Here is a 54,953-nt window from a genome sequence, read left to right on the forward strand (position 1 = left end):
ATCTTTTTAGGCAAGAGCGGTTCCAGTTTTAGGGCTTGCTTCTTTTCCAGCATTTGTCGCTTATCGTCCCCGGTCACCTGTGCTAGAATATCGTATACTTTTAGTCCGATAGAGGTGAGCCACTTACCATAGGAACCGTTTTCTATTAAGGGCAGCAACATTTTCTCTGGCACCACCAAATGCGGCGCTAGTTTATGTACAATGGCCCTTTCTGACCCCACTTCCTTCACCAACCAAAAATCGAACTGCTTTAGATAACGCAGCCCTCCATGTATTAATTTAGTGGATTTACTACTGGTTCCGGAGGCAAAATCTCCCTTATCTACCAGGGCCACTTTCATTCCTCTAGCGGCGGCATCCAGGGCAATACCTGCTCCGGTTATACCTCCCCCAATAATGACGAGATCAAAAGTTGTTTCTGTTAATTTACCAACCGTGTCGGCTCTGTCCAAGTTAGTGAAGGGAAGATTGTTTTTCATAGTTCTTTCGGGTTAAATAGCTGGCCCAAAAACATTTCTGTAAGAACCACTCTCCTTTAAAGATAAAAGATTGGCTTCCCATATCAAAACAAAAAAGAAAAAGTGCAAGCTCCAAAGGACAATGTGATTACTTACGGTAGGGAGCGTCCGTATAGTTGTCCAAAAACTCTGTCCTATGAATGGAATGGCCATAGATAAATAACAAACCTATAGGTAACTTCTTTTCATAGGAGGTCATAAAAGCACCCATAAGCTTGCAGATTGCCCTCGCTATCCTTGAAAACAACAAATGGACAAGTGGAAAAAGCTAGGAAGAAAGGTGTTAAAAAATACCCTTATGGGGCTTAGGATATATATTCCTTTTCTACGAAGTAACTCACCAAGGCCTCTTTCATCAAAATAGATTGCTCCCCAGCTTTTAAGGCAGGCAATTCTTCTTTAATTATATAATGCGGCCAGCCATCTTCATCAAAATAATCGAATTCATAATACCCATAAGGCTCCAACACCCTACAAATGGCGATATGCATGAGGTTTAGCTTTTCATCCTTTTTAAATTTCCTATGGATCTGACCTAATTCCTGAAGTCCTACTAAATAGATGATTGCATCCAAATCTAACGGGTCATTATCTGCAAATTGGGCAGAAAGTTTTTCTACCAAAACCCGCCATCTTTCTTTTAACTGTATATCTCTAGACATGATAATTTTAACTGAAAATTGCTCTTTGCTTACATTCCCAATTAGGAACACAAAGAATTACCAAAGGTACAAATCAAAGTTCTATATTTGTCAAAAGCGTAATTAAGAATGGAGATTTTGGACATCATTTTAGGCCTATTATTACTATATGGTCTATACAAAGGCATTAAAAATGGCCTTTTAGTAGAGTTAGCCTCCCTGATTGCCGTTATCGCCGGTCTTTACGGGGCCATCCATTTTTCTTATATCGTAGGGGAATATCTGTCCGAAAATATGGACTGGGATGAGAAATATATGAATACAATTGCCTTTACGATTACCTTTATCCTCATTGTAATCTTAATTGTTCTCATTGGAAAAATACTGACGAAAATTGCCGACTTTGCCATGTTAGGGCTTTTAAACAAACTGGCCGGAGCGGTGTTTGGCACCTTAAAAGTTGCGGTAATACTTGGGGCATTGCTGGTATTTTTTGACAAAGGCAACAATCAACTAGGTGTTGTTAAACCCGAGTATATAGCGGAATCCAAGTTATACACCCCCGTGAAGGAAATAGGGGCCTTTGTTTTTAGCAAAGTACTAAAGGAAGCCCCTTTATTTAATGACAACCAGGAGGACGAAGAGGAAAACTTTATGGGATTTTAGGCTATTAATACCTGCCCCTTCACAAAAGTAATTTCACAAAAAAGCCAGACTAGTAAGTCTGGCCGTTCTAGTACAAAGAGCCCAACATATTATTTTGCCGACTCAAGATCGTTTGGCGCTTTGGAATAGGTAAAGGTAACTTCCGTTCTAATCTTCATCCCATGGACATCCGTTACCGTATAATCCCCTTTATAGGAAAAAGTAGATTTCTCCTCATTGAATTCTAGCGGTAAGTTTTCCATGGAACAGTCCCTTACAAGACTCAATGCCTGATTGGTTAATCGCCAGGTTCCAGAGAACGTTACTTTATTGGTACAATTATCGGCATTCTGTCCTTGGGAGTTGGTATACCCTCTATTCGAGGAAAAAACAAAATCGGTGTCTTTCTCACATTCCGAATATTGAGCATAAATATCCTTGGTGGGATTATCCTCCCCATCACTGGTAAGGTCTACCTCCTTGTCTGCCATAATACCGGTTAATTCCCATTTCCCAACCAAGCCATTTTCGTTTTCCAAGAGGGCCCCGGTAAAGTCTTCAGGACATTGAAAATCCGAATCATTGGATATATCACAACTATTAAAACCCATTGCAAGGACTACGGTCCCCAAACCCATTAATGCATTTCTTAATTTCATAGATAAATATTTTGTCATCAACCTTTAAAATGCAAAACTTCATAAATGGTTGCGTGCAAAACCGCAAAAACTTTTTTTCACCTAATTTCATTAAGTCCGTCCCTTCTAATGCCAATCCATAAGAACCCACACCCTTGCTAGGAAGGATTAACAGAGCCCATTTATTACTGCCAAGGCCTAAAATTCCCGATTGCATCCCTAGAATGGCCTTACTTTTCTTATTTTTGAGACTGAAATGGGTAATAGGATAGCTTTCATTGAAGGATTAACCATTCCCCACACCCGCACACAATGATTCGCAACAAATATTAAAGCACATGGCTATATCGAAACCTTTTAATTTAGGTAAATGGATCTCCGAAAATCGTGACGTCCTAAAACCCCCAGTGGGGAACAAAAACCTATATACGGAATCTGGAGATTATATTGTGATGATAGTGGCCGGCCCCAACGCTAGAAAAGATTATCATTACAATGAAACCGAGGAACTCTTTTATCAACTAGAAGGGCATATAGAGGTGTATGTTCAGGAAGACGGAGAAAAGAAAACCATGCATTTGGGTCCCGGCGACATGTACCTTCACCCCGCCAAGGTTCCCCATAGCCCGGTTAGACATGAGGGTTCCATAGGGCTGGTAATAGAACGCAAACGGGCAGATATGAACGTAGAGGATGGACTACTTTGGTTTTGCGATAATTGCAACCACAAACTATACGAAGTGTATTTCACCTTAAATGATATAGAAAAGGATTTTCTAGCTCATTTCAATATTTTTTACGGCTCCAAGGAGCTACGCACCTGTAATAACTGCGGAACGGTAATGCCGGTAGACCCGCGATTTGTAACGGACGGGGAGCATTAAGCGAACTCTGACCCAACAAAATTGTTTCGCATTGCAAAAATGCTCTTATAAATTTGTAGATTTGATAAATATCACAATTAACGCTTAAAAAGTTATAAATGTCAAAAATAGCGCAAGAATTTGGAATAAAAGATGCCCTCATTGCCTTGGGGATCAAAGATATTAATGAAGGAACTTCTACGGGTTCTAACAATTTTTCATCGGGACCAACTATAGAATCCCACTCTCCCGTAGATGGTGCTTTAATAGCAAAAGTTAAAACCACCACCAAAGCAGATTACGAACAGGTGATGGAAACGGCTACCACCGCTTTTAAGGAATGGCGAACAAAACCAGCTCCAGAGCGAGGCGAGATCGTTAGGCAGTTTGGGAATAAGCTTCGGGAATTAAAGGAGCCCCTTGGGAAATTGGTTTCCTACGAGATGGGAAAAAGTTACCAGGAGGGATTGGGAGAAGTACAAGAAATGATAGACATCTGTGATTTTGCGGTAGGTTTATCTAGACAGCTACACGGATTCACTATGCATTCTGAGCGACCAGGACATAGAATGTACGAACAATACCACCCACTGGGTCCGGTAGGAATTATTTCGGCCTTTAATTTTCCGGTCGCCGTTTGGGCATGGAATACGGCATTAGCATGGGTATGCGGGGATGTTTGTATTTGGAAACCAAGTGAAAAAACACCGCTTTGCGGAATTGCTTGCCAAAATATTGCTGCAGCGGTTTTTAAGGAAAATAATTTGCCAGAGGGTATTTCCTGCTTAATCAATGGAGATTACAAGGTAGGGGAATTTTTATCCCACGATGGCCGCATCCCATTGGTGGCAGCCACAGGCTCTATACGGATGGGGAAAATTGTTGCCCAGGCAGTAGCGGCAAGGTTAGGGAAATCCCTTTTAGAGCTAGGCGGAAACAATGCTATTATAGTAACCCCTGATGCCGATATTAAAATGACCGTGATTGGGGCTGTCTTTGGCGCGGTAGGTACCGCAGGACAACGCTGTACTTCCACCAGAAGACTCATCATCCACGAGTCCATTTACAATCAGGTAAAAGACGCCATAGTGGCCGCATACCATCAGCTAAGGATAGGGAACCCCTTAGACGAAAACAATCATGTAGGTCCTTTGATTGATGCGGACGCTGTGAAAAACTACCAAGAAGCCCTGAAAAAGGTAGTGGAAGAAGGTGGAAAAATAGTTGTGGAAGGCGGAGTTTTGGAAGGTGAAGGTTATGAGAGCGGATGCTATGTTAAACCTGCCATTGCCGAGGCGGATAACAGTTACGATATTGTTCAGCACGAAACCTTTGGCCCAGTTCTTTATCTCCTAAAATATTCTGGGGATGTAGAGAATGCCATTGCCATTCAAAACGGAGTGGTACAAGGATTATCCTCGGCCATAATGACCAATAACCTTAGAGAGGCAGAGCGCTTTTTATCTACTTATGGGAGCGACTGTGGTATTGCCAATGTGAATATCGGTACATCAGGTGCCGAAATTGGAGGGGCATTTGGTGGCGAAAAGGAAACTGGAGGCGGACGTGAGTCTGGTTCCGACGCCTGGAAAATCTATATGAGAAGACAAACCAATACCATTAATTACACCACCGAACTTCCCTTGGCGCAGGGAATTAAATTTGACTTATAAGCCCAAAACCCTATCAAAGTTCAAAAGCCGTTCTTCTCTTATGAAAAGAACGGCTTTTTTAATTTATGTTACTCGTTTTAGGGATAACCCAATGAGACGAATCCCTATAGACCCACTAGTCCCCTACACCATCCTCGCAAATTCATCACTGCTCGGTATATAAAATGCTAAAACCCGAAGCCACTATAAATTTCCCCTCCCCCCGAATAGGCAAATTCGCAATAGCTGCGGGTTTAACCAAACTAACTCAAACTAACTTAAATCTACAAAACCCCATTTTACATCGAACTGAGTTCGGGAAAAACAGGTCTTACAGGTTTCAAATGATGCCCCAATATTGTGTTTTTTATTGAAGTCTGCACCAAAATTTATATAGATGGTCTTAAAACGTGTGTAGTTGGTAAATTTCCCGATAAAAGTTTACTAATCTCTTGGGATTCAATCCATGGAGCGTCTATAATTTCCATCTAAAGCAAGAGAACACCCCTATAATCCTACTCCATTTTATAGTTAGATAATAGAGGATGGTTTTTTATTGCCCACCTAAATAAATTAGAAATGAAAGCGGAAGCATTTGTCTTTTTCCTCAAAAAAAAAGCGATTCGAGTTTCAGTTTGTGTAAAACCGAAACCCGAATCGCCTTGCTATTTTCACGAGTCCACCCTCAGGAGGAAGACAAGGATTAAAGACCTATCGCATTCTTCCGTTGGCCTCTACCCACTTAAAGGTATATTGGTCTTCAGGAAATTTCATTCTACTGGCAATGCGCTCCAAACGTTCTGGGAGTTTCATTAAGTAATCCCTGGCCCTTTCAGCATCATCATCCAACGCCCTAATATTACCAAGATCCCAATAGGCATTCAATTTCCTCAAGATATCTATATAATCATGGGCGGTATACACCCCCAACCGCTGTGCACAGTTAGAGAAGTTTTCAAACGCCTCACCAATGGTTCCTCCAGACTCCCTTAAGAAGTGGGCCGGCATAACAATTTTCTTTTTCATCATATCGGCAAAAGCCATCATCATCTGGCTGGGATCCTGCTCAAAAATGACCTTTACAAACTCCCTATAAGCCAAGTGGTGGCGCATTTCATCACCAGCAATGATATTACACATCTTCCCTAGCAGGGTATTACCACCTTTTCTACACATTTGCCCCACCCGCTTATGGGAGATGTTGGTAGCCAATTCTTGGAAGGAGGTATACACAAAGTTTTTATAGGGATCCCTATCGGTACCTATATCAAACCCATCTGCAAGCAAATGCTGGGTAGTAATTTCCATTTCCCTCATATTCACCCTTCCGGACAGATAAAGATATTTATTCAACACATCACCGTGCCTATTCTCTTCGGCCGTCCAATGGCGTACCCATTTAGACCAGCCGTTTTTATTCTCCCCATGCTGATCTATACCCTCCACGTCCATTAACCAGGATTCGTAAGTGGGTAGCGCTTCCTCGGTAATGGTATCTGCAACCAGCGTAACCCATAGGTCATATCCAAGCTCTTTTGCTTCCTCCCTAATCTGAGCCACATGATCCATGAAGCCCTCGCTCTGTGAATCGGGAAGAAAGTCTGTAGGCTGCCAAATTTCTTCGATCGGGATAAGATAGGAGTCAATAAAACCTTCGACCTTACTCTCAATGGCCTTCATTACTTCCAACCTTATATTTTTTTTCTTATCAATAGTAGACATCGTTCCTATTTTTATGTAAATATCCTAATAATCTCTTTAAAAAGGCACCCCATTTTACAGTAAATTTTAGTTTCTACCGTTTTCATTTGGATACCATAAATGCACCGGATCGCTCTGCCAAAATTCCTTGGAAGCGATATCCATCACTGTAAGCGGTCCCTTAAAGGCCGCACCTGTATCCACATTCCAAATATTGGCCGCTTTTTTAGGAGTGGTCATTCCAATTCTGGTAACCGGGGTATGACCTATAAATATTTCCTTATAATGGGTCAATCTCTTGGGATACAATTTATCATTAGGAGCAAGCGAAGGATCCATGGACAAGGCCATTTCCCAAAGCGTTCTATCCCAATAAAAGTTTTTGGAGTCATATTCTTGCTCCACCCCTTTTAAATTAGTAAAACCTGCATGAATAAACAAGCGATTTCCATCATCAATATAATAATTTCGCAAATTATCATAGAATTGAATATGAGCTTGTTTCACCTTTTCGGATACTCCCTTATAAGAAGCTAGGGTAGCACTTCCTCCGTGCTGCACCCAAAGCTCATTGTGTTCGCCGGTTTTTAACCAATGATTACAAAGCGCATCGTGATTACCCCTTATAAAGGTACACCTTTGCCTGGTTTCTAAGTCCTGTAAAAAATCTATGGTGTCCACTGCCTCACTCCATCCATCCACATAGTCCCCTAAAAAGATTAGATGATCGTCCAAAGTGACCCTTGCCCTCTCTAGCAACTGTTTTAAAGCCTTTAATCCGGCATGTACATCTCCTATTACCAATGTTCTCATATTGCAAAAATCGCAATTAGCACCATTATAACAAGGAGAAAAGCCGCTAAAAAAAAGGCAATACGGCCGCTCTAAGAAAAGAGACGCTCTATTTACCCCATAGCACCCTTTTAAAACACCTAGGTAGTTCTTATTTCTGACACCTTTAAAACGGCACGAACTTATTTTCAGGTAAAATTTAAATGGGAATTACCATCCCATAGCAAAATAGGAAAGCGGGTATAAAAGCTTAAATACGATGTAAAAAAGAGGGTATTAAATGAGTCGTAATCCATTAAATCACTAGCATTTAACCCCAAAAACACGGTAGAAAACCCCTTTAATATACAAGTAATTAATCGAAAGACAAAACAATTACAATTAATTTTATTTGTTAACTTCTGAATGTTAATAAAATATCAACTTACTCAATATCAGCTTTTTACGTGTTTTTTCTTGTAAACTTTATGAAATGACACATAGTTGTTTATGCCAAAAAATTTAATACTTTTACACTTTCTAAGGAACAACTCCATTAACATTTTAATATCATTCCATGTCGACAAAATTAGCTCCAGACACCAAAAAGACCTATACCCAGGAAGAAGCGTTCAACGCCTCCCTTGAATACTTCAAAGGAGACGATTTAGCCGCTAGGGTTTGGGTAAATAAATACGCCCTAAAAGATTCTGACGGTAACATTTACGAACAGACCCCAAATGATATGCACCGTCGCATTGCACGGGAAATAGCAAGGGTTGAAAAAAAATACCCCAATCCGTTAAGTGAGGAACAGGTATTTGACCTCATCAAGGATTTCAAATATATAGTACCCCAAGGAAGCCCTATGGCAGGTATTGGAAACCCCTATCAAATTGCCTCACTTTCTAATTGCTTTGTGATTGGCAATGAAGGTGTGTCCGATTCTTATGGAGGTATTTTAAAAATAGACCAAGAGCAAGTACAGCTTATGAAGAGACGTGGTGGGGTAGGCCACGACCTTTCCCATATACGTCCCAAAGGATCTGCGGTAAAAAACTCTGCCCTTACCTCCACTGGACTGGTACCATTTATGGAGCGTTACTCTAACACCACTAGAGAAGTGGCCCAAGATGGGAGAAGAGGAGCCTTGATGCTTTCAGTCTCCATTAACCATCCGGATGCGGAAGACTTTATAGACGCCAAAATGGAGCAAGGCAAGGTAACGGGAGCCAATGTTTCTGTTAGAATGGACGATGCTTTTATGAAATCTGTGGAAACAGACCAGCCTTACATCCAAAAATTCCCTATCCACAGTGCAGACCCTAAAGTAACCAAATCCATAGACGCCAAAAAGCTGTGGGGCAAGATTGTCCACAATGCTTGGCAGTCAGCAGAGCCGGGCATCCTGTTCTGGGACACAATTACCAAGGAATCTGTTCCAGATTGCTATGCAGATCTTGGGTATGAAACCGTTTCTACCAATCCATGTGGAGAAATTCCATTATGCCCCTATGACTCTTGCCGACTTTTGGCGATTAATCTATTCTCTTATGTAGATCAGCCTTTTACCGAGGAAGCAAGCTTTAATTTTGAACTGTTTAAACAACATATCGCTGCCGCCCAGCGCATTATGGATGATATTATTGATCTAGAATTGGAGAAAATCGATGTGATCTTAGCAAAGATACAATCGGATCCCGAACTAGACGAGATTAAAGCGGTAGAGCTTAGGCTATGGGAAAAAATCAAGGAAAAGGCCAAGGAAGGAAGAAGAACAGGTATCGGTATCACCGCGGAAGGCGATATGTTAGCGGCGCTAGGTATGCGCTACGGTAGTGAAGAAGCCAACGAATTCTCTGTTGAAGTTCATAAAACCATCGCTTTAGAAGCGTACAGAGCCTCCGTTTACACCGCCAAGGAAAGAGGAGCCTTTGGCATATTTGATGCAGAGCGCGAAAAGAACAATCCGTTTATTGTACGCATCAAGGAGGCAGATGAAAAGCTGTATTATGAGATGCTAGAGTATGGACGCAGGAACATTGCCCTTTTAACCATCGCACCTACCGGAACTACCAGCCTTATGACCCAGACCACTTCTGGGATAGAACCTGTCTTTCTACCTGTTTACAAACGTAGACGTAAGGTAAACCCTAACGACAAGGACGTTCGTGTAGACTTTGTGGACGAGGTAGGAGATTCTTGGGAAGAGTACACGGTATTTCACCACCGCTTTAAGCAGTGGATGTCCGTTAATGGCATAGATACCGATAAAAACTACAGCCAAGAAGAGCTAAATACCATCGTTAAAAAATCTCCTTACTACCAAGCCACCTCCAACGATGTAGATTGGCTAAGCAAGGTACGCTTACAGGGGGCCGTACAAAAATGGGTAGACCACTCCATTAGCGTTACTATTAACCTCCCTAATGACGCTACCGAGGAATTGGTAGGTAAATTATACCTAGAAGCATGGAAGGCAGGATGCAAAGGTGTTACTGTATATCGAGACGGATCTAGATCTGGGGTACTAATTAGCAATGATGCCAAAAAAGAAGAGAGCGAAGAAGCACTTACTCCCTTCCCAATTAAACGTCCTCAAGTATTGGAAGCAGACGTAGTAAGACTTCAAAATAACAAGGAAAAATGGATCGCCTTTATTGGCCTGATCGATGGAAAACCTTATGAGATCTTTACTGGAATGTCTGACGACGAAGATGGTATCCTGATCCCACGTTGGGTTAATAGCGGACTGATCTTAAAGAATAGAAATGAAGATGGATCTTCCAGATACGACTTTCAATACAAAAACAAAAGAGGCTACAAAACCACTATTGAAGGGCTTAGCCATAAGTTTGATCCAGAGTACTGGAACTATGCCAAACTAATTTCGAGCACCCTTCGCCACGGAATGCCCATTGAAAAGGTAGTAGACCTTATCAATAGCCTACAACTAGACAGCGAGTCTATAAACACCTGGAAAAATGGGGTGGCCAGAGCCTTAAAACGCTATGTAGCGGATGGCACTGAGGTTAAGGGCCAAAAATGTGATAGCTGTAAATCCAACAATCTAATTTATCAGGAAGGATGCCTTACCTGTAAGAATTGCGGATCTTCTAAATGTGGATAACCCACAACTAATTGCCATCAACCATCCCCTACTTAAGCAGTAGGGGTAGTTGATGGCAATATTTTTATTACCTTAACATCCATTGTAAAACACCCAACCCTCTAAAACCAAGTGGATGAAAAACGTATACTGCATCGGGGAATTATTGATCGATTTTGTTGCTACTCAACAAGGTAACGATCTTAGCAAGGCTACCGACTTCTCCAAAAAGGCTGGGGGCGCACCCGCCAATGTTGCGGCCGCCATAGCCAAATTAAATGGGAGCGGTTATTTTGTGGGATGCGTTGGAAAGGACCCCTTTGGCACCTTTCTTTTACACACCTTGGAGCAAGGCAAGGTAAACACCTCCCTAACACAACTAGCTACCACCTTTACCACCTTGGCTTTTGTTTCCTTAGCAGAAGATGGGGAACGCGATTTTGTTTTTAGCAGAGGTGCCGACCAGAAGTTGCGGCATGATCCCAGCTTAATAAACCACTTTAAAAACCAAATTATCCACTTTGGGGCCGCCACTGCGTTTTTGGGCGGTGAATTGGAAGACACCTATACCCGCTATTTACAAGATGCGGTACTGGTAGATGCGTTTATAAGCTTTGACCCCAACTTTAGAACCGATTTATGGAAAGGCAAGGAAGCTACTTTTGTGGAGAAATGCCTCCCCTTTATTGAGAAAGCCCACCTGGCAAAATTCAGCCTGGAAGAAGCCCAGTTAATTTCCGGAAAACAAGACCTACAAGAAGCCTGTGCCTTTTTGCATCGCTTAGGAGCAGAAACCATTACCATCACCCTAGGCAAGGAAGGCACCTACCTTAGCACGGCCACTACCCAAAAGACAATTCCGAGTATTTCCGTAAACCCTGTAGACACTACAGGAGCAGGCGATGCTTTTATAGGATGCCTATTGTATCAAATCTCCAAGCTAGAAAACACCTCAAACCACAGAGCATTGCCATTTAGCACCTTAGAAGAAATGGTTTTAATCGCAAATAAGGCTGGGGCCATTACCACTACCAACTACGGAGCCATAGAATCCCTACCAACCCAAAATCAACTAGACCGGCTTTAACCCCTATACTTTATTAACTATAATTCACCTTTCTAATGATGCGGAGCGATTCTTTTATGGATTGATACGTAGGAAGGTCGTACTTCTTAATCATAGGCTTGGCCTCTTCCATGACCTCTTTTGCCTCTTCAAACCCATTTACATAACAGATCAACATGGTATCGGACAATAAGGAGAGATCCCGTTTTTCATTAGGGGTTAACTTCCTATTTGCCTCTATCTTTTTTAAAAGGGCCAAATTGGCATTGTAGATATGATATAGTGTTTTTTTATCGTAACGGGGAGGCTCAAAAATTAAATCACTTAGAATGGTATAGGTGCCATTTTCAAAAAAGGTGAGCACTACTTTTTCTAGGGGGTAATACTTTTGTTGATCGCTCAGTCCCAATTGCACATATTCTATAGTAGTAAAGGAATCCTCGTCATAGGCAATGGTAATCTCATCAAATTCCGAATAGAAGAGTTTTACTTGTTCGGTAATCAGTTCTATATCTACCCGCGAGTAGTAGATCTCTCCATTCACTTTTTTCTCATTTCCTGCCCAGCAGACCACAAATTGTTCTTTAAAAACCTTATAGGAACTACTAAGGTCTTTGTGCCTCTCCATCAGGAAGTTGACCACCCCGTCTAGGGTAAGCTCAATATTGTTTTTGGCGTGTTGCTCAATAGTGGCTACGGCTTGGGAATTTAAATCCACCAACTCCACCCCATAAGCCTTAGGCAAGCTAATACTGCCCTCCCTAAAAAAAACGGTTCCCCCGTAATACTTCCATATATTCTTTCGTAGCGAACAGACCTTTCCGTTAGACCTAATGGTCACCAGCCCTACTACCTTCCCCGAAGGAAGATGCGGGAAAGGAATATTCTCATAAGCGATCCGAGGCGGATTCTCCAAATAGGCATTTACAAGATTCTGGATTTTGCTATCATCGAAAAAATCGACCCCCATAATGTCATTTTTCTCATCCCCTACGCCAATGACAATAAAAGAGTTGTTATTGGGATTGCTATTTGCCAAGGCACAAACATGTTTTAAGAATTTTGCCTTTCCCTCCTTCTGCCCAATATTTATAGATTGTTTTTTATCGTAAAAACTATTTTCATCGTTATGGGCCAACAGATTTTTTACAAGTAGTCGCTTATTAATCATGGTTCTTTATTCACAATAGTAGCAGAAGCCTGCGCGGTTGGCAACACCATTAAATCGGCGATATTCACATGATAGGGCCTGGTAACTACAAAATGGATAATATCTGCAATATCCTTAGCCTGCAAGGGCTCATAGCCTTCATAGGTCTTGGCGGCTTTTTCCACATCGCCCTTAAAACGGACGTTACTGAATCCCGTTTCTACCTTCCCCGGATGAATGGCCCCTACCCGAATATTATACTCGTTGAGATCTATCCTCATACCCTGGTTTATGGCATCTACTGCGTACTTACTGGCGCAATAAACATTCCCCTTAGGATACACTTCCTTAGCGGCAATGGAACCAATATTGATGATATGTCCCGACCTTTTTTTCACCATTTTGGGAATTATTGCTTTGGAAACATACAGCAGCCCTTTTACGTTAATATCTAGCATGGCATCCCAATCATCTAGACTAGCCGTATCAAACCCATCCAAACCGTGTGCATTGCCCGCATTATTCACAAGGATATCCACATCTGAAAAATCAACAGGAAGGGAGTTAATCGCCTTAAAAACAGCCTTTTTATCACGGACGTCAAAAGTTAGGGTATGCACCTTGGCATAGCGCGATAGCTCCTTTGTTAAGGCATCCAAAGCATCCTGTCTTCTTCCACAGAGGATAAGATCTATTTTATTTAAAGCAAACAGCTTGGCCGTTTCCAGCCCTATACCACTGGTGGCCCCTGTTATAAATGCTACTGGTTTTTTATTTGATGAGTGCATGGTTTTGTATTTTAAATTTTGCATAAAACTATTTCCGTAACAGCGTCTAGGAATTACTCCCAACAACTTAGAAAGGGAGTAAAATATTTCCAGAAAAAACGACTGTTGGAAGGCTTAGATCCGCCCTGATTATTGAAGGTACTATCCGCGGATAAAGCAGGCTATAAATTTCAATGCAATATTCGTTTTTTGGATTGGTCGATTTATTTTACATATGTTTGTGAAAATATGAATAAATCCCTTAAATACTTCATAAATTATAGGTCATTCAACAATATTTAACCATACATTAACAGCCGATAACTAAATAAATTTTCATTTTGCATCCTCTTTTGGATCTTACAAACTAACTCAAAAAACAAACAAAGGGCTATATGGAACAAAATACTTCGGTGGATATCAGCGCTGTAAACGAGAAAATTGCACAGGAGAGTGCTTTTATCGACCTACTTATTTTAGAAATGAACAAGGTGATCGTTGGGCAAAAGCACATGGTAGAACGATTACTCATAGGTCTTTTGGGTCAGGGTCACATCCTTTTGGAAGGGGTTCCGGGCTTAGCAAAAACCTTGACGATTAACACCTTGGCCAAGGCGGTGCACGGCAGCTTTAGTAGAATTCAATTTACCCCAGACCTCTTACCGGCCGATGTGGTAGGGACCATGATCTATAACATGAAAGAAAACGACTTTTCCATAAAGAAAGGTCCCATTTTCGCCAATTTCGTTTTGGCGGATGAGATAAACCGAGCCCCCGCAAAGGTACAATCGGCCCTCTTGGAAGCCATGCAGGAAAAGCAGGTAACTATTGGGGATGAGACCTTTATTTTGGACAAGCCTTTCTTGGTAATGGCCACCCAGAACCCTATAGAGCAGGAAGGGACCTACCCCTTACCGGAAGCCCAGGTAGACCGTTTTATGCTAAAGACGGTGATAGACTACCCTAAGCTTAACGAGGAACAGTTGATAATCCGTCAAAACCTCAACGGCTCTTTTGATCAAGTACAGCGAGTAGCAACGGTAGATCAGATATTGCGGGCGCAAAAGGCGGTCAGGGAAGTCTATATGGATGAGAAAATTGAAAAATATATCCTGGACATCGTTTTTGCCACTAGATACCCAGAGAAATATAACTTGGAAAGCCTTAAGCCTTTAATAAGCTTTGGTGCCTCTCCAAGGGGTAGTATCAATTTGGCTACTGCAGCCAAATGTTATGCTTTTATAAAAAGAAGAGGGTATGTGGTCCCCGAAGATGTACGGGCGGTTGCCTTAGATGTTCTTCGTCACAGAGTAGGCATTACCTATGAGGCAGAGGCAGAAAACACCACTTCGGAGGAAATCATAAACAAGATCATTAACGAGATCGAAGTACCTTAATCAGTCTACAGTTATCAGTCCATAAGCAACAGCCCAGCACAACAGCCTTGGCTATGGCTGAATACTTATCAATGTAAACTGCAAACTGTAAAATGGATACCAAGGAATTACTAAAAAAAGTACGTAAGATTGAGATAAAGACCAGGCGTCTTTCCGACCATATTTTTGGTGGGGAGTACCACTCTACCTTTAAAGGCAGGGGGATGACGTTTAGCGAGGTTCGCCAATACCAATTTGGGGACGACGTACGGTCTATAGATTGGAATGTAACTGCACGCTACAACGAACCCTATGTAAAAGTTTTTGAGGAAGAGCGAGAGCTAACCATGATGCTTATGGTAGATGTGAGTGGCTCCCAACTCTTTGGTACCAACAATCAATTTAAGAAAGAAGTCATCACGGAAATTTCGGCCACCTTGGCCTTTTCCGCCCTTCAGAACAACGATAAGGTAGGTTTAATTTTATTTACCGATGAAGTGGAGCTGTACATTCCCCCTAAAAAGGGAAGAAGTCATGCCCTGCGAATAATCCGGGAATTGCTGGAGTTTTCTCCAAAAAGTACAAAAACCGATGTGGGCAAAGCTTTAAAATTCCTCACGAACGTGATGAAGAAAAAGGCCATTGTTTTTGTACTCTCCGATTTTATTGCGGATGATTACCTCCAGACCTTACGGATTACGGGCAAAAAGCACGACCTGACCGGTATTCGGATTTTTGACGAAAGGGAAGAACAAATTCCCAATTTGGGAGTGGTACAAATGCAGGATGCAGAGACAGGGACCCTACAATTGGTAAACACCCAATCTAAACAAGTAAGGAGCGCCTATGGGAAATACTACCACGATAAGGTGACATATTTTAAAGACTCCTTTACCAAAGCGGGTTGCGGAGTATTAAGCTGTAGGGTAGATGAAAGTTATGTGAAAAAATTGTTAGGCTATTTTAAGCGACGAGGTTAATACAAATGAAGGATTCTGTGTTATTAATTAGAGATAAATATGCTTCGCATTTATTGCGCGCCTTGGCCGTATGCCTGTTTTTGGTAGCAACACCCGGTTTTTCCCAATCAGCCCCCACTATTACCTCTTCGGTAGATACGACGGCCATTAAAATTGGGGAACAGCTACATTGGAAGGTAACCGTAGAAACCGACACCTTATCCCATGTGGTTTTTCCAGAGGGCCAAACCTTTTCGCCTTTAGAGACCGTGGAAGCAATAATGACCGATACTATACGAAAAACAGATCGACTAACCCTTCAAAAAACTTATGCCCTTACCCAATTTGATTCTGGCACCTACACCCTACCCGCACAGATGATTGAAATTAATGGGAAGCACTTTTTCACGGATTCGCTCGTAATAAATGTAGCCAACGTGGCCGTAGACACCACGGTACAAAAGATGTACGACATAAAACCCCTGATCGCGGTAGAAAAGAGTCGCTCTATTCCGTGGGGCTTAATTCTTTGGATTTTGGGCATTCTCCTTGTTTTAGGCGGACTTCTTTACTGGTTTGTTTTTAGAAAAAAACCCCTCAGTGAAGAGGAGAAAGTAGCATTACTACCTCCTTTTGATAGGGCTATCCTGGGTTTAAAACAATTGGAAAACTCCAAATATCTGATTCAGGACGACTATAAAACATACTACTCCGAACTAACGAACATTGTTCGCTCTTATTTGGAGGAAGACGTTCATGTAGCCGCCATGGAAAGCACCACGGACCAGTTGATAGACAAGCTGGAAATGATGAAGGATGCGGGGAAATTGAAACTGGAGCAAGAAACCATCCAACAATTCAAAAAAGTGTTGCAAACTTCGGACCTGGTAAAATTTGCCAAGTCCAAACCCGACACATCCGTAGCCGAAGCCGATAGAAAATCGGTAGAATTGATTGTTATCAAAACAAAGGAAGCCATTCCAGAGCCTACTCCCGAAGAGCTAATGCAGCAGGAAGAATACCAGGAAGAAATTAGGCAAAAGAGCCAACGAAAAAAACTGGTTTACACCTCCCTGGCCGCCGTTTTATTATTGGTGTTTACTGGGGTTGCCGCCGTAGGCTATTACGGATTCGACTATGTTAAAGATACTGTATTGGGCCATCCCACCAAAGAATTACTGGAAGGGGATTGGGTACAGAGCGATTACGGTTTCCCTCCAGTGAGCGTAGAAACCCCTAAGGTGCTATTGCGCCAGGCGGTAAAGTTACCGGCAGAATCGCAGGCTACCATCAAGGAAATGCAAGCCTTTGCCTATAGAAACCCTTCGGCCTTGTTTACCGTAGCCACCACTTCTATCCTTCTTGCTCAGTCTGAAGAACCTGATTATGAAAAATCTTCGGAACAGATATTGCAGAATTTTGAAGCACAGGGAGCTAGAAACATTATTACCAAACAAGAGGAGTTTACCACTCGTACGGGCGTAAGAGGAGTAAAACTTTATGGAAGCGGAAAGTTTGCGGTTCCGGATTCGGAGCAATTGGTAAACGGAAAGTATGCCGTGCTATTTTTTGGCGGCAAGGGTTTTCAACAAAACCTGATCCTTAGCTGGCAGGCAGACGACCCTTATGCCGAACAAATTGTAGAGAGGATTTTAAATTCAGTTGAAGTAAAAACAACCTTATAAATGTTTGAGAATATCTACTTTGCAAACCCACAGTTTTTCTGGCTCTTACTTTTGCTGCCAGTGGCGGTGCTATGGTATTTTCTAAAACGAAAGGAGCAAACCGCCTCCCTTAAAATATCGAGCATAGAGGGTTTCCCTAAATCGAGCCTGCTGCCAAAATTAAAGCCCCTCTTGTTTGCAATGCGCTTATTGGCCCTAGCCGCGATTATCGTGGCCATGGCCAGACCACAGACCGAGGATATCTCTACTAGGACCAAGACCACCCAAGGAATAGACATAGTGATGTCCATAGACGTATCGTCCAGTATGTTGGCACAAGATCTAAAACCCAACAGGTTGGTAGCCCTGAAAAAGGTAGCGACAGAATTTATTGACAAACGGCCCAATGACCGAATTGGATTGGTGGTATATGCTGGGGAAAGCTATACCAAGACCCCTATCACAAGTGACAAGGCCATTGTAAAAAAGGCATTAAAGGAAATCACCTACGGGCAAGTAGATGACGGTACCGCTATTGGCCTAGGCCTAGCAACCGCAGTAAACAGACTTAAAGACAGCAAGGCCTTAAGCAAGGTAATTATACTACTTACCGACGGAGTAAATAATACTGGTTTTATTGAACCACAAACGGCGGCCGACCTTGCAGTAGAATTTGGAATAAAAACCTATACCATAGCCATAGGGACCAACGGCAATGCCCTATCCCCCGTGGCCTACAATGCCGATGGCACTTTTAGATATGCCATGGAAGCCGTGGAAATAGACGAGGCCCTTTTACAATCCATTGCCGAGACTACCGGGGGGAAATACTTTAGGGCGACGGACAATAAGAAGTTGGAGGCCATTTACGATGAAATAAACAAGTTGGAAAAAACGGATATAGAGGAGTTTACCTACTATAAATACGAGGAGAAATTTAGACCTTGGGTATATTTGGCAGGAGCGTTGCTTTTATTGGAGTGGCTGACAAGGATTACCTTGTTCAGGAGTTTTATTTAGCCATTGGCCTAAGCAACCCCCTCTACCTTAATCCTTAGAAATGAAGAAAGAAAAATGATTCAATTAGACGAAAAAACATATTTATACCTGTTGTTCATCATCCCGGTGATGATCGTACTATTTGTATTGTTGCAAATTTGGAAAAGAAGGACGCAAAGAAAATTTGCAGACCTTTCCCTTCTAAGACGATTAACGCCGGACAAATCCAATTTTAAGGCCACATTAAAACTGATTCTCCTCCTACTTGGAATTGCTTTTTTAACGCTAGCACTGGTGAACCCCAAAATAGGCACCAAATTGGAAACCGTAAAAAGGGAGGGCCTAGATATAGTCTTTGCAGTAGATGTTTCTAAAAGTATGCTAGCCGAGGACATTGCTCCCAATAGATTGGACAAGGCAAAACGCTTGGTGTCCGAAATCATCAATCAATTGGCAGGTGATCGTATCGGGATTATAGCCTATGCAGGACAGGCATATCCGCAATTACCCCTTACCACGGATTATGGGGCAGCAAAAATGTTCCTACAAAACATGAACACCAACATGCTTTCTTCCCAAGGGACCGCCATTGACCAAGCCGTTAATTTGGCCACTACCTATTACGATGATGGGGAAGAGACCAATAGGGTGCTATTTATTATTTCAGATGGGGAGGATCATTCCGAAGGGAATATTTCTAACAGTGTAGCCGATGCAGAGAAAGAGAATATTCGGATTTTTACAATTGGCGTAGGAAGCACCAAAGGAAGCCCAATCCCCATTAAGAAAAACGGGGTTGTAGAACGCTTTTTAAGAGACCGAGAAGGAGAAGTGGTCATTACCAAAATGAATGAACAGACATTGCAGGATATTGCCGAGCAAGGCAACGGATCATATATCAACGGAGAAAACACCAAGGAAGCTGTTACCTTCATAAAAGATCAATTAGACCGCATAGATAAGACAGAATTTGAAGCCAAGCAGTTTGCCGAATACCAAGATCAATTTCAATGGTTTTTGGGAGCAGGACTTTTATTTCTATTTTTAGACATCTTTGTATTGGATAGAAAAACCAAGTGGCTAAAAAAGTTGAACCTATTTAATGAGAAGGAAGTATAAACCAAGGAATATGAAAAGGATAGTAGCTCTTATTATATTGTTCGGGTTTCTTGGCCATGCACAGGAGGTGGATAAGGAAACCCTAAAATCCATCAACAAAGCAACCAACTATACCTGGTTGGGCAATCAGCATTTGGAGGAGGAGGATTTTGTAAACGCGGAGGCAAATTACAGAAAAGCTATTTCCGAAAATGCTAACAACAGTGTAGCCCCGTACAACCTGGGTAATGCCTATTACCAGAACGAAACCTTCACGGAAGCCTTTGGCAGGTTTAAGCAAGCCGCCGAAAATGCCTCCAGCAAGGCAGATAAGCATAGGGCATTCCACAATATGGGGAACGTGTTTATGAAGAACAAGGAATACCAGAAAGCGGTAGAAGCCTACAAGGAGGCGTTGCGCAACGATCCTACCGATGAGGAGACCCGATATAATTTTGCGCTGGCCAAGGAAATGCTGAAAAAGCAACAGGAAGAGCAGAAAAACAATCCAGATCAGGACGATCAGGACCAGGAAGACAACAAGGACCAACAAGATCAGAATCAGGATAAGCAAGAGGGAGAGCAAGACCAAGAGGATAAGAACGATCAACAAGACAATCAGGATCAGAACAAGGAAGATGGGGAGCAGGGCGATGAAGGAAACAAAGATGAGAAAGATGGGGATGGTAATGAAAAGGAACAAGAGGATCAGCAGCCCAAAGACGGAGATCAGCAGGAGCAACCTCAACCAAGACCCAACCAATTATCTCCACAGCAGGTAAGAAGCTTGTTGGAGGCCATGCAGAACGAAGAAAAGAAAGTTCAGGAAAAGATAGATGCCCAAAAAATAAAAGGACCTAAAATTAAGAACGAAAAAGATTGGTAGAACAGTGGAACTAAAAAGATACATATCGATTATAGCAATATTGTTCCTGGCCAGTACGCTTAATGCCCAGAACGATGATGATTCGGTTACTTTTAAAATGGAACTCAGCAAGGATAAGCTGGGCATTAACGAAAGGCTTCGGGTAGATTTTACTATGAACAAGGACGGCGATAATTTTAGTCCGCCAGATTTTAACGGCTTCAGAATTGTCATGGGACCTTCTCAATCTATTAGCTCTTCATGGGTGAACGGGGTAAGAAGTTTTTCCAAAACCTACAGCTATACCTTGGCCCCAACGGCCAGGGGAAAATTCACTATCTCCCAGGCCACCATAGACATAGATGGCACTACTTACAAATCCTTGCCTAAGGAGGTAGAGGTAACCGCAGCTGTAGACCGGCCATCCGGAGAAAAAACCATAGACGACGTAGCGGATGAGAGCTTGCATTTAGTTGCAGAAATCTCTAAAACCAACCCCTATCTCAATGAGGCTGTTACCGTGGTTTACAAGCTTTACGCCAGCCCACATGTAGACGTAACCAACTTTAGGGCTTTGGACAATCCGAGGTACAATAACTTTTGGAGTCAGGATATCCCCGTTACTAAATACACCATAGAAAACACCACCTACGATGGAAAGCCCTATAGGTCCGTAATCCTAAAAAGAGTAGTACTCTATCCCCAACGAGAAGGGGAATTGGAGTTAGAGCCTCTTTCCCTAGACGTTAGTCTACAGGTACCTACCAATAAACGCGATTTTTTTGGAGGAAGGGTAATGGCACAAGCCAACAAAACGGTGTCTGCTGGAAGAAGAAACCTGCAGGTAAAACCGCTTCCAACAGAAGGCAAACCAGCAGGTTTCAGTGGTGCTGTAGGAGAGTTCGATTTTTTTGTGACCCCGAGCAAAACCCATTTAAACGCCTCAGAATCCCTACAAACGACAGTCACTATAAAAGGAAAGGGAAATTTAAAACTCTTTGAAATTCCCCAATTAAACCTCCCCAGCTCTCTGGAGGTATACGATCCGGAATACACTGAGAATATACGCACTAGATTATCTGGCATGGAAGGAGAGGTAGTAAACAGCTATACGGTGGTACCTACCTATAGGGGTAAATACCCCATTCCGAGTATCTCCTTCAGTTATTTTAACCCCAAGACCGAAAGATACTACACCTTAAATTCAGAAGAGGCCATGATTAATGTGCTGGAGGGCCCCACTAGCGGAGCCATCACTGCAGAGGCACCTAGTATTGGAAGCAGACAGCTTGTGGTAGCAGCATCTGATCAATTTGTCTTTAACAAATTAACCCCCAATCTAACCGCTATAAGCACCCGCTCCTTCTTTGGATCTACCGCCTTTTTTATGTGGTGGCTGCTCCCCTTATCCCTTATACCGTTGGCCATCATTTTTGGAAAAAGACGGGAGGCCATCGCTAGTGACGTGGAAGGCAATAAAATTAAAAGAGCAAACAGACTTGCCAGAAAGTATCTTTCTGCCGCCAAAAAAGCCCAAGGCTCCAAGGAGTCGTTCTATGTTGCCTTAGAAAAAGCGCTACATAATTATTTAAAGGCGAAATTAAAGATAGAAACCTCGGAGTTCAGTAAGGAGAAAATTGCCACCTTATTAGAAGAGAAGAAGGTAGACGAGCTTACTAAGGACGGATTTATCGGACTGTTGAAAAGCTGTGAAATGGCTAGGTACAGCCCATCTACCGAAGTGCAAATGCAACAAGACTACGACAAAGCCAGCGAGGTTATTTCACAATTAGACAAACAAATTTAAGTCATGATACGTGTATTAACAGTTCTTTTCTTTCTGCTTGGAACCCTGGGATATTCCCAGAACCAAGAATTATTTGAAAAGGCCACCTCTTTCTATAATGAGGGAGAGTACCAAAAGGCAGCAGATAACTATCTTCAGATCTTGGAGAACGGTGAGCACTCTGCAGCCCTATATTTTAATCTTGGCAATACCTACTATAAACTAAACGATATTGCCCCCAGCATCTATTATTACGAGAAGGCGTTGTTACTAAAACCTGGGGACCAGGACATATTGAACAATCTGTCATTTGCCAGAAATATGACCATGGACGCCATAGAACCCTTACCCAAAACAACCCTCGCCAAATTTTACGATACGGTGACCAGCTACCTAACCTATGACCAATGGGCCTATACGGCAGTGGCATTTATGTTTTTATTTGTTGGGTTTTACATCGCGTTTTATTTCTTCAGATTTTCATCTCAAAAACGCATCGCATTTATCACCAGCCTTTCTTTTCTGGTTTTAACGCTCAGCTCTGCCACCTTAGCCTACCTACAGTACAATAATTACCACGCAGATAGGCCTGCCATCATTTTTGTGGAGCAAGCGCCAATAAAATCTGAACCCAACAACAGGAGTCAGGCTATCTTTAATCTACACGCCGGCACCAAAGTACAGGTGGTTGAGGAAATGCAGGGATGGAAAAAGATTGAAATCGCAGATGGAAAAACTGGCTGGCTGGTATCCGATGAGATTCGGGAACTAAAGGAATTCTAAATAGGATACCTGCTGAAAACCAGTCCCATTTCTGGTAGCCATCGCCTACAGCAAGAAAACCGCTTTTTTATCCGCTTCGGATTAGGGCACTATTTTAAGCGTTCGGCTTAAAAAAAAGCAACGCCACGATATATTTCCCTTTAATTTTATAATTATCTTGCCCCCGATTAATAGAAATTGGGAACACAGCGTCCCTTTGGAAGCAATTCTAGCTGGACCTTTCCTTACTTTAAAAAACAATTCAGATGGATAGCCTAAACGACGTCTTCAAGAACAACGAGCAATGGATACAAGATAAACTGGCCAATGACCCTGAGTTTTTCAAGAATCTCGACAAGGGTCAGAAACCAGACCTTCTATATATTGGGTGTTCGGACAGCAGGGTCACCACCGAAGAACTGATGGGCCTTGGCCCAGGGGAAGTCTTCGTACACCGCAATATTGCCAATATGGTAATAAGTATAGACCTCAACGTTATGTCCGTTGTAAACTACGCGGTAGACCACCTGAAGGTAAAAAACATTGTCGTCTGTGGGCATTATTCCTGTGGAGGCGTTAAAGCCGCCATGCAATCTGCAGACCTCGGGATCTTAAACCCATGGTTACGGAACATCAGGGATGTGTACAGACAACATAGGAATGAGCTGAATGCCATTGAAGACGAAGAGCAAAAATACAATCGTCTGGTAGAGTTAAATGTACAGGAACAATGTATCAACCTTATTAAAACAGCCGCGGTACAACGCGCCTATCGGGAAAGAAACCTAATTGTTCACGGTTGGGTTTTCGACATAAAGACAGGGAAGTTAATAGACCTAAAAATAGATTTCAAGGGAATCCTCAACAACATTATGGAAATCTATCGCTTGGATTACAAAGACCTATAGTCTTTACGGTATTCCGGGCTTGTGGTAGTAAAATGCCGTTATATAGTGTCTGCCAACACTATTTAGCGGCAACATCCTTATATAGCATCCCCCATAAAAACATCATTACATTAGCCCCTAGGAGCCGGAGAAGGCTTCGGCAAAATAGATTTAGATAAAATCTATTCGTGGCTTGCCATAAAAGTTTTAAATTTGCGGATCAATTCTTGATGAGAATCCAAGCTAACCCATTGTAATGATAGATCAGATAAAGGAACATATTTTGGAAGTAGAAAAATTTACTTCCTCAGACAAGGACGCCATTGAGGCATTTAGAATAAAATACTTGGGAAAAAAGGGATTGTTTAATCATTTTTTCTCAGATTTTAAAAACGTTCCCAACGAACAGAAGAAAGAGTTTGGACAAACGGTTAACCAACTAAAAGCCGTAGTTACCGAAAAGGTAAACACCTTAAAACAAGCACTGGAGAACGAAAAGCTGGCCCACGGAATCTATGGCGACCTTACTCGCCCTGGAGAACCTATAAAATTGGGATCTAGACATCCTATCTCCATTGTTAAGAATCAGATAATCGACATATTTTCTAGAATCGGCTTCAATGTATCCGAAGGTCCAGAAATAGAAGACGACTGGCATAACTTTACCGCCTTAAACCTTCCGGAATACCATCCGGCAAGGGATATGCAGGATACCTTTTTTATCCAGACCGATCCAGATATTCTGTTGCGTACGCATACCTCCTCCGTACAGGTAAGATATATGGAGAACAACAAACCCCCTATCAGGACCATTTCCCCAGGAAGAGTATATAGGAATGAGGCCATTTCTGCCCGCTCCCACTGTTTCTTCCACCAAGTAGAGGGACTTTATATAGACAAGGACGTCTCTTTTGCAGATTTAAAGCAGACCCTACAGTTTTTCACTACGGAACTCTTTGGAAAATCTGAAATACGCTTACGCCCATCTTACTTTCCTTTTACGGAACCGAGTGCAGAGGTGGATGTTTATTGGGGATTAGAGTCGGAAGCAGATTATAAAATGACCAAGGGTACCGGCTGGTTAGAAATTATGGGATGTGGTATGGTAGACCCTAATGTCCTTACCAATTGCGGGATAGATCCCAATGAGTATTCAGGATTTGCCTTCGGGATGGGAATAGACCGTATTGCACTGTTATTACACCAAATTTCCGATATTAGATTACTGAGTGAAAATGATATGCGTTTCTTGGAGCAATTTAAAAGCGCCCTTTAATGACATAACCGTCAATTTACACATCCAGAATACAATCATCTTTAAATACACTGTATAGTGAAGAAGGACATAGAAATACCTGTTTCAAAGAATGTCTACATAGGCGTTGTCCATGAATGGAACGACGAATTCCTAGAAAAAACATGGAATGCCTATATCATAAACGATCGGGAAAGCTCCATAGAAGGGGTAATTGCCGTTTCTACAGGCTATAAAGGAGACCAAAAAACCTCTACCATGAGACACGGCCTGGGGGATATCCCTGCAAAGTCCTACAGAAAAATAGAGTTGCTGCAAGAGGGGGTACTTTCTTTCAACAACGAGTTTTTTGTCACCTATTTTGCAGATAACAAGCTCTATGAAAAAAGGTTTGTCTTGGCACAGGACACCATTAAGGAAGCCAACTATAGCACCCTCCCCGTAATGGAGATAGAGGGGGTAATTGCCAAATAATCCACTGATCCCCCACCTTAAGGCATTCATTTTTAACTTAAAATTAACGCGTTCTCGGTTCGCTTTCTTCAGAACCAATACTAAGTTTGTATGTTTAGCAGAAACTTGGTAGCGTTGACAAACGATCTGGAAAAAAATAAGCTGATTGAAGAGCTAGGGGTATATTTTGAAAACAACAAAATATTGTCTCCCCTTGCTGCACGGATTTTTGCCATGTTAATCCTTACCGATGAAGAAGGCATTTCCTTTGATAGCTTTGTTGAGGGCCTAAAAGCCAGCAAAAGTTCCATTTCCACCAATTTACAACTACTACAGGCTGCTGGGCGTATTGTTTATTTTACCAAGCCTGGGGAACGTAAACGCTATTTTAAAATAGCTCCCAACGATTTAACGGAGCAATTGGATAAAAAAATAGCCCAGTGGGAGATGGAAAAGGAAATGCACTTAAAAGTCTATCGTTTTAAAAAGAACATGTTTAAGGATGGCGTCCCCTCCTTAGATCAAATGCCCGGCTTACAATACATACAAACCTATACCAAGCTTGCAGACTATTTTATTGACCATCTGAAGCAACTCAAAGAAAAATTAGAAAACACCCCTAACACCAATTCCAAATGAAAAGATCACTAATTGCAACCCTAGTCCTCAGCATCACCTTGTTCAGCGGCTGTGCAGAAAAGGCACCTTCGGTTCGCTCGCAAGAAGCAGCTCCCTACCCTACAATTAAGGTAGCGAAAAGATCCGTGGATAATTTTACCAAATACCCCACCAGTATAGAGGGTACCATTAATAGTAAGGTACGCGCAAAGGTAGCTGGCTATATCCAAGATGTATTGGTAGATGAGGGTGAGCGGGTAAAAAAAGGGCAATTACTGTTTACCTTGGAAACCCAAACCCTTACCCAGAATGCCGCCGCGGCACAAGCCAGGGTACATTCTGCCCAAGTGGAAGTAGATAAATTACGTCCTTTGGTAGAAAAGAATATAATAAGCAAAGTACAGCTAGAAACGGCCATAGCCAATCTGGAGCAGGCCAAGAGCAATTATCAGAGCATAGCCGCCTCCATAGATTACGCACAGATAAAAAGTCCGGTTAACGGCGTAGTAGGCTCCATACCCTTTAGGAAAGGAAACTTGGTAAGTGCCCAAGATGCCGTGCCCTTGACCACTATATCCAGTATAGAGAACGTATATGCCTTTTTCTCGATGAATGAAAAGGATCTATTAGGCTTCCTACGGGAATTGGAAGGCAATTCCATGGAAGAAAAAGTACAAAACATACCGCCAGTGCAATTAATCCTCGCCGATGGTTCTTTGTACGAACATCCCGGAAAAGTAGAAACAATAAGCGGAGAGATCAATGTTAAAACCGGGACGGTTACTTTTAGAGCCACCTTTCCCAACCCCCAAGGTCTTTTAAGAAACGGTAACAGCGGTAGCATTATTCTACCCAATAAAATGGACGATGTATTGGTGATCCCCACCCTTTCCACCTACGAACAGCAGGGCAAAAAGTTTGTATACCTGGTTCAAGGCGATACCCTGGTCTCTAAATCGGTGACCGTTAAGGCTGCCGTTAATGGCTTATCGGTTATTGAGGGATTGGAAGAAGGCGTACAGATACTGGCGAACGGACTTGGCAAAGTAAGACCAGGACTGCCGATTATTCCACAACCTACCAGTTTGGATAGCATTATAAACTCTTACAATCCTGTTTTTAAATAAATCAGTATGCTAAAGACATTCATAGAAAGGCCCGTACTTTCCACCGTTATATCCATTATTCTGTTATTACTAGGCGGATTGGGGTTCCTTACCTTACCGGTAACCCAATACCCGGATATTGCCCCACCTACCGTACAGGTATCCGCTAGTTACCCAGGGGCCAATGCCGAAACCATTCTGGAAAGTGTAATAGTCCCCATTGAGGAGCAAATTAACGGGGTAGAGGACATGACCTATATTACCTCTACTGCCAGTAACACCGGTAGTGCTAGTATTACCGTGTATTTTGAGCAAGGGGTAGATCCCGATATTGCTGCGGTGAACGTACAAAACCGGGTTGCACGTGCCAATGCATTGTTGCCTGCAGAAGTAATCCGATCTGGAGTGATTACCCAAAAGCGACAAAGCTCGGCGCTTATGTACGCCTCCCTATACTCTACCAATCCAGATTATGACGACACCTTTGTACAGAACTACCTCAATATTAACGTTAAGCCAGAGTTACAACGTATTAAAGGGGTTGGGGATGTAAATGTTTTTGGAGGAAAGGACTATGCCATGCGCGTATGGTTAGACCCCGTAAAGCTAACCTCTTATAATTTAACCGTAACGGATGTTACCCAAGCCATTGGAGAGCAAAGTTTGGAAGCTGCTGCCGGATCCCTTGGTCAAAACTCTGGGGAATCCTTTGAGTATGTTATAAAGTACAAGGGGCGCTATAAGACTGCCGAAGAGTATCAGAACATTATTATTAAATCGCTGGGAAATGGTCAGTTTCTAAAGCTAAGTGACGTTGCCGAAGTAGAATTAGATGCGTTTTCCTACACCTCTATTGGTCGCGCAAGGGGCTATCCCGGAGTCGGCTTTGGGGTTTTTCAAACTCCAGGCTCCAATGCACAACAGATCATAGAGCAGATCTATGAGAAAATGGATGAGCTAAAAGAGGGGTTCCCTCCTGGGGTGGACTATATTGTAAATTTCGATACCAATAAATTCCTCACAGCGTCCATGACTAAGGTGCAGATAACCTTAATTGAGGCGTTTTTATTGGTTTTCCTTGTGGTATTCCTCTTCCTTCAAGATTTTAAATCGACCTTAATTCCCGCTATTGCGGTGCCGGTATCCATTATAGGAACGTTTTTCTTCCTAAACCTTTTAGGCTATTCCCTGAACCTCCTTACCCTATTTGCCCTTCTTTTGGCAATTGGGATTGTTGTGGATGATGCCATTGTGGTTGTAGAAGCGGTACATGCAAAACTGGAGGATGGATACACCTCGGCAAAGAAGGCCTCCTTAAGCGCCATGAACGAAATTAGCGGGGCCATTGTTTCTATTACCTTGGTAATGGCAGCGGTTTTTATCCCCATTACCTTTATCCAAGGACCGTCTGGGGTTTTCTATGAACAATTTGGGGTTACCCTTTTAATCGCCATTCTTATTTCTGCGGTGAACGCCTTAACCCTGAGTCCGGCACTATGTGCCATCTTCCTTAAACCCACCAAAAAGGAAGGGGAAAAGAAAAAGACCGTCATCAATAGATTTTATACGGCCTTTAACGCTGGTTTTGAAGCCACCACGCACAAATACGTTAAATCCCTAAGGTTTTTAGTAAAGAACAGCTGGGTTACAGTAGTGATATTACTTGTATCTGTAGCGGGCATATGGTGGGCGAACAACACTACCCCTACAGGTTTTGTACCCTCTGAGGACAGGGGTGTGATCTTTATGAATATGGAGCTTCCTAAAGGCGCTTCCTTAGACCGAACCTTTAGTATTACCGAGGAAATCTATAAGTCTATTGAAAGCATAGAAGGGGTAAGAACCGCTTCCATACAAGGAGGAAGAAACTTTTTCTCCGGAGCGGGTAGCTCCTATGGTATGGGTTTTATCCTTCTAGAAGATTTTGATAAGCGAACCACTGATGAAACCTCCATAGAAACCATTATCCAACAGTTATTTGCCAAGACAGGGCATATCACAGATGCTAATATTATATTTTTCACCCCTCCTAGCATCCCGGGTTTTGGAGCTTCGGACGGATTTGAGGTACAGATTTTGGACCGCTCCGCAGGAAGCCTTAGGTCCATGGACACTATAGCAAACAATTTTGCCGTAGCCCTTACCCAACGTTCGGAAATTGGCTATGCCTCTAATTCCTTTAGTACGGATTTTCCTCAGCTGCAGATGGATATCAACATTCCGAAAGCCAAAGAAGCTGGGGTAGAGATAAGCAGTATACTGCGGACCTTACAAGGGTATATAGGTGGCTTGTACACGGCCGACTTTAGTAGGTTTGGAAAACAGTTTAGGGTGATGGTACAAGCAAAACCCGATGACCGCAGAGACGAAAACAGCCTAAATAGCATGTTTGTTAGGAATAACAATGGCGAAATGGCCCCGGTCTCCCAATTTGTAACCCTGAGCAGGGTCTATGGTCCACAGACGGTGAGTAGATTTAACCTATTTAATTCTGTAACTATAAATGGATCAGCAGCAGCAGGATATAGTTCGGGGGATGCAATTAAGGCCGTGACAGAGGTGGCAGAACAAAATCTACCTCAAAACTACGAGATTGCGTTTTCCGGAATTACACGGGAAGAAATAGCTTCGGCCGGCCAGTCTGGAGTCATCTTTTTGCTCAGTATTGTATTCGTGTATTTCTTTTTATCTGCCCAATACGAAAGTTATCTACTGCCATTTGCGGTTTTATTCTCACTCCCCGTTGGGGTAGCGGGCGCCTATTTATCGACCAAATTCCTTGGTTTGGAAAACAATATTTATTTCCAGATTGCCTTGATTATGCTGATAGGACTATTGGCAAAAAACGCCATTCTTATTGTGGAATTTGCTATTCAACGAAGAAGGCAGGGCCTCTCTATTACCGAGGCGGCCTTAGAGGGAGCTAGAGCTCGATTAAGACCTATTTTAATGACCTCCTTTGCATTTATCCTTGGGCTTATGCCATTGGTAGTAGCAAGGGGTGTAGGGGCCGCAGGTAACAATGCCATTGGTACAGGTGCCGTTGGCGGTATGTTAGTAGGAACAGTAGTCGGGGTTTTTATTATACCCGTCTTATTTATCCTTTTCCAGTGGCTTCAAGAAAAAGTTACTGGAGTTCCCACAGAAGAAACCATTGAAGAAAATTAGTAGAAGATATTATGCAAAACAACACTTTGTACCGACTGATCTTATTGACCATAATTCCGATATTGATGCAATCTTGTTTCTCTGCCAAGGATTATGTTAGACCTTCTTTGGAAAACGAGGCATTGTACCGTACCGATTATGTGATGACCGATAGCCTCAGCATGGCCACGGTATCATGGACCGAATTGTTCACCGATCCCATTTTAACGGATTATATCCACCAAGGGTTAGAAAACAACCTGGATATTAGGGTTGCACTTCAGAACATACAGGCGGCACAGGCTTATTTAAAACAAGGAAAATCGGGTTATTATCCTACCCTGGATGCCTCCGCTAGCTATGGCCGATCTACTTTTTCAGAAAACGGGCCGATGGGATTGAATGGCGGATCTGCCTCGGAACAGTATCAGCTTGCTGCTTCTCTTTCTTGGGAAGCCGATATCTGGGGTAAAATCAGAAGTATGGACAGAGCTGCCCAGGCCTCCTACCTACAAACTGTGGCAGCCCACCAGGCAGTAAAAACACACCTGATAGCCGCCATTGGCAGCACTTACTTTAGACTCTTGGCCTTGGATAGGCAAAAAGACCTCCTAAAAGAAACCATAGCGTCTAGAAAAAGTAGCCTTACTACTACACAAGCCCTTAAGGATGCCGGACAGGTAACGGAAGTGGCGGTAAAACAGACGGAGGCGCAATTGTACACTACCGAGATTTTGTTGATAGACCTAGAAAAGGATATAAAACTATTAGAGAATACCTTCTCCATCCTCCTAGGCGAAGCGGGGCAAACGGTCGTAAGAAGCACCCTGGAAGACCAGCAAATAAATACGGCATTAACCACGGGCGTCCCAGCAGACCTATTGGTTAACAGACCCGATGTTATGGCGGCCGAGTACAGCTTGATCAATGCTTTTGAACTAACCAATGTGGCAAGGAGCCAATTTTTCCCTTCCTTGCGACTCACTGCTTCGGGAGGATTTCAAAGCCTTGAATTGGATAATTTATTCAGTGCCAGCTCCCTATTCTCCAATTTAGCGGGATCCCTAGCACAGCCGCTATTGAACGGAAGAAGAATAAGAACACAGTACGAGGTATCACAGGCCCAACAGGAACAAGCCCTGCTAAACTTTAAAAAAACGCTCTTAATTGCGGGAAAAGAAGTTTCGGACGCTTTGTACACCTATGAGGCCGAAAGCCAGAAAATTGAAGCCCGAAAAAAGGAACTTGCCTCTTATACACTAGCAGAGACCTATTCTGAAGAACTATTGAACAACGGATTTGCCAATTACTTGGAAGTATTGACCGCCAGACAAAATGCGCTTAATTCCGAACTGAGATTAATAGACTCCCAATTTGGTAGGCTAAACGCCATTGTGACCCTGTATGAGGCCCTTGGTGGAGGCTGGCGATAGGCTGGCGCTTTTTCCGGGGGGCCAACGTATAGGTACGGTGCGCCCCTGAGCCGGGAACAAGTTGGGACGGTTATATGGGACAAGGGGCATCCTTTGTATTTATCGAGAAACCAATTTTGTAAATTTGAACAAAGGGAATACTTTAGATACCATAGCTTTAATTGAAGATTATGCCAACCACCAACTCCAACGCCCAAATTCAGCAAGAGCTCGTCAACAGCATCATCCATGGATTTGGAATTATATTCGGGATTGTAAGCATTCCCGTTTTAATAGCCTTTGCCATATCCAGCAATAACACTCCAGGAGTTATTGGAGCGGCCATTTATGGATTCTGTTTCCTGCAGCTTTTTACTTTCTCTACACTTTATCACGGGTTTCAACACCCGCAGGCCAAACGAATCTTTCAAATTCTGGATCACATCAGTATTTATTTCCTCATCTCTGGCACCTATACCCCATTTCTATTGATTTATTTAAATACCCCCTTTGGCATCACCCTTTTATCCGTGTTGTGGGGGCTAACGGCTGTAGGGATTATTTTCAAGATCTTTTTCACCGGGAAATGGAACCTTGTTTCCACCCTTATCTACATTGCCATGGGCTGCATTATGATCGTAGGGGGCCGCACTTTTTTTGAGACCATTCCTTCCGGAATAATGACGATGATTCTCATCGGGGGCGCCCTTTATCTTATTGGGGTTATTTTTTATCTGTGGAGAAAATATCCCTTTAATCATGCCATCTGGCACTTTTTTGTACTGACAGCCGCAGTTTGTCACTACGTAGCCATTCTAATGGCGGTTTAAGGCCCTCGCTGGCCAGAAGGATAGGGAAAGACGCTAACGTAGCGAAAAGCCCTTAGCAGCCCACCATGGGTGTATTTCAATAGCGAGCCTACCCGCTGCTACCATGGGATCCAAATTAGCCAAGCTATCGGCCATCTTTAGGGTAGGTACATTGTAAATGGTGATCCCACGGATCTCCCCATCGTCGCCGAAGGGGCCGGAGATATCTGCATAGCCCAATTCGTACATGTTTCCCAAATGGGCCAGGTGGAGTGCCTGTAGACTATCTAGCTCCTCCTTGGATTGGGAGGTATTTGTGCCTCTTTTTAAAAAAGCCATAAAATATTGCTGCATCAAGATAGTATCCTTGGTTTTCTGGTCTACATAGTCGAAGATCTTAAATCCCCTTGCTTCCAACTCCCGTTTTGTCTCTAACACAGATACCTTTTCCGCGGGGAATTCCGCTTTGGCATCCACCGCTTTTTCGGGTGTTTCCTTACAGCCAATTACCAATACAAAAAGAAACAAATAGCCTAAATACTTCATTTTTCCCATGTTTTAAAAGGTTGCTTACTCAATTGCGAATTGTAATACTTGGGGTTTCCGGTGACCTCTTTCCCCAACCAATCCGGGATTTCAAACGGCTCGTCTTCCCGCTCCAATTCAACTTCGGCAACAATAAGTCCGCTATTATCGCCAAAGAATTCATCTATTTCAAATAGGTGTTTCCCCCTAGGAACCTCATACCTAATCTTCTCTATAACTCCTGGCTCGGCCAGTTTCAACAAGGCTTCCGCCTCTTTTAGAGGGAGTACGGTCTCCCATTCAAAACGCGTAGTACCCTGGTCATTCCCCTTTCCCTTAACGGTTAAAAACCCAGTATCGCCCTTTATGCGCACCCTTACCGTACGCAGGGGATCGGTATTGAGAAAACCTTGTACAATCCTGTTGGCATTCACCGAATCTTCTTTAAACGCCTCCGAATTCACTAAAAACTTACGTTCTATCTCTATCACTTTGTTGATTTGTTTTATTTTAATCCACCCACTTCTACCCCAATTCGTCCTTGGCTATCTTTCTAAGCTGATCCGATTCCAAATACAGCTGTTCGCATTTATTATTGGCCAACCAGAGCATCGCCGCAGCAATGGCTTCCGGTCTTATGGACTTATACTTTTCCAAAGGCCCTACCAACACCAGATTCAACACCTTCATAAGCTGATTGGCCCACCATTCCCCTGGTCTTTTTTCTGCTCGTTTGCCCGATATTAGGGAAGGACGTAAAAAATGTGTTTTGGGAATATGATAATCCATTACAGCCTCTTCCATTTCACCTTTTAGACGGTTATAACCAACCCTACTGTTGGTATTGGCTCCCAAAGCCGAAATAACCAATAGGGTATGGATGTTGTTTGCACTACAAAGTTTTGCCGTTGCTTCCGGAATCCCAAGATCTATTTCCCTATACATGGATGCGTCCGGCGTTTTGGCCTTGGTGGTTCCTATACAGCAATACACCTCATCTGCAGTAAAAAGTGATTTAAATTCTTCCAATTTCCTCAAATCCCCAAGATGCTCCTCCAATTTGGGGTGGGTAAATCCTACTGAAGATCTAGAAAAGAGTTTTATTTTAGCATAGCGATCATCTTTCAAGAGCATCTTCAGCAAAACACCACCTGTTAACCCGGTGGCTCCCAATATAATGGCAGATTTTGATTCTGCATCCATAGACTTATTATTTTTATCCAGTGCGAGTTTAACCAATAAATAGGTCCACTCCCCTATAGTTGTTATAAATTTACAGCATGAAAATGGATTTTCCGCTACGAAAAATAATCCATGTGGATATGGATGCGTTTTACGCTTCCGTAGAACAAATGGATGATCCTACCTTAAAAGGGAAACCCCTTGCCGTTGGCGGGGCCGAAAAAAGAGGGGTGGTAGCCGCGGCTAGTTATGAGGCAAGAAAATTTGGGGTGCGCAGCGCCATGAGCGGGTATCTCGCCAAAAAAAACTGCCCCGATCTTATTTTTGTGCCTCCCAGGTTTGATAGGTACAAGGAAATATCACTCCATATACGGCGTATTTTTCTGGAATATACGGATTTAGTAGAACCCCTCTCCTTGGATGAGGCTTATTTAGACGTTACCAACAATAAAAAAGGAAATCCATCTGCCTCCCTAATTGCGACAGAAATACGAACACGGATTTTGGAGGAGGTAGGGTTAACCGCATCGGCAGGAATTTCCATAAATAAGTTTATTGCCAAAATAGCCAGTGATTACAACAAGCCCAACGGACAGAAAACGGTAAACCCCGAAGAGGTACTACCATTTTTGGAAAAACTGGAAATTCGAAAATTCCACGGGGTAGGGAAGGTAACCGCAGACAAGATGTATCAATTGGGAATATTTACCGGCTTGGACCTAAAACAAAAATCCTTGGAATTCCTTACGGAACATTTTGGAAAAGGCGGTCAGTATTACTACCAAGTGGTAAGGGGAATTCATTTAAGTCCGGTAAAGCCCAACCGGATTCCAAAATCGGTAGGTGCCGAAAGAACATTTCGCGAAAATTTGAGCAGTGAGGTCTTTATGCTGGAGCGTTTAAAGCATATTGCCAGCGAATTGGAACGCCGCCTCAAAAAGGCTAATATTGCAGGAAAGACCATCACCCTAAAAATAAAATATAGCGATTTTACCCTTCAGACACGGAGCAAAACCATTCCCTATTTCATTGCAGACCAAAATTTAATCTTGGAACTGGCGAAGGAATTGCTATATCAAGAAAAATTGGAGAACTCCGTGCGCTTACTCGGTATTTCACTCTCTAACCTAAACACGGAGAAAACCACCCCTGAAGCCCAGAAATCACTATCCGTACAGTTGAAGTTTGACCTATAGCTAGGCATAAAAAAACCTGCTAGATCTTAAGACCCAGCAGGTGTTTGCTATAAAACTAATATGCTATTTATTTAGAAAAGCTTTCACTTCCTATTTCCGATACTCTTAGCGTATTTACCATTCCTTTTGCCTTTATAGGCATGGCAGCCAAGCTGATAAGCATATCGCCAACTTCCAAAAATCCTTTGTCGCAGGCCATTCTGTTAACATCCTCAATGGTCTCGTCTGTAGATACAAACTTATCGTAATAGAATGCCCTTACGCCCCATAGCAGGTTAAGCTGGGTAAGAATCCTTTTGTTGGAGGTAAAAACCAGAATATGTGCCTTAGGTCTCCAAGCAGAAATTTGAAATGCGGTATATCCGCTATTGGTAAGCGTAGAAATTGCCTTGGCTTTGGTCTCATTGGCCATATTGGCAGCATGAAAACAAATGGTTTTGGTAATATATCTATTGGTCCTGATGTGTGGGTGCTGGTGGGGAACTTTAATAAGGTCCGAGTTTTCCACACTCACTAGGATACTTGCCATCTTTTCTATCACCTGTACTGGGTAATTCCCTACAGAGGTCTCTCCGGAAAGCATTACCGCATCGGCCCCGTCCATTACGGAATTGGCCACATCATTAACCTCTGCCCTCGTTGGGGTAAGGCTGGTAATCATGGTCTCCATCATTTGAGTAGCAATGATCACAGGGATCCTTGCCTCTTTGGCACGCAGTACCAACTGCTTTTGGATAAGGGGCACTTCTTGGGCGGGAACTTCCACTCCCAAATCACCTCGGGCCACCATTAGACCATCACAATAAGCAACAATCTTATCGATGTTCTCTACCGCTTCTGGTTTTTCAATTTTTGCAATGATTGGGATCTTATGCTCGGAATGCTCCTTAATAATGTTTTGTAGGTCTATCAAATCCTGACTAAACCTTACAAAGGAAAGGGCAATCCAATCTACCTTCTGAGAGATCGCAAAGATGGCATCCTCCACATCCTTCTCTGTAAGTGCAGGCAAGGATATATTGGTATTGGGCAGGTTTACGCCTTTTTTGGATTTAAGGGGGCCCCCTTGAATCACTTTGGCCTTAACCGCATCTTTCTTATTGGTTGAAACTACTTCGAACATTAATTTCCCGTCATCCAACAGAATACGTTCTCCCGCCTTCACATCCCTTGGAAATTGGACATAGTTCATATATACTTTCTCCGAGTCCCCTTCAAAAGGTTCTCCCGTAACAAAGGTAATCTCGTCTCCTGGGGAAACAATCACCTCTTTGGCCATTACCCCCACCCGTAATTTAGGACCTTGCAAGTCTGCAAGAATGGACGTATTGGTCCCCAACTCCTCATTTAATTCGCGTATCATAGTAATGCGCTCCTTAACATCTTCGTAGTCGGCATGTGAAAAATTTATCCTAAAGACATCCACTCCTGCTCCTATCATGTCCCTAAGAACACTCTTCTTACTAGTAGCTGGACCTAGGGTGGCTACTATTTTTGTCTTTTTTAATGCTGGCATTCTAATAAAATATTAAATTATTTCTTGATTTCAGTTTGTTTACATCCACGCTATAGGCAGTAATCACCTTTGGGATGGTTAGCACGGCCTTGAGAATTTTCTCCTCCAAGTCCAGTTCATCATGCGCTACCTTTAAAAAATAATCTACGTCCTTGTACTCTGGAATTAGACTATAGGCAGTAATTGAGGGCTGGTCCTGGAAAAGGTTTCCAACGTTTAATTCTTCCTTTCCTACGCTATTATTACTAACCAGGGTATAATAACGATCATTGATTTCATCCCTCCAATCAAAGAACGGAAACATCCCGTTGGAGGTTATCTCCAGATCCTTTTTTGTTCGTTTTAGTTTTAATTTCAGACAAGCGTTCAGTGCATACACCAGCGAGTAATCTTCTCTGCTAGAGTGTAAAGCGATTAAGGTAAAATCTTCATCATAAAAATCTTCCGAAATTTTATATATCGCCGCCATACTTTCCGTGAAAAGTCGTAAATATAGGGTTAATAAAGAAACAAGCCTAGTCTATAGAACCTATAAAAACATCCAGAAGCAACTAAAACGTTGGAGTTCACCATATTTTCACCTAAGAATTTTTCATTTTGTCTTGTAAGGCAAAGTAAGCTCTTTTGGCAGCTCGCTCTTCTGCTTTCTTCTTAGAGGTAGCCCTTGCCTTTGCCACCACCTTACTATCTATCTTCAACTTTACAGCGAAATGTTTAACGGTATCGTTGCCCGTATCCTCATATATTTCAAAGTTAAAGGATTTTTTTTGCTTTTGGCACCACTCGATCACCAGACTTTTATAACTGATCACCTTCCCCTCTAACTGCTCAATATCTACGTAGGGCGCAATCACCCGTTCGGCAATAAATTTTTCACAATATTTATATCCCCTATCCAAGTAAATAGCGCCCACCAGCGCTTCAAAAACATTACCGTGGATATTATCCCCAAAACGCGATTTCGGGATTTTACTTTCCACAAAATCGATAAGCTGCAGGTCTTTTCCCAATTCATTGAGGTGCTCCCTACTTACAATCTTAGACCTCATTTTGGTAAGGTACCCCTCATCGCCCTGGGGCACTTTGGTATACAAATGCTTGGAGATAATGGTTCCTAGCATCGCATCTCCCAAAAACTCCAAGCGCTCATAGTTAACGGGGTTACCATCATCATCTCGCCAATTGGCAGACCGATGAACGAAGGCTTTTTGATAAATTTCCAGGTTTTTGGGCTTAAAACCCAAAATATTCTTCATTCCCAAAAAAAAATTCCCATCCTTTTTGGAATGGGAATAAAATAAATTGGAAGGAAAGTTCATAACCTGATGACTTAACTAATTTTTTTGAAAATAACACACGCATTGTGTCCACCAAATCCAAAGGTATTGCTCAAAGCAACATTTACTTCCCTTTCCTGCGCTTTGTTAAGCGTTAGATTAAGTTTTGGATCTATCTTATCATCTACCGTAGTGTGGTTGATAGTAGGCGGCACCAAACTGTGTTCCATCGCCAAGATGGAAGCAATGGCTTCTACAGCCCCTGCAGCACCCAACAAATGTCCGGTCATGGATTTTGTAGAGTTGATATTGATATTTGGGGCATGATCTCCAAATACCTCGGTAATGGCCTTTAGTTCTGCCACATCCCCAAGGGGTGTAGACGTACCGTGGGTGTTAATAGCATCCACGTCTTCCGGTTTTAATCCGGCATCCCTTAGACAGTTTTCCATTACCCGAATCACACCTGTTCCTTCGGGATGTGGTGCAGTCATGTGATAAGCATCACTAGACAATCCTCCACCCACTACTTCGGCGTATATTTTGGCACCCCTTGCTTTGGCATGCTCGTATTCTTCTAGTATTAAAGCTCCGGCTCCTTCACCAAGAACAAATCCGTCCCTAGTGGCATCAAATGGCCTAGAAGCTGTTTCGGGTTCATCGTTTCTTGTAGAAAGTGCATGCATGGCTCCAAAACCACCCATACCTGCAATGGTCACAGCAGCTTCACTACCACCGGTTACCACGACATCACAAGTCCCCAAACGAATCGTATTTAACGCGTCTATAATAGCATTGGCCGCAGAGGCACATGCTGAGACGGTTGTATAATTGGGCCCCATAAATCCATGCTTAATGGAAATATTCCCTGGAGCAATATCTGCAATCATCTTAGGAATGAAGAATGGGTTGAACCGTGGGGTCCCATCTCCCTTCGCAAAATCCATGACTTCGTTTTGAAAAGTTTCCAAGCCGCCAATTCCTGCTCCCCAGATTACTCCAGTCCTAAACTTGTCTATCTTATCCAAATCCAAACCAGAATCCTTTATGGCCTCATCCGAAGCTATAAGGGCATATTGCGCAAACCTATCCAGTTTACGTCCTTCTTTCCTATCAAAATAATCTTCGGTTTTATACCCTTTTAGCTCGCACGCAAATTTCACCTTAAACTTCTCAGTATCGTAGTAGGTAATAGGTGCAGAGCCGCTTTTTCCGTTCTTAAGACCCTCCCAGTATTCCTCTATATTATTGCCTATGGGCGTTAAAGCTCCAAGACCAGTAACCACAACTCGCTTTAATTGCATTGAAACAGATTTTTGTTTATCCTAATAAGTAATGCGTAAATTAAAAAAAATTATCCATGCAGCGTCCTTACCACATGGATAATTTTGAAACTTGTTCAAGAATTCATAAAATTACTTGGCTTCTTCTATATAACTTATAGCTTGACCAACTGTAGCAATATTCTCTGCTTGATCATCCGGAATCTGGATATCAAATTCCTTTTCGAATTCCATTATCAACTCAACAGTATCCAATGAATCCGCGCCTAAGTCGTTGGTAAAGCTAGCTTCGGTTACCACTTCGTTCTCGTCAACACCTAACTTATCTACGATGATAGCTTTTACTCTTGATGCAATGTCTGACATAATAATATCGGTTTTAAAAATTTAAATTGATTGGCAAAAATAAAAAACTTTAGATTAATACCACCATTTGTCCTTAAAATGTAACCTAATTTAATAAATTTAAGTACAAGAGTAGTACTTTTACCCAAAATTTTTTCCGATTTCTAGCCCTTAACACCTAATGAAAACAATTGTACTTTTTGCTTCCGGATCTGGTTCCAATGTAGAAAACATCATCGAATACTTTAAGGACAGTACCGAGGTCCAGGTTAAATGTGTGCTCTCCAACAATAGAAAGGCCATGGTTTTTGAGCGATGCAATCGCCTACATATTAGCGCCCTTTATTTTAACAGGACTTCCTTTTACAAATCGGATTGCGTATTGGATGTTCTTAGATCTTTAAATCCAGATCTAATAGTTTTAGCTGGGTTTCTATGGAAAATTCCTGAAAACCTCATTCAAAATTTCCCCAACAAAATTGTAAATATCCACCCCGCTCTATTGCCAAAGTATGGGGGCAAGGGAATGTACGGCATGCATGTGCACCAAGCCGTGAAAGAAAACAAGGAGACGGAGACAGGGATTACCATACATTATGTCAATGAAAATTACGATGAGGGCGCTATCATCGCCCAGGAAAGTGTATCTCTGGATGCTACAGACACTCCGGAGACCATTGCAGAAAAGGTACACCAACTGGAATACGAACACTTCCCTAAAGCGATCCACAAAATTATAAGGGAATTATAATGGCCAAAAACAATAAATTCTATACAGTTTGGAAGGGATTAAAGCCCGGCATTTACGAAAGCTGGAAAGAATGTAAAGCAGCCATCAATAATTATAAGGGCGCCCAATACAAGTCGTTTCCCACCCGCGAGGCCGCCCAAAAAGCCTTTAATGGAAATTACGAGGACTACAAGGGCAAAAACACCAAAACCCAGGGTTTGACCCCACAAGAACTTTCAAAAATAGGCGCCCCCAATTACCATTCCATTTCCGTGGATGCCGCTTCTAGTGGCAATCCCGGCATCATGGAATACCGTGGGGTGGATACCAAGACCAAAAAAGAGCTCTTTAGGCAAGGCCCCTTTAAACAGGGCACCAATAATATTGGGGAGTTTTTAGCGCTGGTACACGGACTCGCGTATTTGAAACGGCACAATAGCAATAGGATTATCTATACGGATTCTAGAACGGCCATGAGCTGGGTGCGCAAAAAGAAATGCAACTCCAAGCTAACGGAATCTACTAAAAACAAAGACGTCTACGAACTGGTTAGGCGAGCAGAGAACTGGCTACAGACCAATACCTATACTACGGTAATTGTAAAATGGGAAACCAAGGCCTGGGGAGAGATTCCTGCCGATTTTGGGAGGAAGTAAAAGGTAATAGAAGCTTACTAAAAGGTAGCTCTCCTCTAAGATTCCGCAATTTCATATTTAGCACAAGCAAAATGATGCTCGCGCTAGCATAGGCGCTACAAATTCACAAATCCTGCCAATTAAGACAGCTACTGCGTGTCAGCCTATTCAGTCAGGCCAGCCTACCTATTTCGAAAGATAGGCGACGTCGCCCGTACCAAAACCAATATAAACATGCAAAACAACCGCAGAAAAATGTTCACGCTAGCTCGTATAGTAAATTCAAAATATTTAAAAATTGATTTCCAACCCTATTGCATTGGTATTTCAATATCCTATCTTTGCACAAATTTTAAGACTTAATGGGCAAACTATTAATTGTAGGCACTGTTGCCTTTGATGCTATTGAGACCCCTTTTGGGAAAACAGACAAAATTCTTGGTGGGGCAGCAACCTTTATAGGACTGGCAGCCTCCCAATTTAATCTGAAATCGGCCATCGTCTCAGTGGTTGGTGAAGATTTCCCCCAAGAATATTTAGACTTACTTTCTAGCAAGAACATAGATATTACGGGCCTACAAGTAGTAAAAGGCGGAAAAACCTTTTTTTGGAGCGGTAAATACCACAACGACCTAAACTCTAGGGACACCTTGTCTACCGAACTTAATGTATTGGCCGATTTTGAACCTATAGTTCCAGAAAATTTTAAGGATGCAGACGTAGTGATGCTGGGCAATTTGCACCCTAGCACACAATTAAGTGTAATTAATCAGATGGAAGAACGACCAAAGCTAATAGTATTGGATACCATGAATTTTTGGATGGACCATGCTTTGGACGAATTAATGGAAGTTATTAAGCATATAGACGTTATCACCATAAACGACGAAGAAGCCAGGCAGCTTACTGGAGAATATTCTTTGGTAAAGGCAGCTGAAAAGATTCAGGAAATGGGTCCAAAATTCGTTGTCATCAAAAAAGGAGAGCACGGTGCCCTGTTATTCCAGGGATCCAAAGTGTTTTTTGCCCCTGCACTTCCCCTAGAGGAGGTTTTTGACCCTACTGGAGCGGGCGACACCTTTGCCGGTGGTTTTACCGGATATTTGGCCGAGTATAAGAATGCTAATTTCAGCAGTCTTAAACGCGCCGTTATCCACGGATCTAACCTCGCCTCGTTCTGCGTGGAGAAATTTGGAACCGAACGCATGACAAATTTAGACAAAGAAGAAGTAAACAACAGGTTGATCCAATTTAGGGAATTGACCCAATTTGATATAGAATTACAATAATCGCATGCCTTGAACTTTCAAGGCATTTTTAATTCCAGAATAAATGAGCGACGCCATTAAGCACGAGTGTGGAGTTTCCCTAATAAGGTTGCTAAAGCCATTGGAGTATTACAAAGAAAAATACGGTACTGCCTTTTACGGAGTAAATAAGATGTACCTAATGATGGAAAAACAGCACAACCGGGGTCAGGATGGAGCTGGATTTGCCAGCATAAAGTTAGACATGGAGGTTGGCGAAAGGTATATGAGTCGGGTACGATCCATAGACAAGCAACCCATACAGGATATTTTTGCGCAGATCAACGACCGCATCAACACCAGCCTAAAGGAAAACCCAGAATACGCTGATGATGTAGCCAAGCAAAAACGCTACATTCCGTATATTGGAGAGGTGCTTTTAGGGCACGTTCGCTACGGGACCTTTGGCAAAAACAGTATAGAAAGTGTACATCCCTTTCTAAGACAGAACAACTGGATGCACAGGAATCTTATTGTTGCCGGAAACTTTAACATGACCAATGTTAATGAGCTTTTTGACAACCTGATTCAAATAGGCCAACATCCTAAAGAAAAGGCCGATACCGTAACCGTTATGGAAAAGATTGGTCACTTTTTGGATGATGCGGTTGCCAAATTGTACAAGGAAATTAAAAAGGAGGGCTTTAATAAAAGGGAGGCCTCCCCCATTATTGCCGAAAGGTTAAACGTGGCCAAAATTCTAAAGCGGGCTGCAAAGAACTTTGACGGTGGCTATACGATGGCCGGAATGTTAGGCCATGGCGACTCTTTTGTACTTAGGGACCCCGCTGGGATACGCCCTGCCTATTACTATATAGACGACGAGGTAGCCGCAGTAGCTTCCGAAAGACCGGCCATACAGACCGTTTTTAACGTTGCTTTTGAAGATGTTAAGGAGCTAGCTCCTGGACATGCAATTATCATCAAGAAAAACGGCAAGGTAAAAATCAAAAAGATTGTAGAGCCTACGGAGCGTAAGGCGTGTTCTTTTGAACGTATTTATTTCTCTAGGGGAAGCGATAAGGAAATTTACCAGGAAAGAAAAGAGTTGGGAAAATTACTGTTCCCCTTGATCCTTAAATCCATTAAAGAGGATATAAGAAATACCGTGTTCTCTTATATCCCCAACACGGCCGAAACTTCCTTCTTTGGAATGGTAATCGCCGCTCAGAATTATATGAACAAAAAGAAAGAGGAACAGATTCTTTCTATTGGTAGGAAAATTACGGCAGAGGAATTACACGATATTCTAGAAGTACGGCCAAGAATAGAAAAGGTGGCTATTAAAGACGCCAAGCTAAGAACGTTTATTACCCAAGATAATGGTAGGGACGATCTGGTAGCACATGTATATGACATTTCCTATGGATCTGTAAAAAAGGGCGACAACCTGGTTATTATTGACGATAGTATTGTACGGGGCACCACTCTTAAAAAGAGTATCTTAGGTATATTGGACCGCTTGTCTCCCAAGAAAATTGTGGTGGTTTCGTCTGCACCTCAGATCCGCTATCCCGACTGCTATGGAATAGATATGGCTAAACTGGAAGACTTTGTTGCTTTTAGGGCCGCGCTGGAATTGCATAAAGACCGGGGCACCATGCATTTAGTAGAGGAAATCTATCAAAAGTGCGTTAATCAAGTGAACAACCCAGACGCCAAAATCATCAACTATGTAAAAGAGTTTTACGATCCCTTTACGGATGAGGAATTATCCGAAAAGATCGGCGAAATATTAAGTCCGCCAGACATTAAGGCAGAGGTTGAAATTATCTTCCAGACTATTGACAACTTACACCTAGCCTGTCCACAGAATTTAGGAGACTGGTATTTTACGGGGGATTATCCCACGCCAGGTGGTAATAGGGTAGTAAATAAGGCATTCATAAACTTTTATGAAGGCAAAAACGAAAGAGCCTATTAATTGACTTATAGAATGGGATAAAAGGGAATTTCATCGGTAAAAATCACTTTTTATCGCAGTTTTAACCTATGTCGCACAGACTGCTATTAAATTAGCAGTACCATAGCATAAGTAGAATTAAGTTCATGGTAAGATTTGGGGCAAAAAGGGCGGGGTATTCCCCCGCCTTTTTTATTTTCTACTATTTTCTCCCTACCACCTCCACATACCAGCCTCTTTTTTACCAAAAGATGCATTTCAACTCTTTTAAGCAGACATTCATCCAAAACCTTTTTTCCCTTTCCTTGGTAATCTTATGTTTGGAGTACCATAGCATAAGTAGGTTAAGTTTATGGTAAGATTTGGGGAAAAAGGCAGAGCGATAAGCTCTGTCTTTTTATTTTAACACTATCCGAATTGATGCCATCCTCTATTTTTAAGCCCTACCACTCTCACAGCAAGTAGAAGTTTAATTTAATGGACAGCGCCTTCTTGTTACTCCATTAGAGGCCGAATCCATTGACTGACATCAAATTTGCAGTCTCAGAGAAGGATATTCAATGGCCCACAAAACTCCTCCCAGTCAGCAAAATTCATACGAATACAGCTTATAATTAAGCTTAGACGTCTTTGAACTCTTTTGTTATGTACCATAATACTCTTATTTTAGTTGCACCATAGCATGAGTAGATTTAAGCCTATGGTAAGATTTGGGAAGAAAAGGGTGGGGTTTCCCACCCTTTTCTATTTCAAAAAAAATCCCGTCTTAAACCTAATTAAGACGGGATTTTGATGTTATGCAAGTCGTTAACAAAAAACTATGCTAACGGGAAGCAATGGAATAAATTACTTTTTATCTGCGTAAGAAGCAGCTACTTTTTCCCAATTAACTACATTGAAAAAAGCGTTGATATAATCTGGCCTTCTGTTTTGATAGTTTAAGTAATAAGCATGCTCCCACACGTCCAATCCTAAAATTGGGAATCCTCCACAGCCAGTATCCGGCATTAGTGGGTTATCTTGGTTAGGAGTAGAACAAATTTCCAACTTACCTCCCTCATGAACACATAACCAAGCCCAACCAGAACCAAACCTAGTGGCTGCCGCCTTAGCGAAAGCATCCTTAAATGATTCGAAAGATCCAAAGCTAGAGTTGATAGCATCAGCTAGCTCGCCCTTAGGCTCACCACCACCATTTGGTCCCATTACGTCCCAAAATAGAGAGTGGTTAAAAAAGCCACCTCCATTGTTCCTAACTGCTGCATTGGACATATCCAAATTCTTCAACAGCTCCTCAATGGACTTATTGGCCATATCGGTGCCCTCAATAGCATTGTTCAAATTGGTAGTATATCCATTGTGGTGCTTGGTATGGTGAATTTCCATGGTCCTAGCATCAATATGTGGTTCCAATGCGTCATACGCATAAGGTAACTTAGGTAATTCAAAAGCCATAATAATATTGTTTTTTAAAATTAATGTTGTTATCCCAAAAATAAGATATTACTTAAGATTTTCAGCTAAAAATATGTTAAGAACTATCATATATTGCTTAATTTGCGACTAAAACGACGTGCAAGAGGCCCCATACAAAATTTATAACGCATCCGCCGGTTCCGGAAAGACGTATACCCTTGCCAAAGAATACCTCAAAATAATCCTTTCCTCCGATTTAAACAAGAGTTATAGGAATATTCTCGCCATCACTTTTACCAACAAGGCGGTAAACGAAATGAAGCAGCGTATTCTGGGCAGCCTTTTCATTTTTGGAAGGGCAAGAGTGGAAACCGAGATCCCATATATGTTATTGGACATATCCAAGGAGCTAAATGTGGAGGTAGCCATTCTACAAAAAAGAGCGAAACAGGCCCTTAAGGAGATATTACACAACTATGCTTTTTTTGATGTTTCTACCATCGATAAATTTACCCATCGCCTCATTAGAACTTTTGCCAAGGACCTAAAACTACCCCAGAATTTTGAAGTGGTCTTGGACACCGATGGATTGTTGGATGAGGCCATTGCCAAATTAATAAACAAGGCAGGCAGCAATAAGGAGCTCACCAAGGTGATGATAGATTTTGCCCTGGAAAAGATAGATGAGGACAAAAGCTGGGATATAAGCTTTGATCTACATAAGGTTGGAAAATTGCTCTTTAATGAAAACCACTTGCCACACCTAAAAAAGCTAGAAGGTAAGCAGATTCACGATTTTCAGAAATTGAAAACCACCTTGTCCCAAAACATCAAGGTTTTGGAGGAGCAAATATTGAAAGATGCCCAAGACATCCTAGCCATTATTGAAAGAAACGGGCTAGAGTTCAAAAACTTTAGATCGGGCTGGTTTCCAAAATTCATTCAAAAAATAGCATCGGGCGACCTAAAGATGGATTTTAAGTCGGGCTGGAAACAAAATTTTGATTCTGAACCACTCTACACCAAGACCTGCCCAGAAGACATCAAGCTTATTTTAGACGGACTCCATTCCGAGTTCAACGAACATTTTCAACACATAAAAGAAAACCACACCGCGGCTTCCCTTATGCGGAACGCCTACAAAAACTTAGTCCCTCTAACCGTATTAAACGCTATACAACAAGAAATAAAGACTTTGGAGTTAGAGCGAGACCTACTTCCAATCTCTTCCTTCAACAGTCTTATATCCAACGAGATAAAAGATCAACCAGCACCTTTTATCTATGAAAGGATCGGGGAAAAGTACCGCCATTATTTTATAGATGAATTTCAAGACACCTCCCAAATGCAATGGAACAACCTAACTCCATTGATAGGCAATGCCTTGGAAAGCGAAGACGCACTGGGGAAAATTGGATCCCTAATGCTAGTAGGCGACGCCAAGCAGGCCATTTACCGATGGAGGGGTGGTAGGGCAGAGCAATTTCTAAACCTAATTAACCTAGACGAAAACCCATTTGTTTATCCCCCTTTAACAGCCAATCTACCCGCCAACTATAGGAGTCATGAAGAGGTCATAAAATTCAATAACGACTTCTTTACCCGTACCAGTGAATTTCTGGAAAACAGCACTTACAATAAATTATTTATAGAGGGCAACCAACAAGCGTATAACAGCAAAAAGGATGGCATGGTACAGCTATCCTTTATAGAGAATAATGAGGAAGACCTAAACCAAAACGAATTGTATTGCCAGGCTGTATGGAACAGCTTACAACAGATTCTGGAAAAGAAGTATTCCCTAAAGGATATATGCATCCTAACGCGGAAGAAAAAAGATGGAATTGTTATCGCCGACTTCCTAATGCAGCAGAACATCCCCATTATTTCCTCCGAAACGCTATTACTAAACAGCAATCCAAAGGTTCGGTTTCTGATTAATCTTCTTCGGTACAGCCTACAACCCGATGATTTGGAAATCTCATTTGAGCTCCTCTCCTTTTTATTTGAGGATGAAAAAAACCTAAACCAGTTAATACAAACCCATCTTAAGGAGGTAGACAGTTTGTTGAAGAACCAATACGGGTTTAAGCTGGAAGAATTAAGGCAATCCTCTGTCTACGATGGCTTGGAGCAGGCCATTAAGAAGTTTGACCTAGCGGAAAGCTCGGACGCCTATATCACCTATCTCTTGGATGTGGTACAGGAGGTAGAACAAAAGGAAGGCGCCAACAGTCAAGTATTTTTGGCGCATTGGGAAAAGAAAAAGGATTCACTGAGCATTACGGCCCCAGAAAATGTAGATGCCGTGCAGATCATGACCATCCATAAATCTAAGGGATTGGAGTTCCCTATTGTGATTTTCCCCTTTGCCAACTCCAATATATACGAAGAAATAGATCCCAAATTGTGGATTCCCGTTCCCGAGCACTCCTTTAACGGTTTCCCAGAACTTCTAATCAACAAAAACAAGGATGTACTTACCTATGGCGCAATGGCCGAGGCTATTTACGAGGAAGAACAACACAAACTGGAGCTAGATGCCTTTAATCTATTGTACGTAGCACTGACTAGGGCCGAAAAAGGGCTTTACATCATTTCCAAAAAGGATCTCGACGCTAAGAATGTACATAAAACCAACTATTACTCTGGTCTATTTATCCACTACCTAAGAGAAAAAGGGCTTTGGGAGGATAACAAGCTAACATACCAGTTTGGTGAATTAGAAGCTGCTGACGGAAACGAAAATGCTACGGATTCACAAGAGAATATCCCCTATCTGTACAGCTATAAGGACCGCCCTGAATTTCGCATCTTAACAAAATCGGGAGCACTTTGGGACACCACTAGGGAAACGGCCATAAACAAAGGAAATTTAGTCCATCTAATTATGGGCCAAATAAACGGTAAGGAAGACATTGCACCTGCCGTAACGGGAGCGGTAAAAAACGGGTCGCTATCCCAAGACGATGAGCCTGAAATACTGGAAAAGGTCACCGGCATTGTGATGCATCCAAAATTATCCAGGTACTATGGCAAGGATTTGGAAATTAGAAACGAACAGGAGATCCTTACTCAGGATGGAAAAATCCTGCGACCAGACCGTATCGTTTTAAACGGAAAACAAGCCACAATCATCGATTACAAAACGGGGATGAAAAATGAAGCCTATCACCAGCAACTTTATGTGTATGCAGCAGCATTGGAAGGGATGGGCTATGAAATAGAAAACAAAATTCTAGTTTATATCAACGAAGATATTATATTAGACTTTATAATTTAATAAAAGTTATGTACGGAAACATTAAAGAACATTTACAGAACGAATTAGCCGCCATTAAAGAGGCCGGACTTTACAAAGAAGAAAGAATAATCACCACCCCACAGGGTGCGGTGATAAAAACAGATACAGGACAGGAAGTTATTAATTTTTGCTCTAACAACTACCTAGGCCTTTCTTCCCACCCAGAGGTAATACAAGCGGCAAAGGATACGTTGGACTCTCACGGATTTGGCATGTCGTCCGTACGCTTTATTTGCGGAACCCAGGACATTCACAAAAAGCTTGAGAAAAAGATCGCTGAATTCTACGGCACCGAGGATACCATATTGTACGCCGCTGCCTTTGATGCCAATGGAGGCGTTTTTGAACCTCTATTGACCGCTGCCGATGCCATAATATCCGATTCGCTGAACCACGCCTCCATTATAGACGGGGTTCGTTTGTGTAAAGCTAAGCGGTATCGCTATGCCAACAATGATATGGGCGATCTGGAAGCACAATTAAAACAGGCCAATGCAGATGACGCTAGGTTCAAGATCATTGTGACGGACGGGGTATTCTCCATGGACGGCTTGGTTGCCCCTCTGGATGAAATTTGTGATTTAGCTGAAAAATACGATGCCATGGTAATGATAGATGAGTGCCATGCTACCGGCTTTATTGGGGAGACCGGAAAGGGCACCCTAGAAGAAAAGAATGTAATGGACAGGATAGATATCATTACAGGGACCCTGGGCAAGGCCATGGGTGGCGCCATGGGTGGTTATACTACTGGAAAAAAGGAAATCATAGAAATCCTAAGACAACGTTCTAGACCCTATTTGTTCTCCAACTCCTTGGCTCCGGCTATTGTGGGGGCCTCATTAAAGGTATTCGACATCTTGGAAAAGGACCAGAGCTTAAAGAAGAAGCTGGACGAAAACACGGCCTATTTTAAGGAAGGAATCAAGAAGGCCGGCTTTGATATTATAGATGGAGACTCTGCCATTGTTCCGGTAATGCTCTACGATGCCAAGTTATCACAGAAGATGGCAGAAATGTTACTGGAAAAGGGGATATACGTGATTGGATTCTTTTATCCGGTAGTACCCCAAGACAAGGCAAGGATACGTGTTCAGCTATCGGCCGCACATGAAAAGGAACATCTAGACCATGCCATTAAAGCATTTACGGAGGTTGGGAAAAGTTTGGAAATAATTTAATTGAAGCTTTTCTCCTACGGATTGAGTTAAAAAAACCAATTAAATGATTTTGTTAATAAACTTTAACAACTTACATTTGTAATTAATAATCACTTAAACTTAAATCAATTAACATGAAACATCTTAGCAGAATACTAGTTGTTGCCCTACTCCTTGTAGGTTTTAACAACATACAAGCGCAAGACGATAATAACCCTTGGCAAATAACATTCGGTGCAAACGCAATTGACGTTTTCCCAACAGAGGATGTTAGCAGCTTTGGAAATGAGTTCTTCAATGCTACAGACCACTGGAATATGCTACCGTCTATCTCTTACGTAGGAGTATCGAAATATGTAGGTAGTGGTTTCTCCGTAGGTGCAAGAGGTTCCTTGAACCGTATCGATAAATGGGGGGATGTTAGTGTAGACGATTTATCTCACTATGCAGTAGACGGAACCATTAAGTACGCTTTTTTAAGCAACACTGTGGTTGATCCGTTCGTAGAAATCGGTGGTGGTTATACTTGGATAGACGAAATTGGCGCTGGAACCCTAAATGGTGGTGTTGGAGTTAATGTTTGGTTTACCGAAAACATTGGCCTTACCCTTCAGACTGCTTACAAGCACGTTTTTGAGGATTATGCTACCGCAAGCAGACCTGCAGCTATCACTCATTTTCAGCACATGGCAGGTATTGCCATCAAATTTGGTGGTGTAGATACGGACGGAGATGGTATCTATGACAAAGACGATGCTTGTCCTGAAATTCCAGGTTTAGCTCAGTTTAACGGATGTCCAGATTCTGACGGCGATGGTATCCCAGATAAGGATGATGAGTGTCCTAACGAAGCTGGTTCCAAAGAAATGAACGGTTGTCCTGATAGCGACGGAGACGGTATTGCCGATAAGGATGATGCTTGTCCTAACGAAGCTGGTCCTGCCGCTCTAAACGGTTGTCCTGATTCTGATGGTGACGGTGTTGCCGATAAGGATGATGAGTGTCCTAACGAGGCTGGTCCTGCTGCCAACAACGGTTGCCCATGGCCAGATACTGACGGAGACGGTGTTTTAGACAAAGACGATAAGTGTCCAGATGTTGCTGGAACCGTAGCCAACCAAGGTTGTCCTGAGGTTACTGAAGAAGTACAGAAGCAATTAAACGAGTATGCTAGAACCATCTTGTTTGATACTGGAAAATCTACTATCAAAGCTTCCTCTACTTCTGTAATGGTAGATATTATTACTATCCTTAAAGAGTATCCAAATGCTAAGTTTACAGTAGAAGGACACACAGACAGTGTAGGTAGCAAGACTCTAAACCAAAGACTTTCTGAAGCTAGAGCCCTTTCTGTGAAGGAGTTCTTAGTAGACAAAGGAATTGAAGAGTTCAGATTATCTGCCATTGGATACGGTGAGGATAAGCCAATAGCTACTAATAATACTTCTAAAGGTAGAGCTCAAAACAGAAGAGTTGAAATTAACTTGGTGAAGTAATCATCAATACCAATAGATATTAAGAAAAGCTCCGCGATTGCGGAGCTTTTTTCGTTTACACCCCGGCTAAGACCTAGTCTACCACCTTGTTAATCCCTCTTCATATTTCCAAAAACATTAAGTTACCAAGTCCGCCCTTAACTACAATCTATATCCTATATTTAGGGCGTAAATCAATTGCAAAACATATCCATTTGTGAAAAGCTTTATTCAACAGATAGTAGACCACCTCCTAGATACATACCCCTCCCTAGACAACATCACCGTAGTACTTCCCAGTAAAAGAGCGGGAACCGTGCTTAAAACCGCTTTGGCGAACACGGCGAATAAAACCTGCTTTGCGCCAAAAATATATAGCATAGAGAACTTTGTAGCACACATCTCCCAATTGGAAACCGCTAGCAGTACAGAGCAACTTTTTACGCTATATGAAGCTTACCAAAACGTTGAAAAAGAAAATAGGGAACCCTTTGCCGCATTTGCAAAATGGGGGCAGATCTTACTTCAGGACTTTAATGAAATAGATCGCTACCTCATAGACGCCCAGGATATTTTCTCCTACTTAAAGGACATCCAGGAGCTAAATCATTGGTCACTACAGGCAGATCGATCCCAGATCATTACCAATTACCTTCAATTTTGGAAGCAATTACACCCCCTATATACTACCTTCAATAAATTACTTAAAGACAAACATATAGGGCATCAAGGACTTATTTACCGCACTGCCTGTGAAGAATTGCCACAATACTTGGAAAACAGACCAGAAACGACCCATGTATTTGCAGGTTTTAATGCGCTGAACACGGCAGAGTCCCATATTATACAGGAGTTACTATCCAAAGGAAAAGCCGAGATACTGTGGGATATAGACCCTTATTTCTTAAATGATCCCGTGCACGATGCCGGCTACTTTATTAGACAGCATAAAAAGAACTGGCCCTGGTTACAGCACAACCCACTAAAAGGCCTCACCAATTATTACTCCCATCATAAAAACATCCATATTATAGGGGTACCAAAAAATGTTTCCCAGACCAAATACGTGGGCAACCTCCTATTACAATTAAAACAGAAAAATGCGGCCAACCTAAAGAATACCGCCATTGTCCTGGGAGATGAAAATCTCCTAAACCCGCTGCTCAACTCTATTCCACAGGAAATAGATACCGTAAACATCACCATGGGATACCCCTTAAGCAGTACACCCCTGGCTAGCATGTTCTCCCAGTACCTGGATTTACATTTAAAAAAGGATGGGGCAGGCTGGTACTTTCAGCAAGTATTGGATTTTCTTTCGCATCCTTATGTACAGCTACTCTTTACACACCATAATAAGAACCATGCCTCCCTTTTGGCAGACACGATTAAGAAGAACAACTGGGCCTTTGTAAGTCCCAAAAACCTAGTTTTGGACACCCCGGAAATTCAGCTGCTCTTAGACCTATTCTTTTTAGAGAAACAGCAAAGCGCAGCACAATTTTTAATTAACTGCCAGAAAGTAGTATTAAGTCTCAAGGAAAAATTTTTAAAGACAAAGGATAACTTAGGGCTAGAATACCTCTACAAGTTTTACTCCCTCTTTAACCAGCTTCAGGAAATGGTGGCCACCTATGCGTTTATAAACGACCTAAAATCCTTGGAAAGTCTTTATAGGGAATTGCTGAGGACCGAGACGCTAGATTTCCAGGGAGAACCATTGGAAGGCCTGCAAATAATGGGAATGTTAGAAAGTAGGGCCTTAGATTTTGAGACCGTTATCCTGACCTCAGTGAACGAGGGTATCCTTCCATCGGGAAAATCTAATAACTCCTTTATTCCTTTCGACTTAAAAAAGTATTATCAGCTCCCAACCTACAAGGAGAAAGACGCCGTATATACGTATCATTTTTATCGACTATTACAAAGAGCGAAGAATATTTACCTAGTCTACAATACCGAACCCGATGTATTGGAAGGAGGGGAAAAGAGCAGGTTACTGACCCAATTACTCACAGACGAAAATAAAATATCCCAGATAAAGGAAAGCATCGCCGCTCCAGAAATACAATCGACTCCCAAAACCCTGCAAATCGTACATAAAGATACCGGCCTTATGGAGTTGATAAAAAAACATGCGGAAAATGGCTTTTCTCCAACCTCGTTGACCAACTATGTACGGAATCCTATAGATTTTTATAAGCGAAACCTCTTAGGGATAAACGAAACTATAGAAGTGGAGGAAACCGTTGCGAGCAATACCTTTGGAACCATTGTTCATGACAGCCTAGAAGATCTCTATAAGCCCTACCTCAACCAAGTACTAACGGAAGCTATGGTCCAAGACATGCAAGGGAAGGTAAAAACCACCGTGCTATACCACTTTAACAAGAGTTTTGCTGAAGGGGATATCTCCAAGGGGATAAATCTTATTGCCTATGAGGTAGTTCTCCGATATATTTCCAATTTTTTGGCCATGGAAATAGAGGCTGTAAAAAAGCATGAAATTAGGGTTATAGGGATTGAAATAAATCTAAGGATGGAACTGGAAATACCTGGGATCGATTTTCCCATTGTTTTAAAGGGAAAATTAGATCGTATAGACGAAAAGGATGGCCAACCTAGAATAATCGATTATAAAACGGGTAAGGTTATGCAGGGAGATGTGGAACTGATAGCATGGGACCCAATTATTGAAGATTATAAATACAGTAAGTGCTTTCAACTCCTATGCTATGCTCTAATGTATAATCATAGCACACCAACACCCTCTTTAGAGGCTGGAATTATATCCTTTAAAAACCTGAAATCGGGAGTTTTAAGCTTTGCCACCAAAGAGAAAAAGGGCAGTAGAACCAAGGATAAACAAATTACCCAAGAAACTATCGCCCTTTTTACCACTGTTTTAAATCAACTGATATCCGAAATTTGCAATCCGGATATTCCCCTGACCGAAAAAGAGGTGTAACTTACTTTTTATCT

46 protein-coding genes are annotated in these 54,953 nt (G+C 42.2%); 30 read left to right on the forward strand and 16 right to left on the reverse strand.

Features of this window, described 5'->3' with window-relative positions:
• A partial coding sequence (locus tag F1E73_RS08155) for an FAD-dependent oxidoreductase (RefSeq protein WP_150451633.1) occupies positions 1–479 on the reverse strand: 479 nt, incomplete at its 3' end.
• 344 nt (positions 480–823) lie between these two features.
• Complete coding sequence (locus tag F1E73_RS08160) at positions 824–1,180, reverse strand: hypothetical protein (protein ID WP_150451634.1); 357 nt, start codon at positions 1,178–1,180, stop codon at positions 824–826.
• Between the two features lie 108 nt (positions 1,181–1,288).
• On the opposite strand from F1E73_RS08160, the gene F1E73_RS08165 reads away from it, so the two are divergent.
• Positions 1,289–1,825, forward strand: a complete 537-nt coding sequence (locus F1E73_RS08165) for a CvpA family protein (protein WP_086475735.1) — start codon at positions 1,289–1,291, stop codon at positions 1,823–1,825.
• An 89-nt stretch (positions 1,826–1,914) separates the two neighbouring features.
• Here F1E73_RS08165 and F1E73_RS08170 read toward each other — a convergent pair whose 3' ends face one another.
• A complete protein-coding gene (locus F1E73_RS08170; RefSeq protein ID WP_176328435.1) occupies positions 1,915–2,463 on the reverse strand; it encodes a DUF5004 domain-containing protein in 549 nt (182 codons plus the stop codon).
• A gap of 317 nt (positions 2,464–2,780) precedes the next feature.
• Here F1E73_RS08170 and F1E73_RS08175 point away from each other — a divergent pair, with 317 nt between their 5' ends.
• Positions 2,781–3,326, forward strand: coding sequence for a 3-hydroxyanthranilate 3,4-dioxygenase (locus F1E73_RS08175; protein ID WP_086475733.1), 546 nt, complete (start codon positions 2,781–2,783; stop codon positions 3,324–3,326).
• Between the two features lie 98 nt (positions 3,327–3,424).
• Positions 3,425–4,978, forward strand: a complete 1,554-nt coding sequence (gene amaB, locus F1E73_RS08180) for an L-piperidine-6-carboxylate dehydrogenase (RefSeq protein ID WP_086475732.1) — start codon at positions 3,425–3,427, stop codon at positions 4,976–4,978.
• 690 nt (positions 4,979–5,668) lie between these two features.
• Here the strand turns inward: amaB and F1E73_RS08185 are convergent.
• Together F1E73_RS08185 and F1E73_RS08190 are read right to left on the reverse strand one after the other, a co-directional pair.
• Complete coding sequence (locus F1E73_RS08185; protein ID WP_086475731.1) at positions 5,669–6,679, reverse strand: acyl-ACP desaturase; 1,011 nt, start codon at positions 6,677–6,679, stop codon at positions 5,669–5,671.
• A gap of 66 nt (positions 6,680–6,745) precedes the next feature.
• Positions 6,746–7,471 carry a metallophosphoesterase gene (locus tag F1E73_RS08190; RefSeq protein ID WP_150451635.1) on the reverse strand — a complete coding sequence of 242 codons (726 nt, stop codon included), beginning with the start codon at positions 7,469–7,471 and terminating at the stop codon, positions 6,746–6,748.
• Positions 7,472–8,006: 535 nt separating this feature from the next.
• On the opposite strand from F1E73_RS08190, the gene F1E73_RS08195 reads away from it, so the two are divergent.
• Together F1E73_RS08195 and F1E73_RS08200 are read left to right on the forward strand one after the other, a co-directional pair.
• Positions 8,007–10,559 carry an adenosylcobalamin-dependent ribonucleoside-diphosphate reductase gene (locus F1E73_RS08195; RefSeq protein ID WP_150451636.1) on the forward strand — a complete coding sequence of 851 codons (2,553 nt, stop codon included), beginning with the start codon at positions 8,007–8,009 and terminating at the stop codon, positions 10,557–10,559.
• 115 nt (positions 10,560–10,674) lie between these two features.
• Positions 10,675–11,625, forward strand: a complete 951-nt coding sequence (locus F1E73_RS08200) for a carbohydrate kinase family protein (protein ID WP_086475728.1) — start codon at positions 10,675–10,677, stop codon at positions 11,623–11,625.
• Between the two features lie 13 nt (positions 11,626–11,638).
• Here F1E73_RS08200 and F1E73_RS08205 read toward each other — a convergent pair whose 3' ends face one another.
• Both F1E73_RS08205 and F1E73_RS08210 read right to left on the reverse strand, forming a co-directional pair.
• A complete protein-coding gene (locus tag F1E73_RS08205) occupies positions 11,639–12,775 on the reverse strand; it encodes an ATP-binding protein (RefSeq protein ID WP_086475727.1) in 1,137 nt (378 codons plus the stop codon).
• Entirely contained in the window at positions 12,772–13,542 is a 771-nt protein-coding gene (locus F1E73_RS08210; protein WP_150451637.1) for an SDR family NAD(P)-dependent oxidoreductase, read from the reverse strand. Before F1E73_RS08210 ends, F1E73_RS08205 begins: the two co-directional genes overlap by 4 nt.
• A 374-nt stretch (positions 13,543–13,916) precedes the next feature.
• Between F1E73_RS08210 and F1E73_RS08215 the strand changes: the two genes are divergently transcribed.
• The 16 genes from F1E73_RS08215 (at position 13,917) to trhA (ending at position 32,738) form a co-directional block, all read left to right on the forward strand.
• On the forward strand, positions 13,917–14,918 hold the full coding sequence (locus F1E73_RS08215; RefSeq protein WP_150451638.1) for an AAA family ATPase: 1,002 nt from the start codon (positions 13,917–13,919) through the stop codon (positions 14,916–14,918).
• Positions 14,919–15,010: 92 nt separating this feature from the next.
• On the forward strand, positions 15,011–15,877 hold the full coding sequence (locus F1E73_RS08220) for a DUF58 domain-containing protein (RefSeq protein ID WP_150451639.1): 867 nt from the start codon (positions 15,011–15,013) through the stop codon (positions 15,875–15,877).
• 17 nt (positions 15,878–15,894) lie between these two features.
• On the forward strand, positions 15,895–17,541 hold the full coding sequence (locus F1E73_RS08225) for a BatD family protein (protein WP_223883393.1): 1,647 nt from the start codon (positions 15,895–15,897) through the stop codon (positions 17,539–17,541).
• Positions 17,542–18,540: a vWA domain-containing protein gene (locus F1E73_RS08230; RefSeq protein WP_150451641.1), complete on the forward strand. Its 999-nt coding sequence runs from the start codon at positions 17,542–17,544 to the stop codon at positions 18,538–18,540.
• A gap of 54 nt (positions 18,541–18,594) precedes the next feature.
• Positions 18,595–19,638: a VWA domain-containing protein gene (locus tag F1E73_RS08235; RefSeq protein ID WP_150451642.1), complete on the forward strand. Its 1,044-nt coding sequence runs from the start codon at positions 18,595–18,597 to the stop codon at positions 19,636–19,638.
• A 10-nt stretch (positions 19,639–19,648) separates the two neighbouring features.
• Entirely contained in the window at positions 19,649–20,503 is an 855-nt protein-coding gene (locus F1E73_RS08240; RefSeq protein WP_150451643.1) for a tetratricopeptide repeat protein, read from the forward strand.
• A gap of 4 nt (positions 20,504–20,507) precedes the next feature.
• Entirely contained in the window at positions 20,508–22,289 is a 1,782-nt protein-coding gene (locus F1E73_RS08245; RefSeq protein WP_150451644.1) for a BatD family protein, read from the forward strand.
• A gap of 3 nt (positions 22,290–22,292) precedes the next feature.
• Positions 22,293–23,051 (forward strand): SH3 domain-containing protein, encoded by a 759-nt coding sequence (locus F1E73_RS08250; RefSeq protein ID WP_086475719.1) that lies wholly within the window; start codon positions 22,293–22,295, stop codon positions 23,049–23,051.
• Positions 23,052–23,296: 245 nt separating this feature from the next.
• Positions 23,297–23,938, forward strand: coding sequence for a carbonic anhydrase (locus tag F1E73_RS08255; RefSeq protein WP_086475718.1), 642 nt, complete (start codon positions 23,297–23,299; stop codon positions 23,936–23,938).
• A 235-nt stretch (positions 23,939–24,173) separates the two neighbouring features.
• Positions 24,174–25,193 (forward strand): phenylalanine--tRNA ligase subunit alpha, encoded by a 1,020-nt coding sequence (pheS, locus tag F1E73_RS08260; RefSeq protein WP_150451645.1) that lies wholly within the window; start codon positions 24,174–24,176, stop codon positions 25,191–25,193.
• A 57-nt stretch (positions 25,194–25,250) separates the two neighbouring features.
• On the forward strand, positions 25,251–25,646 hold the full coding sequence (locus F1E73_RS08265; RefSeq protein WP_150451646.1) for a hypothetical protein: 396 nt from the start codon (positions 25,251–25,253) through the stop codon (positions 25,644–25,646).
• Between the two features lie 90 nt (positions 25,647–25,736).
• A complete protein-coding gene (locus F1E73_RS08270; protein ID WP_086475715.1) occupies positions 25,737–26,264 on the forward strand; it encodes a GbsR/MarR family transcriptional regulator in 528 nt (175 codons plus the stop codon).
• A complete protein-coding gene (locus tag F1E73_RS08275) occupies positions 26,261–27,370 on the forward strand; it encodes an efflux RND transporter periplasmic adaptor subunit (protein WP_150451647.1) in 1,110 nt (369 codons plus the stop codon). The genes F1E73_RS08270 and F1E73_RS08275 overlap by 4 nt, the downstream gene beginning before the upstream one ends.
• Positions 27,371–27,376: 6 nt before the next feature.
• Positions 27,377–30,517, forward strand: a complete 3,141-nt coding sequence (locus F1E73_RS08280; RefSeq protein WP_150451648.1) for an efflux RND transporter permease subunit — start codon at positions 27,377–27,379, stop codon at positions 30,515–30,517.
• 11 nt (positions 30,518–30,528) lie between these two features.
• Positions 30,529–31,929 (forward strand): efflux transporter outer membrane subunit, encoded by a 1,401-nt coding sequence (locus F1E73_RS08285; protein ID WP_086475712.1) that lies wholly within the window; start codon positions 30,529–30,531, stop codon positions 31,927–31,929.
• A gap of 170 nt (positions 31,930–32,099) precedes the next feature.
• Positions 32,100–32,738, forward strand: coding sequence for a PAQR family membrane homeostasis protein TrhA (trhA, locus tag F1E73_RS08290; protein ID WP_150451649.1), 639 nt, complete (start codon positions 32,100–32,102; stop codon positions 32,736–32,738).
• Between the two features lie 33 nt (positions 32,739–32,771).
• On the opposite strand, the gene F1E73_RS08295 is transcribed toward trhA, so the two are convergent.
• The 3 genes from F1E73_RS08295 to F1E73_RS08305 are packed head-to-tail and all read right to left on the reverse strand — an operon-like array spanning position 32,772 to position 34,445.
• Positions 32,772–33,263 carry a YciI family protein gene (locus tag F1E73_RS08295; protein ID WP_140157700.1) on the reverse strand — a complete coding sequence of 164 codons (492 nt, stop codon included), beginning with the start codon at positions 33,261–33,263 and terminating at the stop codon, positions 32,772–32,774.
• Complete coding sequence (locus tag F1E73_RS08300; RefSeq protein ID WP_086475710.1) at positions 33,260–33,733, reverse strand: CYTH domain-containing protein; 474 nt, start codon at positions 33,731–33,733, stop codon at positions 33,260–33,262. Before F1E73_RS08300 ends, F1E73_RS08295 begins: the two co-directional genes overlap by 4 nt.
• 34 nt (positions 33,734–33,767) lie before the next feature.
• Positions 33,768–34,445 (reverse strand): Rossmann-fold NAD(P)-binding domain-containing protein, encoded by a 678-nt coding sequence (locus F1E73_RS08305; protein ID WP_150451650.1) that lies wholly within the window; start codon positions 34,443–34,445, stop codon positions 33,768–33,770.
• A gap of 77 nt (positions 34,446–34,522) precedes the next feature.
• Here F1E73_RS08305 and dinB point away from each other — a divergent pair, with 77 nt between their 5' ends.
• Entirely contained in the window at positions 34,523–35,620 is a 1,098-nt protein-coding gene (gene dinB, locus F1E73_RS08310) for a DNA polymerase IV (protein ID WP_150451651.1), read from the forward strand.
• A gap of 67 nt (positions 35,621–35,687) precedes the next feature.
• Here the strand turns inward: dinB and pyk are convergent, their stop codons facing one another.
• From pyk to F1E73_RS08335, 5 genes are all read right to left on the reverse strand, one after another.
• A complete protein-coding gene (pyk, locus tag F1E73_RS08315) occupies positions 35,688–37,136 on the reverse strand; it encodes a pyruvate kinase (protein WP_086475707.1) in 1,449 nt (482 codons plus the stop codon).
• Position 37,137: 1 nt separating this feature from the next.
• A complete protein-coding gene (locus F1E73_RS08320; protein WP_086475706.1) occupies positions 37,138–37,605 on the reverse strand; it encodes an IPExxxVDY family protein in 468 nt (155 codons plus the stop codon).
• Positions 37,606–37,717: 112 nt separating this feature from the next.
• Positions 37,718–38,455 carry a ribonuclease III gene (gene rnc / locus F1E73_RS08325; RefSeq protein WP_086475705.1) on the reverse strand — a complete coding sequence of 246 codons (738 nt, stop codon included), beginning with the start codon at positions 38,453–38,455 and terminating at the stop codon, positions 37,718–37,720.
• 11 nt (positions 38,456–38,466) lie between these two features.
• On the reverse strand, positions 38,467–39,717 hold the full coding sequence (gene fabF, locus F1E73_RS08330) for a beta-ketoacyl-ACP synthase II (protein ID WP_086475704.1): 1,251 nt from the start codon (positions 39,715–39,717) through the stop codon (positions 38,467–38,469).
• 111 nt (positions 39,718–39,828) lie between these two features.
• A complete protein-coding gene (locus F1E73_RS08335) occupies positions 39,829–40,062 on the reverse strand; it encodes an acyl carrier protein (RefSeq protein ID WP_008269813.1) in 234 nt (77 codons plus the stop codon).
• 160 nt (positions 40,063–40,222) lie between these two features.
• Between F1E73_RS08335 and purN the strand changes: the two genes are divergently transcribed.
• The 4 genes from purN (at position 40,223) to F1E73_RS08355 (ending at position 44,637) form a co-directional block, all read left to right on the forward strand.
• Positions 40,223–40,792 (forward strand): phosphoribosylglycinamide formyltransferase, encoded by a 570-nt coding sequence (purN, locus tag F1E73_RS08340; protein WP_150451652.1) that lies wholly within the window; start codon positions 40,223–40,225, stop codon positions 40,790–40,792.
• Positions 40,792–41,427, forward strand: coding sequence for a ribonuclease H1 domain-containing protein (locus F1E73_RS08345; protein WP_086475702.1), 636 nt, complete (start codon positions 40,792–40,794; stop codon positions 41,425–41,427). The genes purN and F1E73_RS08345 overlap by 1 nt, the downstream gene beginning before the upstream one ends.
• Before the next feature lie 341 nt (positions 41,428–41,768).
• Positions 41,769–42,695 (forward strand): PfkB family carbohydrate kinase, encoded by a 927-nt coding sequence (locus F1E73_RS08350; RefSeq protein ID WP_150451653.1) that lies wholly within the window; start codon positions 41,769–41,771, stop codon positions 42,693–42,695.
• A 43-nt stretch (positions 42,696–42,738) separates the two neighbouring features.
• Positions 42,739–44,637 carry an amidophosphoribosyltransferase gene (locus F1E73_RS08355; RefSeq protein WP_086475700.1) on the forward strand — a complete coding sequence of 633 codons (1,899 nt, stop codon included), beginning with the start codon at positions 42,739–42,741 and terminating at the stop codon, positions 44,635–44,637.
• Between the two features lie 825 nt (positions 44,638–45,462).
• Here F1E73_RS08355 and F1E73_RS08360 read toward each other — a convergent pair.
• Positions 45,463–46,071, reverse strand: a complete 609-nt coding sequence (locus F1E73_RS08360; protein ID WP_150451654.1) for a superoxide dismutase — start codon at positions 46,069–46,071, stop codon at positions 45,463–45,465.
• A 118-nt stretch (positions 46,072–46,189) separates the two neighbouring features.
• On the opposite strand from F1E73_RS08360, the gene F1E73_RS08365 reads away from it, so the two are divergent.
• From F1E73_RS08365 to F1E73_RS08380, 4 genes are all read left to right on the forward strand, one after another.
• Positions 46,190–49,315: a UvrD-helicase domain-containing protein gene (locus F1E73_RS08365; RefSeq protein ID WP_150451655.1), complete on the forward strand. Its 3,126-nt coding sequence runs from the start codon at positions 46,190–46,192 to the stop codon at positions 49,313–49,315.
• A gap of 8 nt (positions 49,316–49,323) precedes the next feature.
• The gene (kbl, locus tag F1E73_RS08370; RefSeq protein WP_086475696.1) at positions 49,324–50,517 is read left to right on the forward strand and encodes a glycine C-acetyltransferase; all 1,194 of its coding nucleotides are present in this window, start codon (positions 49,324–49,326) and stop codon (positions 50,515–50,517) included.
• A gap of 113 nt (positions 50,518–50,630) precedes the next feature.
• Positions 50,631–51,992: an OmpA family protein gene (locus tag F1E73_RS08375; RefSeq protein ID WP_086475695.1), complete on the forward strand. Its 1,362-nt coding sequence runs from the start codon at positions 50,631–50,633 to the stop codon at positions 51,990–51,992.
• Between the two features lie 196 nt (positions 51,993–52,188).
• Positions 52,189–54,939 carry a PD-(D/E)XK nuclease family protein gene (locus F1E73_RS08380; RefSeq protein ID WP_150451656.1) on the forward strand — a complete coding sequence of 917 codons (2,751 nt, stop codon included), beginning with the start codon at positions 52,189–52,191 and terminating at the stop codon, positions 54,937–54,939.
• Positions 54,940–54,953: the final 14 nt, after the last annotated feature.

This window comes from Arenibacter lacus (assembly GCF_008711145.1).
GTDB lineage: Bacteria > Bacteroidota > Bacteroidia > Flavobacteriales > Flavobacteriaceae > Arenibacter > Arenibacter amylolyticus.

Coding starts and splice junctions, on each gene's coding strand:
- F1E73_RS08160 (WP_150451634.1), bottom strand. CDS start 1,180: ATGTCTAGAGATATACAGTTAAAAGAAAGATGGCGGGTTTTGGTAGAA.
- F1E73_RS08165 (WP_086475735.1), top strand. CDS start 1,289: ATGGAGATTTTGGACATCATTTTAGGCCTATTATTACTATATGGTCTA.
- F1E73_RS08170 (WP_176328435.1), bottom strand. CDS start 2,463: ATGAAATTAAGAAATGCATTAATGGGTTTGGGGACCGTAGTCCTTGCA.
- F1E73_RS08175 (WP_086475733.1), top strand. CDS start 2,781: ATGGCTATATCGAAACCTTTTAATTTAGGTAAATGGATCTCCGAAAAT.
- amaB (WP_086475732.1), top strand. CDS start 3,425: ATGTCAAAAATAGCGCAAGAATTTGGAATAAAAGATGCCCTCATTGCC.
- F1E73_RS08185 (WP_086475731.1), bottom strand. CDS start 6,679: ATGTCTACTATTGATAAGAAAAAAAATATAAGGTTGGAAGTAATGAAG.
- F1E73_RS08190 (WP_150451635.1), bottom strand. CDS start 7,471: ATGAGAACATTGGTAATAGGAGATGTACATGCCGGATTAAAGGCTTTA.
- F1E73_RS08195 (WP_150451636.1), top strand. CDS start 8,007: ATGTCGACAAAATTAGCTCCAGACACCAAAAAGACCTATACCCAGGAA.
- F1E73_RS08200 (WP_086475728.1), top strand. CDS start 10,675: ATGAAAAACGTATACTGCATCGGGGAATTATTGATCGATTTTGTTGCT.
- F1E73_RS08205 (WP_086475727.1), bottom strand. CDS start 12,775: ATGATTAATAAGCGACTACTTGTAAAAAATCTGTTGGCCCATAACGAT.
- F1E73_RS08210 (WP_150451637.1), bottom strand. CDS start 13,542: ATGCACTCATCAAATAAAAAACCAGTAGCATTTATAACAGGGGCCACC.
- F1E73_RS08215 (WP_150451638.1), top strand. CDS start 13,917: ATGGAACAAAATACTTCGGTGGATATCAGCGCTGTAAACGAGAAAATT.
- F1E73_RS08220 (WP_150451639.1), top strand. CDS start 15,011: ATGGATACCAAGGAATTACTAAAAAAAGTACGTAAGATTGAGATAAAG.
- F1E73_RS08230 (WP_150451641.1), top strand. CDS start 17,542: ATGTTTGAGAATATCTACTTTGCAAACCCACAGTTTTTCTGGCTCTTA.
- F1E73_RS08235 (WP_150451642.1), top strand. CDS start 18,595: ATGATTCAATTAGACGAAAAAACATATTTATACCTGTTGTTCATCATC.
- F1E73_RS08240 (WP_150451643.1), top strand. CDS start 19,649: ATGAAAAGGATAGTAGCTCTTATTATATTGTTCGGGTTTCTTGGCCAT.
- F1E73_RS08250 (WP_086475719.1), top strand. CDS start 22,293: ATGATACGTGTATTAACAGTTCTTTTCTTTCTGCTTGGAACCCTGGGA.
- F1E73_RS08255 (WP_086475718.1), top strand. CDS start 23,297: ATGGATAGCCTAAACGACGTCTTCAAGAACAACGAGCAATGGATACAA.
- pheS (WP_150451645.1), top strand. CDS start 24,174: ATGATAGATCAGATAAAGGAACATATTTTGGAAGTAGAAAAATTTACT.
- F1E73_RS08270 (WP_086475715.1), top strand. CDS start 25,737: ATGTTTAGCAGAAACTTGGTAGCGTTGACAAACGATCTGGAAAAAAAT.
- F1E73_RS08275 (WP_150451647.1), top strand. CDS start 26,261: ATGAAAAGATCACTAATTGCAACCCTAGTCCTCAGCATCACCTTGTTC.
- F1E73_RS08280 (WP_150451648.1), top strand. CDS start 27,377: ATGCTAAAGACATTCATAGAAAGGCCCGTACTTTCCACCGTTATATCC.
- F1E73_RS08285 (WP_086475712.1), top strand. CDS start 30,529: ATGCAAAACAACACTTTGTACCGACTGATCTTATTGACCATAATTCCG.
- trhA (WP_150451649.1), top strand. CDS start 32,100: ATGCCAACCACCAACTCCAACGCCCAAATTCAGCAAGAGCTCGTCAAC.
- F1E73_RS08295 (WP_140157700.1), bottom strand. CDS start 33,263: ATGAAGTATTTAGGCTATTTGTTTCTTTTTGTATTGGTAATTGGCTGT.
- F1E73_RS08305 (WP_150451650.1), bottom strand. CDS start 34,445: ATGGATGCAGAATCAAAATCTGCCATTATATTGGGAGCCACCGGGTTA.
- dinB (WP_150451651.1), top strand. CDS start 34,523: ATGAAAATGGATTTTCCGCTACGAAAAATAATCCATGTGGATATGGAT.
- pyk (WP_086475707.1), bottom strand. CDS start 37,136: ATGCCAGCATTAAAAAAGACAAAAATAGTAGCCACCCTAGGTCCAGCT.
- F1E73_RS08320 (WP_086475706.1), bottom strand. CDS start 37,605: ATGGCGGCGATATATAAAATTTCGGAAGATTTTTATGATGAAGATTTT.
- rnc (WP_086475705.1), bottom strand. CDS start 38,455: ATGAACTTTCCTTCCAATTTATTTTATTCCCATTCCAAAAAGGATGGG.
- fabF (WP_086475704.1), bottom strand. CDS start 39,717: ATGCAATTAAAGCGAGTTGTGGTTACTGGTCTTGGAGCTTTAACGCCC.
- F1E73_RS08335 (WP_008269813.1), bottom strand. CDS start 40,062: ATGTCAGACATTGCATCAAGAGTAAAAGCTATCATCGTAGATAAGTTA.
- purN (WP_150451652.1), top strand. CDS start 40,223: ATGAAAACAATTGTACTTTTTGCTTCCGGATCTGGTTCCAATGTAGAA.
- F1E73_RS08345 (WP_086475702.1), top strand. CDS start 40,792: ATGGCCAAAAACAATAAATTCTATACAGTTTGGAAGGGATTAAAGCCC.
- F1E73_RS08350 (WP_150451653.1), top strand. CDS start 41,769: ATGGGCAAACTATTAATTGTAGGCACTGTTGCCTTTGATGCTATTGAG.
- F1E73_RS08355 (WP_086475700.1), top strand. CDS start 42,739: ATGAGCGACGCCATTAAGCACGAGTGTGGAGTTTCCCTAATAAGGTTG.
- F1E73_RS08360 (WP_150451654.1), bottom strand. CDS start 46,071: ATGGCTTTTGAATTACCTAAGTTACCTTATGCGTATGACGCATTGGAA.
- kbl (WP_086475696.1), top strand. CDS start 49,324: ATGTACGGAAACATTAAAGAACATTTACAGAACGAATTAGCCGCCATT.
- F1E73_RS08375 (WP_086475695.1), top strand. CDS start 50,631: ATGAAACATCTTAGCAGAATACTAGTTGTTGCCCTACTCCTTGTAGGT.